We start from the raw sequence: 57,671 nt of genomic DNA, 5'->3' as shown, positions 1-57,671 counted from the left end.
ATCTTTCGACGTGACGCAAGAACTCTAGACCTAGCCCTTTTCCTTCGCTTGCTCCTTCAATAAGTCCTGGAACATCAGCGATGGTGAACCTGGTTTCTCCAGCCTGCACGACACCAAGATTTGGATGAAGGGTGGTGAACGGGTAGTCAGCAATCTTTGGACGTGCCGCCGAAACTGCAGCGATAAGTGAAGACTTTCCGGCGCTTGGGTAACCAACTAAAGCAATGTCAGCAACGGTTTTGAGTTCGAGTACTACATCGCCTTCCCAACCCGGAACTCCAAGCAGAGCAAAACCTGGAGCTTTGCGCTTGGTTGATGAAAGTGCCGCGTTTCCAAGTCCCCCGACTCCGCCTTCTGCCACGACAAGTTCCATATCGGCTTCGTCTAGATCAGCAATGAATTCTCCGGTTGGCTTTTTCACAATCGTGCCAACTGGAACTGGCAACCTGAGATCTGCTCCCTGGGCTCCATTTCTAAAGTCTCCCGCACCGGCTGCTCCGTCTCCTCCGGTACGATGTGGGTGAAAATGGTAATCAAGCAAAGTTGTGGTGTTGGCATCCGCTACTAGGGTGATAGAGCCACCGTCTCCACCGTTAGCCCCGTCAGGTCCACCAAGTGGTTTGAATTTCTCCCGTTTTACCGAGACGCAGCCTTTTCCACCATCACCGGCGCGCAAGTGAAGGGTGACTTGATCAACAAATGAAATCAATTTCGTCCCTTCCTGTAAATAACTAAAGGCGAGCCTTTGGCTCGCCTTTAGTAGAAACTTTTTTTCGTTCTAGGCTTATGCAGCCTCAACGATGTTTACTACTCGGCGACCACCCTTGGTTCCGTATTGCACGGCACCTGTGGCTAGAGCGAACAAAGTGTCATCCTTGCCCTTGCCTACGTTCTTTCCCGGGTGAAAGTGTGTTCCGCGCTGACGAACAAGGATCTCTCCTGCGTTGACTTCCTGGCCTGCGTAACGCTTTACGCCAAGACGCTGAGCATTGGAGTCTCTACCGTTTCTGGTGGAGCTAACGCCTTTTTTGGATGCCATTTGTTCTAGTCCTTTACTTGATCTCTAGTACTTTGACGCGGGTAAGTTCAGAGCGGAAACCCTGCTTCCTTTTGTACCCAGTCTTGTTCTTGTACTTCTGAATGATAATTTTTGGTCCACGAAGGTCGTTCATGACCTCGGCGGTTACCTTAACGGAAGCAAGGGTTGTGGCATCGGTTGTAACCTTGTCGCCATCTACCAACAGCAAAGCCGGAAGTTGAATTTTGCCACTTTTGTCAGCTTTTACTCGGTCCAAAGTCACGATGGTTCCAACTGAAACCTTTTCCTGACGACCGCCTGCGCGAACTACTGCGTAAACCACTTGTTTTACCTTTTTCTAAGTTTGGATTGTTTCCACCTGGGCAACAAATCCCTAGTCTAATGGGGCCTAAGCCTTGGGGTCAACCGGTCCATCGCTGGTTGCCCGCCTTGGCTTGCGTTTTACCTCTGGCTTTGCCTCTGGAAGGGCCTCAAGAATGGATTCCAGGCCTGCGGCCTTGGAGTCGACAACAGGCTCTGACTTTGCCGACTTCCCGAGTGTTGAGGCTGCGATCTTGGCCATCACGCTATTGATCTCGACAGCCTTTTCAGGGGTTACCACGTTTGCAACATCCATGTGGCCCTTGCGCTTTTTCTCGCTCTTACCTTCGTTGTTAGATCTAGATCTCACAATTGGCTCGTGGTGAACAATCACCCCCCTGGAATCACAAACCGCACAAGGCTCGCTGAAAGATTCCAAAAGCCCGATTCCAAGCTTCTTTCTGGTCATTTGAACAAGCCCCAGAGAAGTAACCTCAGCAACCTGATGCTTGGTGCGGTCTCTTCCAAGACATTCAATAAGTCTTCTGGAAACTAGATCCCTGTTCGATTCAAGCACCATATCGATAAAGTCCACAACGATAATTCCACCGATGTCGCGCAGTCTTAGCTGACGCACAATTTCCTCAGCAGCCTCCAAGTTGTTCTTGGTTACTGTTTCTTCGAGGTTTCCGCCGCTACCGATGAATTTTCCGGTGTTCACGTCAACTACGGTCATTGCCTCAGTGCGGTCAATAACCAGCGATCCTCCCGATGGAAGGTAAACCTTGCGCTCCAAAGCCTTGTCAATCTGCTCGCCCACTCGGTAGTGATCAAATAGGTCATCTTTGCCCGTATAGCTTTCAACACGATCCATCAAATCAGGAGCTACAGACTCCAAGTACTCGGTGATCACTGACTGGGCGTCATCGCCAGCGATGATCATCTTCTGGAAGTCTTCGTTGAACACGTCTCGAACAATTTTGACCAGAAGGTCTGGCTCGGAATGTAGCAAGGTTGGCGGGGTAGCTTTTTTGAGCTTGTTTTGAATTCCGGTCCACTGCGCCTGAAGCCTCTGAACATCAAGAGTTAGTTGTTCTTCGGTTGCTCCCTCGGCAGCGGTTCGAACAATCACACTTGCTTCTTCTGGAACTATGTCCTTCAAAATCTTCTTGAGTCTTACTCTTTCCGAATCTGGAAGCTTCTTGGAGATTCCGTTCATATTGCCGTTTGGAACGTACACCACGTATCTTCCAGGAAGAGAAACCTGAGAAGTTAGTCGCGCACCTTTTTGGCCAACAGAGTCCTTGGTTACCTGAACCAAGATAGTGTCGCCAGATTTCAGAGCAAGCTCAATCTTTCTTGGTCTTCCTTCTAGTCCATCAGCGTCCCAGTTGACTTCACCGGAATACAACACAGCATTTCTGCCCTTGCCGATGTCAACGAAAGCTGCCTCCATGGAAGGAAGTACGTTTTGCACTTTTCCAAGGTAAACGTTTCCAATTAGCGAACCATCTTGGGTCTGCGCAACGTAGTGCTCAACCAAAACCTTGTCTTCAACAACACAAAGTTGGATCTTGGCGTCTTTTGATCGAACCAGCATCATGCGGTCGACCGACTCGCGACGAGCCAGGAATTCGGTTTCGGTAATTGTCTGACGACGTCTACCCGAGTCTCGTCCATCGCGCCTGCGTTGCTTCTTTGCTTCAAGCCTTGTTGAGCCCTTGACTCTTTGAGGTTCGTTACTCGGTTCTTTTGGAGCCCGCGGAGTGCGGACCTTTACTACAACGTTTGGAAGGTCCGAAGACTCATCGATAGGCTCTCCGGCTCGGCGGCGAGATCTTCTTCTAAGGTGAGATTCGGACTCGGCCTCTGAGTTTTTCTTGTTGCTTGACTTTTTGCGAGGTTCAACCGGTGGAAGATCTGGCGCCTGAAAAATTAGCGATGTCGCACTTAGCGCAGCAGGCTTAGAGCCTGATTTCGCGGTAGCTTTTTCTGAATCTTTTGCCGCTACTTTTGGTTCGGCTTTTTCTTTCTTTGCGACCTTTGGATCAGCTTTTTTTGAGCTCTTATGCTCATCTGATTTTGACTTAGTCGCTAAAGGCTTCTTGTCCGTTTTCTTTGGAAGCTTCTCAGCTTTAGCTGAATCGTCTTTTTCTTTCACCATTTCGGTGTACTCCAAGCTGCCGATTGGCAAAAGCCCACACACTTTGCCGATATTCGGCTATCAAATCTGTATCGGCAACTTTTGTAGCCGACTAAACCTTGGTGGTTGCGAGTAATTGCTGTCACGACGCCCTGCCAGCTGCCCAGATGGGTCTTATACCTTGGAGCCGAATTCTCGATAAACCTTTGGCGTCTAGAAGATGTGGCTCTAGCTCACCTAGGTATAAGTATGACATCAATATGGCAAAAGCCCTGAATTGTCGTGGAATACTTGAGTTTATGAGTCAAAAAACAGCAGATCAAAGCCTTATTGGCGCTCCAGTATCGCTTGCTTGGATGCTAATTGCTGGTGGTGCCACAGGTTGGCTTGCGGCTCTGGCTCTCACGATCGAAAGGCTCAGGGTTGCCACCAACCCAGATGCAGTTCTTAGCTGCGATGTCAGCCCCTTCATCTCCTGCAAGTCAGTCATGCTGACCTGGCAGGCTTCGCTTTTAGGCTTTCCGAACTCACTTATCGGGCTGGCAGCATTTGCTATTCCAGTTGTGATTGGTTTTGCAATTTTGGCAGGAGCCAAATTTGCGAAGTGGTTCTGGCAATTGTTCACAATCGGCATGACTGGTGGATTTGTATTTGTGTTCTGGCTCTTCAGCCAAAGCTTGTTTGACATCGGTGCCCTATGCCCATACTGCATGATTGCCTGGGCCGGAATGATTCCGATGTTCTGGAAGCATTTCTTGTTTGCAGCTAGCGAGGGAATTGTTCCAGTTCCTGTAAAAACTGTTGGGTTTTTTGTCAATGCCTATGACTGGCACTGGCTATTCACTATCTTGACATTCTTTGGTTTGAGCGCGACTGTGGTTTGGAGATTCTGGGACTTGTGGCCCAGCCTGTTTTAGCTAAACCAAATACCAAGTTCTCTGGTTGCGGATTCAACTGAATCTGAACCGTGAACCAAGTTCTTTTGAACTTTCTCGCCCCAGTCGCGACCTAGATCGCCTCTAATGGTGCCAGGGGCAGCGGTTGTTGGATCAGTTGCGCCGGCTAGAGCTCGGAATCCCTCGATTACTCGTTCGCCTTCTACTCGGATTGCAACTATAGGGCCGGAGGACATGAACTCAATCAGTGGCGCATAAAAGGGCTTGCCCTCATGCTCTGCGTAGTGAGCGGCAAGTTGCTCTTTGCTAGGCTGCAGCATTTTCAGTCCTGTAACAAAGTAACCTTTGGACTCAATTCGGCTAATTATCTCGCCGGTTAGTGAGCGGGCAACGCCATCAGGCTTAATCAAAACTAAGGTCTGTTCCTTAGACATTTACTACTCACTTCCTAAATCTTGACCATCGAGTTTTGCCTTCGCAGCTCTCGCTCTGTCAATTGTGGCACCTGCAATCATTGCCCAGCCCCACATTCCTAAGAATATAGTTCCCAACAAGAACATCAAAGGAACCCAGATTCCAAGCAGCACAACAATCACCTGCAAAACCCATCCAAATGCGTAAGTTCCGCGCTTTCCAAGGACCGCGGGAAACAGCATCAAGATAACCGAAAGCCCCACTCCAACGCCCCAAATAACTGCTGGGTCAGGGTGGACTTGAAGACCAAAACCCACCAGGGTTGCAAAGAACACGACCACGGATTCAAAAACCATAACTAGAGAGCCAAGGGTGGCTCTTGTGGTTCTATTCCGCATCGCTTTCCTCCTGAAGAATTTGCAGGACGTCGCCCACTAGGGAAATTGATCCCGTCACTACAACCATGCCATCAATTTCACTTGCAATTGTTCGGGCACGCTCGAGTGCTTCCCTGACTCCAGTGATTGCTTCGGCCTTGGTTCCTGATTGCTCACTAGTTATCGGCTCTAGTTTAGAAATTTCAAGTGATCGATTTGAGGATGACTCAGTTACAACAAGCCGCTCAAAACAACCAGCGAGCTCGTTGAATACCCCGGCTACATCCTTATCGGAGAGTACAGCCACCAAACCAACTAGTGGCTTTGCAGAAAATTGCGACTTAAGAGAAACTGCCAAGATCTTAGCTCCTGCTGGGTTGTGTGCTCCATCAAGTAACAATTCGGGTTCAGTTCGAACAAGTTGCAATCTTCCGGGGGAAGAAACATCAGCTACGGCTGATCGAAGAACATCATCGGCAATTGGAACTTTACCGCCACCCAAAAAAGCCTCCACTGCTGCAATTGCAACCGCGAGATTGGCGCTTTGATGAATTCCAAAAACGGGAGCCTCGTATGGTCCATACTTTCCCGCCAGACCCGAAACCACAACACGCTGCCCGGTTGAAGTTGCTTGATGGGATTCAACAGAAAATTCTTTGCCGAGCTCGAAAAGAGCTTCTGCCTTCTCACTCGAGACACGTTTTAGAACTTGCATTGCCTCAGCCGTTTGATCCGAAGTGATAACTAGGGCCCCTTGCTTAATGATTCCCGATTTGGTTTCGGCAATTTCTAAAATCGTGTTCCCAAGTCTGTCCATGTGATCAAGGCCGACGGGTGTGAAAACGGCAACGTCGCCATCTGCCACGTTGGTCGAGTCCCACGCGCCACCCATGCCAACTTCCAACACCAGAACATCCACCGGCGCATCGGCAAAGACCGCAAAACCCAGAACCGATAGCGCCTCAAAGAAGGTAAGTGGGGCTTCTGATTGGGCTGCAAGTTCCTGGTCCACCATTTCCAGAATCGGCTCAATGTCCACATAGACGCCATAAAGAACTTGATCACTTACCGCTTCACCATCGATTGCCATTCGCTCAGTGAACTTCAGAAGGTGTGGTGAGGTGAACCTTCCGGTTCTAAGGCCATGCTCACGCAAGATCCGCTCGATAAATCGGGTAGTCGAGGTTTTTCCGTTGGTTCCAGTGATGTGAATCACACGGTAAGAGCGTTGCGGGTCCCCTAATAGTTGAACCGCTCTTTTGGTGGGTTCAAGTCTTGGTCTGATTTTGTTCTCGGGAACCCGCTTCATTAGCTCTTCTAGGACGAAGGCGGCCTTGGACTCCCAGTACTTTTCGTCGTGAACTTCTGCGCTCAAAGCTTTACTACCGAAATCTGAACCTGCTGATTGTCACCAACTGCAACTGCGCCAGAAAGTGCTGCTGATTCGCTATAGCTTATTTCTAAAGTTAGAGTCTCGTTCTTTACAAGGTCCTCGTGGGTCTTGACTGCTTCCAAGACATCCTTGGCTGCTATCAAAGTTGTAGCGATCCGGTCTGAGACATCAAGGTCAGAATCTTTTCTGGCTTGCTGTACCGCACGAACTACATCGCGAGCTAGTCCTTCGGCTTCCAGCTCTGGAGTTACCACCCGATTTAGAATCACAAAACCACCAGCTGGCAAAATTCCAATTAGCTTCTCGGCGCTAGATTCGTCTTTGGCAACCAGGTTGAGTTCGTACTCGCCCTCTACTAGTTCAACACCGTTGACTAGAACCTTGCCCTGAACTTGCTCCCAGTTTCCAGACTTTGCGGCCCCGATGATTTCCTGAACTTGCTTACCAAGCCTTGGCCCCAAGGCGCGAGAGTTTACGGTCAACTGTTGTTCGACTCCAAAGTCTTTGGTTGATTCAACGGCAAGTTCAACAAGCTCTACTTCTTTGACGTTAAGCTCCTCGGCGATTATTTCAGCGAACTCATTTAGCCCCTTGGCTCCTGGAGTTACAACAGTCAACTTTGAAAGCGGCAGGCGGACTCTTAGTGAATTGGTCTTCCGAAGACTAAGCGCCACAGAACTAACAATTCGTACCTGGTCCATCGCCGAAACCAAGTCTGCATCGTATTTCAAGCCCGAGGCCTCTGGCCAGCTCTGCAGGTGAATGCTGCGGCCGCCAGTTAGTCCCCGCCAAATCTGCTCGGAGATCATTGGAAGTAGTGGTGCTGCTACGCGGGTAACTATCTCCAAAACGGTATACAAAGTGTCGAAGGCTTCTTCGTTTCCTTCCCAGAACCGGTCACGAGATCGACGAACGTACCAGTTAGTTAGCACATCGCTAAAGTCACGAAGTTTCGCTGAAGCCGAATAGGAATCGTAAAGATTCAAATCCGCTTCGACACCTTCGATTAGGTCTTTAGTTTTAGATATCAGGTAGCGATCTAGGACATCCTTGCTATCCACCGAATACTTGGCCTGGTAGTTGGAAGCGTTTGCGTACAAGCTAAAGAAGTACCAGGTGTTCCAAAGTGGCAATAGCACCTGACGAACACCCTCACGAATTCCCTGCTCCGTGACAACCAAATTGCCGCCACGAAGGATAGTGCTGGACATCAAGAACCATCTCATGGCATCAGAGCCATCGCGATCAAACACTTCAGAAACATCTGGATAATTTCTCAGCGACTTAGACATCTTCTGTCCGTCGTTTCCTAAAACAATTCCATGAGAGATGGCAGATTTGAAAGCTGGCCTGTCAAATAGAGCAGTTGCAAGTACATGCAGGGTGTAGAACCAACCCCTGGTTTGCCCGACGTATTCAACAATGAAGTCACCTGGGTTGTGAGTATCAAACCAGTCGCGGTTCTCAAATGGGTAGTGAACCTGTGCAAACGGCATTGAGCCAGACTCAAACCAGCAGTCCAGCACTTCTGGAACACGTCTCATCATTGACTTGCCGGTTGGATCGTCCGGGTTTGGTCTAACTAGTTCGTCGATGTATGGCCTGTGAAAATCCGTTGGTTCCTTGCCGAAATCCTTAGCTAGCTCTTCCAAAGAGCCGTAAACATCAATGCGCGGGTAGTTCGGGTCATCAGACTTCCAAACCGGGATCGGAGCTCCCCAGAAACGGTTTCGGCTAATCGCCCAGTCACGCACGTTTTCTAGCCACTTGCCGAAAGAGCCGTCTTTAGTGTGAGACGGAGTCCAGTCGATTTGCTGGTTCAGCTCAAGCATGCGATCTCTGACCTTTGTGGTTTCAACAAACCAAGATGAAACGGCCTTGTATATAAGCGGATTCTTGCACCGATAGCAGTGAGGGTACGGGTGGTCGTAGCTTGCTTGCCTCAGTAGCCTGCCATCGGCTTTTAGCTTTTGAGTAATTGGTTTATTGGCATCGAATACATGCTGACCTTCAAAGTCAGTAATTACAGAATTGAACTGACCGCGCTCGTTCACCGAAACGTAAACAGGGATTCCAGCCAGCTCGCAAAGCTTTTGGTCATCTTCACCATATGCAGGCGCTTGGTGAACGATTCCAGTTCCCTCATTGTCAGCTACATAGTCACCTACTAGTACCTGCCATGCATTCTCAGTGTCAAACTTTGTTGAATCCGAGTAGTAATCAAAGATTCGTTCGTAACGAGTACCGGCGAGGTCTTTGCCCAATACCTTGGTTTCGATTGCCGTTAGTGCTTCTTCGGCGGTTTCGTAACCTAGGTCCTTGGAGTAGTTACCTAACAATGAAGTTGCGATCAAATACTTAGTGGTTGAGTCTCCGCCGTCGGCTGCACCATTTGCTCCTGCGGAAACAATCGCGTATTCAATTTCTGGACCTACCGCGAGCGCGAAGTTTGTTGGAAGGGTCCATGGTGTTGTGGTCCATGCCAGGATGCGAGTCTTGTCATAAGAACCGCCAACGATTGGGAAGGTTACGGTTACGCTCTGGTCCTGGCGAGTTTTGTAAACCTCGTCGTCCATTCGAAGTTCATGATTCGATAGCGGGGTCTCGCATCGCCAGCAGTAAGCCAAAACTTTGAAGCCTTCGTAGATCAGGCCTTTTTTGTACAGCTCCTTGAATGCCCAAATAACGCTCTCGGTGTAGTTGGTATCTAGGGTCTTATAGTCGTTTTCAAAATCAACCCAACGGGCCTGTCTCGTAACGTAGCTTTTCCAGTCCTGGGTGTACTTCAAAACTGAGGTCTTGCAGTAGGCGTTGAACTTATCTACCCCGTACTTTTCAATCTCTGGCCTTCCAGAGATACCTAACTGACGCTCTGCCTCCACCTCGGCAGGTAATCCATGGGTGTCCCAGCCAAAGCGGCGCTCTACTCGGTAACCCTGCATGGTCTTGAACCTTGGAACTAGGTCTTTGGTGTAACCGGTGAGTAAATGGCCGTAGTGAGGCAATCCGTTGGCAAAAGGAGGACCGTCATAAAACACGAACTCTTCAGCAGATTCTGCTTTTCGCTGGTCTATCGAAGCCTGGAAGGTATCGTCTTTGTCCCAGTAATCAAGAATCCGCTGTTCGATTTCAGGGAAGCTGGGGCTAGGGGTTACGCCAGCTACCTCATCTTCCGAGTTCAGGGGATACATTCTGGGCTTTCTTGGCGTTGTCTTCAGTAATCTTTATCAATGTTAACCTGTATCTAACCTGTTTTTTGGAGACTTTAGCCATGAATAATGCCCGAGGCAATGCTGATAGCTACGCCCGTGCTGCCACCACCCCAGAAAAGGTTGGAGTTGAAGGTCTAGAGCAAAAGTGGGGTTTTAGCTGGGATAAATCCAAAACATACAGCTTCGACAAGTCAGCTCCAAAATCACAAATCTTCTCAATCGATACTCCCCCTCCGACGGTTTCTGGATCTTTGCATGTGGGCCACGTTTTTAGTTACACCCATACCGACCTAGTGGCCAGGTACCAGCGCATGATCGGTAAAGAGGTCTACTACCCAATGGGTTGGGACGACAACGGTTTACCAACCGAGAGACGCGTTCAAAACTTTTATGGCGTTCGCTGCGACCCAAGCCTGGCTTACATAGCTGACTTCAAGCCGCCATTTGAAGGTGGTGATGGCAAGTCAAGCAAAGCTGCCGACCAGGTTCCTATCTCCAGAAGAAACTTCATCGAATTGTGCGAACGACTAACCCTGGAAGACGAGAAGCAATTCGAGGCTCTTTGGCGTCAGCTAGGTCTATCAATTGATTGGTCGCAGACCTACCAAACTATTTCCCCCGATGCTCAGGCCGTTTCTCAAAAAGCATTTCTAAATAACCTCTCTCGCGGTGAGGCCTACCAGGCAATGGCGCCAACGCTGTGGGACGTAACTTTTAGAACTGCGGTTGCCCAAGCTGAGCTAGAAGACCGTGACCAGCCCGGTGCTTATCACCGCATCGGCTTTGATGGACCAGAAGGCAAGATCTTTATCGAGACCACTAGACCAGAGCTGATTCCAGCTTGCGTTGCTCTTGTTGCCCACCCCGACGACGAACGCTATCAGAAGTTTTTTGGCAAGAGCGTAACAACTCCTTTGTTTGGTGTTGAAGTTCCAGTAGTTGCCCATCGTCTTGCGCAAAAAGACAAAGGTTCTGGAATTGCAATGATTTGTACCTTTGGTGACGTCACGGACGTTATCTGGTGGAGAGAGCTAGATCTTCCAAACCGCGCCATCTTGGGCTGGGATGGCAGAATCCTGAGCGATGCCCCCGAGGTAATCACAGACCCTAAAGCTCTTGAGGTGTTTTCCGAACTAGCCGGCAAAACAGTGTTTTCGGCCAGGCAGCGAATTGTTGAGCTCTTGCTCGAATCAGGAGACATGGTCGGCGAGCCAAAGCCAATCACTCACCCGGTTAAGTTCTTTGAAAAAGGCGACAAGCCTCTCGAGATTGTTTCAACGAGACAGTGGTACCTAAGAAACGGCGGCCGCGATGAGGCACTACGCGACAAGCTAATCAAACTCGGTAAGGACCTAAAGTTTCACCCTGACTTTATGCGGGTGCGTTTTGAGAACTGGGTCAATGGCCTAACTGGTGACTGGTTAGTTTCCAGGCAACGTTTCTTTGGTGTTCCGATTCCGGTTTGGTACGCACTCGATACTGACGGTAATCCTGATTACGACAGAGTAATCACTCCCGCAGAATCATCTCTTCCGGTTGATCCTTCCAGTCAAGCCCCAGAAGGATTCACTGAAGATCAGCGGGGTAAGCCAAATGGATTCATGGGAGAGGTAGACATTCTTGATACCTGGGCCACATCTTCCCTAACCCCTCAGCTCGCCGGTGGTTGGATTTCCGATCCTGAGAAGTATGCCAAGGTGTTCCCGTTCACTTTGCGTCCTCAGGGTCAAGACATTATTCGCACCTGGCTGTTTTCAACCGTGCTTCGTTCTTTCCAAGAAGAAAAGAAGTTGCCATGGAGTGACGCTGCGCTATCTGGTTGGATTCTTGATCCAGACCGCAAGAAAATGTCTAAATCCAAAGGCAACGTTGTTGTTCCAAACGACTTGTTGGATGAGCACGGCTCCGACGCTGTCCGGTACTGGGCCGCAGCCGCCAGGCTTGGAACCGATGCTGCCTTTGACGTGGGTCAGATGAAAGTTGGAAGACGACTTGCCATTAAAGTTCTAAACGCTGCAAAGTTCGTTCTCTCCTTTGAGCTTGCTAGCGACAAGGTAGAAGTAACTGAAGCTATTGATAAGGCAATGCTTGCCGCCCTTGCCGAAGTGGTTTCGGGAGCAACCAAGGCTTTTGATAGCTACGATCACACCAAAGCTTTAGAGCTAACCGAGTCGTTCTTCTGGAACTTCACCGACGATTACTTAGAACTTGTGAAAGAACGTGCCTACGGTCAAAACACCGACCCTGCAGCCCAAGCATCTGCGGTGAGCGCTTTAAGAATTGCCCTACTTGCTATCACCAAGCTATTGGCACCATTTATTCCTTTCGCCACCGAAGAAGCCTGGAGCTGGTGGCAAGAAGGTAGTGTCCACCGCAGTAGTTGGCCAGTAGCTGAGGATCTATCTGGCTTCACAGGAAGCCAGAGCGCTGGCTTACTGTCTCATGCCTCCCAGGCCCTCATTGGTATTCGTAAAGCCAAGTCTGACGAGAAGCTATCGATGAAGGCTGAAATAAGCAGCCTGACAATTGAAGCTAGCGAAGCGGACATAAAGTCACTAAAGCTCATCGAATCTGACTTGAAATCCGTAGGAAAGATTGACGACATTAACTACAAAGTGTCTGAGTCGCTAGCAATTAGCGGAGTTTCTTTCAAGCCTGCGCAATAAGAAGGGTCCGAGATGACTAATTCAAATCCATTTCAAGATCGATCCACACTTGAATACGAGCTGCCTGATTTTTCCAAAATCACAGACGAGCACTACCTGCCGGCTTTCTATGCTGGTTGCGAGCAGCAGCTAGGTGAAATTGACGCAATAACCTCACAACCTGAAATAACTTTTGACAACACCGTTGTTGCTTTAGAGCGGTCCGGAAAAATGCTTGAGCGAATGCTTCTGGTGTTCTATAACAAGTCATCAGCAGACACCAACCCGACTATCGACAAAATTGAATCTGAGATTGCACCTAAGCTTGCAGGCCACGAGGATGCAATCAAGCTAAATCCTGCTTTGTTTTCTCGAATCGAAACACTTTATGAAACCCGCGCTCAGCTTGGCCTGGATACAGAGTCGGTTTGGCTCATTGAAAGATATCATCGAGACTTTGTGCACGCCGGGGCAAAGCTAAGCTCAGAAAACCGCGAGACGCTAAAGCAATACAACGAGAAGCTATCGGAGTTACAAACCAAATTTGATCAGAACGCCCTAGCAGAAGCTAATCGTTTGGGTGTTGTAGTGGATGATGTTGCAATGCTTGCTGGGTTGTCTGAATCAGAAATTGACATCGCTGCTCAAGCAGCGAAAGAGCGCGGCCTAGAAGGCAAGTACCTAGTGAACATGGTCAATTACACCGGTCACCCCTGGTTAGCCTCTTTAGAAAACCGGGAACTGCGCGAAAAGATCATGCGTGCCAGCATGTCAAAATCCACCTCCGGTGGAGACTTTGATAACCAAGAGCTCATCAAGCAGATCATCAAACTTCGTGCTGAGCGAGCCAAGCTTCTTGGATTCGAGAGCCACGCGGCTTATGTGCTCTCGGATCAAACAGCTGGTAAGCCAGCAAATGCGCACAAAATGCTTCGCCGTATTGCCCCAGCTGCTGTTTCCAACGCCCGTTCAGAGGCGAAGGACCTCGAAGCCCAATTACAAAAGGACCACGCTGGTTCAAAGCTTGAAAGCTGGGACTGGGCCTACTACACAGAGAAGGTCCGCAAAGAAAAGTACAACCTAGATACCTCTTTGATGAAGCCCTACTTTGAACTGGAACGAGTGCTATTTGACGGTGTCTTTTTCGCTGCGGAGAAGCTTTTTGGAATCACTTTCAAGGAAAGAAAGGACCTTCGGGCTTACCACGAGGAAGCCAGGGTGTTTGAGGTATCCAACGAAGACGGATCCAAACTTGGATTGTTTATTGGGGACTTCTTTACTAGAGACTCTAAGCACGGTGGTGCCTGGATGAACAACCTAGTTGATCAATCCAAGCTGCTAAGTCAAAAACCTGTTGTTGTAAACAACCTGAACATTCCAAAACCTCGCGCGGGTGAACCTGCTCTTCTAACCTTCGACGAAACCAGCACACTCTTTCATGAATTTGGGCACGCCTTGCACGGTTTGTTATCCGACGTGACTTACCCAAGATTCTCGGGCACCAACGTGGAGCGTGACTTTGTCGAGTTCCCATCGCAGGTCAATGAAATGTGGATGCTCTGGCCTGAAGTAGTTGCCAACTATGCCAAGCACCATGAAACCGGCGAGGTTCTTCCAGCTGAGTGGATATCAAGCTTGCAAGCCTCAGAGACTTTTAATGAAGGATTTGAGACGACTTCTTACCTTGCAGCAGCGATTCTCGATCTGGCCTGGCACGAAGTTGCAGACCAAAAAATCTCGGATGTCTCAGAGTTTGAGGCTCAGGCCATCAAGGATTACGGATTAGATTTTGATCCAGTTCCTGTTCGCTACAAGAGCGGATACTTCTCGCACGTGTTCTCTGGTGGATACTCTGCTGGCTACTACGGTTACATTTGGTCAGAAGTACTTGACGCCGATACCGTAAATTGGTTCAAGCAAAATGGTGGTCTGACAAGACAAAACGGTGAGAGGTTCAGGAAAGAACTTTTGTCCCGCGGAGGATCAATAGATTCAATGGATATGTTTAGAAACTTCCGAGGCCAAGATCCTCAAATTGAGCCGCTACTTACGCGCCGCGGTTTGCTCTAGTTAGCGGTACTTTCTCCCAGAAAAGCACCAACATTCCCGCAACTAGTGCCCAGAAGGCTCCGCCAATCCCAAATACCGAGATACCGGCCGCTCCCACGATGAAAGTTATAGCCGCAGGCAATCGGGTACTTCGGTCCTCCAAAGATGCTCCTATAGAGGCGATGAAACTTGGAAGCAGAGCTAACCCCACTACGGCAAGAAGTAGTTCCGACGGGACAGCAAGGACGAATGCTGCAAACAAACCTGCCCCAATGGCAAACAACCAATAAACCAACCCGCCAACAAAAGCAGCTACCCAGCGCCGTGCAGGGTCTTTAGCGGCTTGCTCGTTGGCATTAATCGCGGCGGTAATTGCAGCGAGATTCATTCCAAACCCACCAAAGAACGAAGCAAGCATAGTAGCAACTCCAGTTGATGTGATAACCGCTTTTACAGGAACTTTATATCCAAAGCCCTTCATGATTGCAATTCCAGGCAAGTTCTGACTTGCCATAGTTATCAGGTATAGAGGAACACCGATTGAAAGAATTGGGATTAAGTCCCAAGCTGGAACCACAATGTCAAAACTCGGGAACAGTCTCGCGCTAGCTAGCCAATCCCAGCCTAAGTCAGCGTTCACTAAACCAAATGCTAGAACTATAGCTACCGGAGTTGCCCAAACAGTTGCAGTCCGATTCAATACAAACCAGACCAGGACAAATGGAATAACAAGAACGGGGTAATCAACAGCTGCTCGGACAGTGTTGATTACAAAAACAAAAAGGATTCCCGCTAGCATCGCACTTGCAATGCTCGCCGGAATTTTCTGTACCAACCGAGATAAAGCTGGCCAAAGTCCGGTGATGGTAAGTAGGAATCCGGAAAGCAAGAATCCACCGACCGCTTGATCGAATTCCAGACCCAATCCAGCTGAGGCTGCAAGAAAAGCTGCACCCGGAGTTGACCAGACAATAGAAATTGGCATCTTGTACCGATAGCTCAATACGGTGGAAAGCAAACCGTAGCCGATCAGCAAAACAAACAGTGCTGTAAAGGTTTGATCCCTGGTAGCTCCCATCGCAACTAACCCGGCGATTGCAATTCCAAAAGTTGCAGCCGAGCCAGAAATGGAAGCTACGAAGCCTGCGATTATGGGTGCTTTTAGTTCAGGCTTGGAAGGCTGAACGGGGCTCATTTACTAGGCAGATTTTTCTTGAGCTTGTTTTTTGAATGGGGTGATGGAAGCTTCTTTTTTACCTAAGACAACATCCTTGGTGATCTTCACAAGGCCCTGAGGCTCCATAGTTGGTATCTCAAACATGATTGGGCCAAGCACTGTTTCCAAAATTGAGCGCAAACCCCTTGCGCCGGTTTCGCGCTCGATTGCCATGTCAGCCATCAACTCCAGGGCTGCTTTATCAAACTCCAGCTCGAAGCCATCCAGCTCGAACATTCTTTGGTACTGCTTGGTAAGAGCATTTTTAGGAACTGTCAAAATATCCATCAAGGCCGAACGGTCAAGCGGTTCAACGGTTGCAATAACTGGCAGACGGCCAATGAATTCAGGAATCAGACCGAATTTTCTCAAATCTTCTGATTGCACATCGTTGAAGATGTCAGGATCCACACCGTGAGACTGAACTTCGTTGCCAAAGCCAATACCTCTCTTACCAGAACGGTTAGAAATAATCTCTTCTAAACCTGCGAAAGCACCGGCAACGATGAATAGCACATTAGTGGTGTCGATCTGGATGAAGTCTTGCTGCGGGTGTTTTCTGCCACCCTGCGGTGGTACCGAAGCAACGGTTCCTTCCAAAATCTTGAGCAAAGCCTGCTGAACACCCTCACCTGAAACATCCCGGGTAATCGATGGGTTCTCGGCCTTTCTGGAAATCTTGTCAATTTCGTCAATGTAGATAATGCCCTGCTCAGCCCGCTTGACATCAAAATCAGCTGCTTGCAGAAGTTTTAGCAGGATGTTCTCAACATCCTCACCCACGTAGCCGGCCTCGGTCAAAGCCGTAGCGTCAGCGACTGCGAACGGAACGTTAAGTCTCTTGGCAAGAGTTTGGGCGAGGTAGGTCTTTCCGCAACCGGTTGGACCAATCATCAAAATATTTGACTTGGCGATTTCGATTGAATCGTGCTCTTTACCGGCGGCGGTTAATGTGCCAACGGAACGAATTCTCTTGTAGTGGTTGTAGACAGCCACGGAAAGAACTTTTTTGGCTTTGTCTTGACCAATTACGTACTCATCCAAGTAACCGTAGATTTCTTTTGGCTTTGGAAGAGTTATGTCTTCAATTTCCTTGGCTGATGCTGCACCAAGTTCTTCTTCAATGATTTCGTTGCAAAGCTCAATGCACTCATCGCAAATGTAAACGCCCGGACCTGCGATCAGCTTTCTAACCTGCTTCTGGCTCTTTCCACAGAAAGAGCACTTCAGCAGGTCACCTGATTCACTGAGTTTTGTCATAAGTAAAACCCTATTACCCATCCCCGACAATCGCGGTTAGGTTCTCCTAAGGTTTTACTTGGCAGGCAGTGCGTTCTTACGAGAAGTAAGCACCTGGTCAATCAATCCGTAGGTCAGAGCCTCATCAGCGGTCAAGATCTTGTCACGGTCAATATCCTTGTTCACTTCGGCCACAGTCTTGTTTGAGTGCTTGGATAGTGTCTCTTCGAGCCACTCACGCAAACGCATAATCTCTTTAGCCTGAATCTCAATATCAGAAGCCTGTCCTCGACCAGAGTCACCGGTTGCAGGTTGGTGAATCAGAATTCTTGCGTTCGGTAAAGCTAGACGCTTTCCAGGAGATCCAGCTGCAAGCAATACCGCAGCAGCTGAAGCAGCCTGACCCAAACAAACAGTTTGAATGTGCGGTCTGATGTATTGCATGGTGTCGTAAATCGCAGTCATCGCGGTGAATGATCCACCCGGTGAGTTGATATACATCGTGATGTCGCGGTCAGGGTCTTGGCTTTCAAGAACCAAAAGCTGTGCCATGACATCGTCTGCCGAAGCATCGTCAACCTGAACACCTAGAAATACGATGCGGTCTTCAAAGAGTTTGTTGTAAGGGTCCTGGCGCTTGAAACCGTAGGAGGTTCTCTCCTCAAAGCTAGGAAGGATGTACCTAGCTTCTGGGGACAGGTTTGAAAGGTCTTTAGGCAATTTTTTGTTTCTCCCTACTTGTTTCCAACACCGGTGGCTGCACCAGCAGATGCTTGAATGTGGTCGATGAATCCGTACTCCAAAGCTTCTTGAGCAGTGAACCAGCGATCGCGATCGCCATCTTCCATAACTTGCTCAACGGTCTTTCCAGTTTGGTCTGCGGTGATCTGTGCAAGTTGACGCTTCATAGACATGATCAGCTCTGCCTGAGTTTGAATGTCGGCAGCGGTTCCACCGAAACCTCCGGCTGGCTGGTGAAGTAGCACTCTGGTGTTTGGAGTGGCATATCTTTTGCCCTTGGTGCCAGAAGATAGCAGGAACTGACCCATCGAAGCAGCCATTCCAATTCCAACGGTGACGATGTCATTTGGAACATATTGCATGGTGTCGTAGATGGCCATGCCGGCGGTGATAGAACCGCCCGGTGAGTTGATGTAAAGGTAAATATCCTTGGTGGAGTCTTCGGCTGCTAGCAGCAGAATCTTTGCGCAGATGTCATTGGCCATGTCATCGCGAACTTCACTTCCAAGCCAAACGATTCTGTCCTTTAATAGACGGTCAACGGTGGAGTACTTTTCCATTGCCTTATCTGCCATTTGAGTCCCTTATCCAGTGCTTGATTACTTGCTTGCTAGACCAAGATACTTCGAAACACGCCAAGATTAGGGCTTGTTCGCCTAGGGCAATAAAGCAGGTGTCTTAGTCGTGGTCGTGACCGGCGTGGGAGTCCTGGCTGGAAGAGTCACCTTTTAGGAACTCACCCAGGTCAACAGGGTTCTTGGCTTTGTCGGTCACGATGGCTTCGGAAAGCACAATTGATAGCGCCTTGCGCCTTGCAACCTCTCCGACAAAAGATGGAACCTGACCGTTTTTGCTTATGGTTTCGACAAACTGGTTTGGATCCATGCCGTAGTTTTGGCTGCTCAGCATCAGGTACTGCATAAGCTCTTGCTCGCCAACCTTGATACCTTCGGCGTCAACAATCGCGTCAAGCAACATCTGGACCTTGAAAGATTTTTCAGACTCTAAGGTGACTTCAGCGCGATGTTTGTCATCTTGTAATCTGCCCTCACCCTCTAGGTGGCGGTTCACGTCTGACTCAATCATTTCTTTCGAAACTGGAACGTCAACAATCTTTAGCAGTTCCTCGGTAAGAAGATCCCTTGCCTGGATTCCTTGTGAGTAACTCTTGGACTTAGCGATTTGAACTTCGATGTCGTCTTTTAGCTCTTTTAGAGTGTCAAATTGGCTGGCCAACTTGGCAAAGTCGTCGTTTGCTTCTGGAAGCTCGCGTTCCTTCACTGCATTTACCTTTACGGTAACTTCAGCCTCTTCGCCCGCCATGTCTCCGCCAACTAGTTTGGAACGGAACACGGTAGTTTCACCAGCGGTTAGAGTGTCAAGAGCCTCATCGATGCCATCGAGTAAGTTTCCAGATCCAACTTCGTAAGAAATGTTCTCGGCAGAGTCGATTTCTTTACGGTTGATACTGGCAGCTAAATCGATGGAGACGAAGTCGCCCTTCTTGGCAGCACGCTCAACTGTATTTAGGGTTCCAAAGCGAGCACGAAGGGAATCTAGCTCGTCGTCAATTTCCTTGCCGCCTACCTTGATGTTGTCAACAACAACCTTGAGTCCACGGTAGCCAGGAAGCTTAATCTCCGGTCTAACCTCTACTTCAATTTCAACAACTAGGTTTCCGAGGAATGTGTTCTCGTCCGGGCTTGACTTCACGTCAGCTTTTGGCTGGCCCAGTGGTCGAAGTTTGCTTTCTTCAAGAGCTTTTTTGTAGATGCCATCTAGTCCATCGTTGATGGCGTGAGCCATGATTGCTGGGCGTCCAACTCTTTGATCCAATAGCGCAGCAGGGATTTTTCCCTTGCGGAAGCCGGGTACGTTTACCTGCTGAGCGATGTGCTCGTAGGCGTGATCAAGCGAAGGCTTGAACTCTTCTGGGGTGACTTCGATGTTGAGCTTTACGCGAGTGGGGTTTATTCGTTCAACGCTAGTTTTCAAGTTGTTCTCCTGGAAATTTGCCCCCATAAAGGGGTAAACAAATATGGCTTTTTGTTTGTCGGGGTGACAGGACTCGAACCTGCGATATCCTGCTCCCAAAGCAGGCGCGCTAGCCACTACGCTACACCCCGGTGGTTTTTGGAAATATTTCCATAAACAACCTCGGTCAGTCTATCCCATACAATAGTGAGGTAGCGAACGGCTTTTTCGGGAGTGTAGCTCAATGGTAGAGCCTCAGTTTTCCAAACTGATGGCGCGGGTTCGATTCCCGTCACTCCCTCCAATTACCTCTGGCAGGTATTACACCAATAAAGCTTGCGGCTATAGAAAAGCTCAAGCTTCACTTTCTTGCCACACTGCCAACAAGGCAAACCCTCACGTTTATATACGTAGTAGCGATCATCAATAGGCACTCTGCCCTTCAAAAATCCCTCACGAGTTAGCATCAACCCGGTCCTAACTCCTATTTTCATAAGCGTTACGGCGTCATCCCAAATAGCCAATAGCGCCTGCTCGGAAACTTTATTTCCTGGTTTATGCGGGCTAAGGCACGCTCTAAACAACAGCTCAGCTCGATACACGTTACCTATGCCACTGATTACGGCTTGGTTCATAAGCAGTGAACCAATAGGCGCAGCCGAGGCTCTCACTTTCGATACGAAACGAAGAGCTTCTTTGCCGGAAGGATCCGCTCGCAAAGGATCGGGGCCAAGTCGCTTATAAACTGCCAAAACCTCACCGGAATCAACAACCTCGCAAACCGTTGGGCCTCGAAGATCCGCTGAAGCAGCGTTTGATCCAAATCGTGCTCGCACCTGTCCCCAGACTTCTGGCGCTTGACTGATTGGAACGTTGTAGAAGTTCCACTTGCCATAGATACCTAAATGAACCCGAATGGTTAGTTTGTTATCGAAGCCAAGAAATAGCTGCTTACCAATCGCGCTAGATTCAACAAGTTTTCTTCCAGAAACCAGTGTTGCTTGCTCGGCAAATCTTCCTTGCGGTGAAGAGATCTTGAGCTTCGAATCAACAAATAGCTGAGCAAATTTGTTTGCAGTTCTGTGAACGGAATGGCCTTCTGGCATGCTGCTAGGAAATTAGGTCTTCTATTGAGGCAACGATTGCTTTTGGGTCTTTGCTTCTTATGGACACCTCTGTGCCGTCCTGGAGGTTGAGCTTGACGGCTGGCCCCTTAGAAGGAACGAATCCGATTTTGCGAGTGGTCAGCCTGATGCCCCACCCTCCAAACTCCCGTGCTGATACAACCCCAGCAGACGCGCTAACAATCTCTTCGGGATCAAAACTCATAATTGTCAATCCGCGCAAGCGAATCTGAACATCTTTTCCGACCACTACTTCTGGCATTGACAATAAAAATGCCAGAAGAACTGGAACCGACAGCAGGATAACTGCAAACACAGGCCACGGAAAGTAAACTGCGGCGGCATCAGTTGCTCCGATTTGGATAAACAAAGAAACGCAAAGGATTGCAGTAACTAGCCAAAACACTATTCCGAACACCAGAACCACTAGATTTCTAATTCGAATTTTTGACTTTGGCCAGAAATCTGCAGCAAGCAAAGGGAGCCAGAGAACTAACTGAAGAATTAGCACGGTTAGTGCAAACTCGCTAACAGAAACGAATCCATCGGGCTGCATTGTTATGCCCCAATGAATGGCCACCGGGTTAGGTAGCTGACCGGCAGCATCAAGCCAAAATGTGAGAACTTGCAATCCAGCGATAGCAAGTGGCGGAACTAACCAAGTGTTCAGTCTCGTTAGGCCAAGCTTCATTAGCTAGCTGATCTCTCCGGTTTGCTCGTAGAGCCCAATTTTTCCGATTCGACGCTCATGCCTTTCATCACTGCTATAGGGCTCAGCGATGAACACCTTGATTAGCTCAAGTACTTCTTCCTTGCTGTGTTGTCTGGCTCCAACGGCGATCACGTTAGCGTCGTTGTGCTGCCTCGCTAATTCAGCGATCTCTTTGTTCCAAACCAAGGCGGCTCTAATGCCTTTTACTTTGTTGGCAGCCATTTGCTCACCATTTCCAGATCCGCCAAGAACAATTCCAAGAGCGGGGACCTCAGCTTGCAAGTCGCGCTGCACCGCAAGGGCGGCATTAATACAAAACGCTGGGTAGTCATCAAGTGGATCTAAGGACTGTGGTCCGTGATCAAATACTTCGTGACCGAGATTAGTTAGCTCCTTGATTAGGTAGTGGCTAGTTTCTAGCCCGGCATGATCGGTCGCGATGTGGATTCTCATATCTACCTAATCTACTTATCGAAACCACTGCGAAGAACTCGCAACACAATTGAGCCAATTACTGCAGTGAGTGTCACGTAGCTAAGCGTTAGTGCTTGCAGGTTCACCGATAGCACCGCCGGGGCCGCAAGAGCTGCGATAACCATTGAGAACTCACCCCTTGGGGTCAAGAAGGCACCAGCTCGAATCCAGCTGAGCTTGTCGACCATATCCCTGGCAATCCACCAGCCAACAGCGAATTTTCCTGCGACACCAATAACGACAAAAAGCAACAATGCCGGAAGCACTTGCAGAAGCTCTGAGAAGTTGGTGGCCAGACCAAAAAACAAAAAGAATATAGCGGCGAACAGATCCCTTAGTGAACCAAGTCGTCCTCGCACCGTGTTGGCGACCTCACCGGTAAGTAAAAGACCAACAAGGAACGCGGCGACCGCGCCCGAAAATCCTGCAAGGTCGGCGACTCCGGCAGCCAACAAAGCCGATCCAAAAACAGTCAATAGCAAGCCCGATGGAACATCGGGATTCAAGATTCTGGACCACTTGGCATTACCGCGATAAGAAATTATCAAAACAAGTCCAGTAATGATCAATGCAACTGAAACTGACACTAGACCCGCGGCTGCCGAGAGACCAAGCACTAGCGATGTCAAGAGCGGCAAGTACGGAGCTAGAGCAAGATCCTCGAACACCAGGATTGCTACCACTCGCTTGGAAAGTTCCGATTTTCGCCAACCGGTTTCACGAAGTAACTCTGAGGCAATTCCGGAAGATGAAACGTAAGTGATGCCACCAACTACAAGTGCAGCCAGCGGCCCCCAGCCAAAAGCAAATGCAAGTAGGGCGCCAGGAATGAAGTTTGCAGCAATGTCAAAAATTCCAGCGGACTTTCTATCTTTGAAAGCTTTAGCCAAATCAGGTGCGGAATATTCCAAGCCCAGCAAAAGAAGCAGCAAGATGGCACCGATTTGTGCTCCGATTGCTAGAAAATCTGAACTTAGATTAACTAAACCAAAACCACCCTGACCAACCGCAAGGCCCACAATCAGATACAACGGGACGACAGAGAATTTCAGCCAGGCAGCGATGAAAGCAATTACTCCAAGTCCAACTAACAGCGCGCCAATTTCAGCGAGGGTCTGCGACGCCTCTGGTGAGCCCCCTATGGCCATGACTGGATTGATCACATTGTTATTGTTTCACACCCTGCTATCCCCAGTTAGGCTTTGGGATGAAGAGTCACTAGAGAGAAGAACCGATGCCCGGCGAAAACCTAACAAGAATCGAAGCTCAAGAGCGAGCAGTTGCCTTGGAAGTTCAGAGCTACCAAGTGGAGATCGACCTCACCCAAGGTGCCGATTTCTTTGGGTCCACTACCCGGGTGCGCTTTACCTCCAAAACTCCTGGCACATCAACTTTTATTGACGCAATCACAAACTCTGTTCACTCAGTGGTGCTCAACGGCGAGGTCTTGGATCCAGCTGCAGTGTCTGATGGCATTCGTATCCAGCTACCTTCTATTGCTGCCGAGAATGAGTTAGTTGTTGTGGCGCAGGGTAAGTACACCAACACCGGTGAGGGTCTGCATCGTTTCGTGGACCCAGTCGATCAAGAGGTATACCTCTATACCCAGTTTGAAGTGCCGGATTCTCGCCGAATGTTCGCTGTTTTTGAGCAACCCGACCTAAAGGCCACATTCCAATTCAACATCACGGCTCCTAGCTACTGGAAGGTAGTTTCTAACTCCCCCACCCCAACACCAAATGACCTTAGAGAAGGTGTCTCGGTTTGGAACTTTGAAGCCACCCCTCGCATCTCAAGCTACATAACCGCTCTAGTGGCAGGTCCCTATGTCGAGGTAAGAGATGAGCTAGTTTCTTCCTCTGGAAAAACCGTTCCGCTAGGTGTTTTTTGCCGCAAGTCATTATTTGAGTTCTTGGACGCCGAATACGTCTTTGAAAAGACCAAGCAGGGCTTTGAATTCTTTGAGAAGCAGTTTGACTACCCATACCCGTTTGAAAAGTATGACCAGCTCTTTGTTCCCGAATTCAATGCCGGAGCAATGGAAAATGCTGGAGCGGTGACTTTCACTGAGACTTACGTTTTTCGATCCAAAGTAACGGACGCCGTAAAAGAACGTCGCGTTGTAACTATCTTGCACGAGCTGGCTCACATGTGGTTTGGTGATCTAGTAACCATGCGCTGGTGGAGCGATCTGTGGCTAAACGAATCCTTTGCCGAATACATGTCTACTTTGGCTACCCAGGAAGCAACCGAGTGGCACGGAGCTTGGGCGACCTTTGCCTCTTTAGAAAAGTCCTGGGCTTATCGCCAAGACCAACTCCCATCGACGCATCCAATCGTTGCTGAAATAAACGACCTAGAAGATGTGCAGGTGAACTTCGATGGCATTACCTATGCCAAGGGAGCGTCTGTTCTCAAGCAGCTTGTTGCTTGGGTTGGCCAGGACCCATTCATGCGTGGAGTCTCCGACTACTTCAAAAAGCACGCCTACAAAAACACTGAGCTCAAAGATCTATTGAAAGAGCTCGAAAACCAAAGCGGAAGAGATCTCAGTGAGTGGTCCAAGCTTTGGTTGGAGACCGCAGGTGTAAACACTTTGCGACCAGAGATTGTTGAAAAAGATGGAGTAATCGAGTCATTCGCCATCTTGCAATCAGCAATCGATGCCTATCCGTACCTAAGACCACACCGCATTGCTATTGGTCTCTACGAAGAGCAAAACGGCAAAATCGTTCGAACCGATCGAATCGAGTTGGATGTTGAAGGAGCCAAGACCGAGGTTCCAGAACTTGCCGGCAAAAAACGTCCAGCTTTGATCTTGCTAAACGATGACGATCTCACCTACGCAAAGATTCGTATGGACGAGGCTTCCTGGAGCTTTGCTTTGGACAAGCTTTCACTTATCGAAGACCCTCTAGCTAGAGCTTTGGTTTGGGGATCTGCTTGGGATGCAACACGTGATGGAGAAACCTCACCTCGAGATTTTATAAAGCTCGCTCTTCGTCACCTTGAGTTCGAGACTGAGTCAACAACTATGTTGACTGTGTTGAGGCAGCTGCTGACGGTTGCGAACCTATATGTAGCCGAACAGAACCGCTCTACTGAGCAGCTTTCACTGGCTGATGGCTTGTGGAGCTTGGCTCAAAATGCCGCAGCAGGCTCAGATGCGCAGTTGCAGTTTGTAAAATTCTTTGCGCAGTTTGCTAGAAGCGATCAGCAACTAGCACATGTTTCAGCCCTGCTAAATGGTGAGCTAAAGCTTTCCTCACTTGCAATTGATACTGACCTGCGCTGGGAGCTTGTTACCTCTTTGGCTGTTGGTGGAAAGATTTCGAGTGAGCTACTAGATCAAGAGCTCGCAAGCGATAACACCGCCAACGGGCAAAAGTATCACGTTGCTGCCGTTGCGGCCTTGCCAGACCAAGGTTCCAAGCAAGCTATGTTTACGAAGTTGGTTGCTACCGATGAGCTATCGAATGCGTTGGTAAATTCTGCGAGCTTGGCTTTTGGAAGAGTACTGGATCCAAAGTCACTACAGCCTTTTGTTTCTCAGTACTTTGCGAACGTACTCAAGATCTGGGAAGACAAGACGTATCACATGGCCGAATACCTTCTTGTGAACCTCTACCCGCTGGCACTTGCCAACAAAGAACTTGCCTCCGAAACGCAAGCTTTTCTTGCCAAGGCTGAGGTTCAAAGCAAACCGGCGCTTCGCAGAATCGTCATCGAGAACCTTGCCAATGTTGAAAGAGCCCTTAACGCTCAACAGCGGGATCAAAGAAGCTAAATGTCTGGTGAGTTTGAGGACGCCAACCGCGTTGAGGTAGTTCGAATCAAGGGGCTTTCTGGTGAGGCAGTTGAGGGTAACTTCTTTGAGTTAGTTGGCGGCACCGATACCTTCAAGAAACTCGTGGCTAAGTTTTATGAGGGTGTTGCCACCGACGATGTACTAAAACCAATGTATCCAGAAGACGATCTGGGTCCAGCAGCCGAACGGCTAAGAATGTTTTTGGAGCAGTACTGGGGTGGTCCGCAAACCTATCAAGAAACCAGGGGACACCCAAGACTCAAGCAGCGCCACCAGCCCTTCAAGATCAACCCGCTTGCTCGTGAGAGATGGTTGCATCACATGAAGGTGGCGTGTGATTCTCTGGAGCTAGCTCCCCTGCATCAAGCACAGCTTTGGGGATATCTAGATCGTGCAGCAACTTCAATGCTGAACACATTTGAAGATTAGAAGTGCTTGGCTTCTTTAGATAACACGTGGCCAAATTGTGACGAGAGTCTGACCCAGCCCTGTGAGTGAAAAACGGGAACCATTTCACCCTCTGTTAGAAACCCAAGGCCCGCAGCCGCAAAAGCGGCACCGGCAGGAACTTTGGAATCAAGGTCAATGGCTCTGCCCCAAACCTCGGAACGAATACGAGCCGCTATTGGTCCGCCAACAGATTCTGGAATTGTCTCCGCTACTTCAATGATGCCTTTTCTGGCAACCCCGGTAAGCATGTATTCCGGCAAGCTCGTAGCTTCCACCCAACCGGTTCGTGGTGGCGAAACTCCAGCCCAGGGCACACGCTCAGAAGATTCGAGATGAAATACAAAACTCTGGTCTGCTTCTGGCTTTTCTAGTTCAAACGCGATGCGATCCAGAATTGCCTGGATTGGAACCAGCACGTTGATCTCAGCTTCTTGCTTGAGATCCATCGTTCGAAGGCCCAGAACGGTTGGACCATCATCCAAAATGTTTGCGGTAAACAAGGGCGCTACATAAGCAGTCAAAAGCGCTCCAAAGGCCCTGAGCCTTACAACTCCCTTGGGGTCCATTTTCTTGGCCCGAGTCAAAAAGGTTTTAAGATCAAGCGCAGTCTGCTGGTCCAAAAGCTGGAAGTCATTTTTCATTTCATTACTAAACTTACCCTGATAGCTACCCAGCAAAGTAAGGACACCCAAGATGACCAAGGTTCCCCCACCTAAAGACCCACTTGCCGATCTGCTGATAGCTCTGGATTTAAAAGACGCCGGTGGGGCAAGAACCAAAGAAGACATTTTTATTGGCCCGTCGCAGTGGATGCCGCACGGAAGAGTGTTCGGTGGTCAAGTACTGGCGCAGTGCACCGTTGCAGCAACCAGAACGGTGGACCCGGATAGAATCCTGCATTCGCTCCACGGCTATTTCTTGAGACCAGGGGACATTGATTTCCCAATTACTTTTTCGGTTGACAGACTCAGAGACGGTAAGTCGTTTTCAACCCGAAGAGTTCAGGCTTACCAAAAAGGTGAACCGATTTTTTCCATGATCTCTTCATTTCAAACCGAGAGTCCAGGACTTACCCACCACGAGCAGATGCCAGAAGGTTTGACACAGCCAGAAGATCTTCCCTCGGCAGCTGAAGTGCTTGGCGGTATTCCTCACCCGGTTGCTCAGTACTGGGCTAAGGCCAGACCGTTTGATTTGCGTCACGTGCAGTCACCGATCTACTTTGAAGTAAAGGGTGAGCCAGTAGCTCACCAGGCAGTTTGGCTCAAAGCAATCGGAGAATTACCTGTCTCTCCAACCCTGCATCAAGCTGCCCTTGCGTACGCTTCCGATTTCACGCTTCTTGAAAGCATTTACCGAAGACATAAAATTTCTTGGGCTAAACCGGGGCTAAAAACTGCGAGCCTCGATCACGCGATGTGGTTCCACGCTCCCGCCAAGGTGGATCAGTGGATGCTCTATGTTCAAGAATCCCCCGCTGCTCAAAACAGCAGAGGTTTAGCCATTGGAAAGATCTTTAGTCGCGAAGGTGTCTTGCTAGCAACAGTTGCCCAGGAGGGAATGGTTCGAGTCCCCGAAGGTAAGGTTGCTAGTCTCTTGTCAATCTTCGGTAAGTAGAGCGGTGCGGCTTAGCAGCGTCTGGGCCTAAGCGTTCAATCTTGTTTTCCTCATAAGCTTCGAAGTTTCCTTCAAACCAATACCACTTATCTGGCTTCTCGTCAGTTCCCTCGTAGGCCAAGATGTGAGTAGCAACTCGGTCCAGGAACCACCTATCGTGGGTAATCACCACAGCGCAACCAGGAAACTCCAGTAAAGCGTTTTCCAAAGAACCTAGAGTTTCAACATCTAAATCGTTTGTTGGCTCATCCAGTAGCAGTAGGTTTCCACCCTCTTTCAAAGTCAAAGCAAGATTTAGCCTGTTGCGCTCACCACCGGATAAAACTCCGGCAGGTTTTTGCTGATCTGGTCCCTTGAAGCCAAAAGCTGCAACATAAGCACGCGATGGCATCTCAACTTGTCCCACTTGAATGTAATCAAGACCTCCGGACACAACTTCCCAAAGGCTCTTTTCGGGATCTATGCCTCCGCGGGACTGGTCAACGTAAGAAATCTTTACCGTCTCACCAATTTGGAGCTCGCCACCATCAAGGGTTTCTTCGCCAACAATCATCTTGAATAGTGTCGATTTACCAACACCGTTTGGTCCAATAACTCCAACAATTCCATTTCGAGGAAGCGAGAATGACAAGTCGGAGATCAAGCTTCGATCACCAAAATTCTTTTGCAGGTTCTTGGCTTCCAAAACTATGTTTCCAAGTCTTGGGCCCGGCGGAATCTGAATCTCTTCGAAATCTAGTTTTCTTGCCTTATCAGCTTCGCTTGCCATTTCTTCGTATCTGGAAAGCCTTGCCTTGGATTTTGTCTGTCTCGCTTTCGATGAAGAGCGAACCCATTCAAGTTCATCCTTTAGGCGCTTAGCCAACTTGACGTCTTTCTTACCTGCCACCTCTAGGCGCTCTTGCTTTTTCTCCAAGTAAGTGGAGTAGTTACCTTCGTATGGATAAGCGCGTCCACGATCGAGTTCCAAAATCCACTGCGCAACGTTATCTAGGAAGTACCTGTCGTGAGTAACGGCTAGAACTGCACCAGGGTATTTTGCCAAATGCTGCTCGAGCCACAAAACACTCTCCGCGTCCAAATGGTTTGTTGGCTCGTCAAGAAGAAGTAGGTCTGGCTTTTCAAGAAGCAATTTACAAAGCGCAACACGGCGCTTTTCTCCACCAGATAGATGGGACACCGGGGTGTCACTAGGTGGGCAACGAAGAGCATCCATTGCCTGCTCTAGTTGTGAATCTAAATCCCAGGCATCCAGGTGATCAATTGCCTCTTGTAGAGTTCCCATCTCTTCAAGCAAGCTGTCATAGTCGGCGTCTGGATTGGCAAGTTCTGCTGAGATTTCGTTGAACCTATCAAGCTTTGCCTTTACCTCTTTTACTGCCTCTTCAACGTTGCCAAGCACGGTCTTTGTTTCGTCGAGCTTTGGCTCCTGCATCAAGATGCCAACGGTGTAACCCTCACTCAGGCGAGCTTCTCCGTTGGAGGGAGTGTCCAGACCAGCCATAATCTTTAGAACAGACGATTTACCAGAACCGTTAGGTCCAACAACACCAATCTTGGCGCCCGGGATAAATGAGAGCGTTACGTCATCCAAGATAAGTTTGTCGCCGTGCGCTTTTCGCGCTTTGATCATCTGATAAATAAATTCAGCCATTATTCCCTCAAATTGTGGTGTCAAAAAAATGACACCCTTTTCACCAAGAGTGCTGTGGATAAGTTTATCCGACAATGATGTGACTCATTGTGAGTCAACAATCAAATACACCTAGGTAAAAAGGGTGTCACGCGACCAGGCGCTTAGGGGGAAGTAGCCTGACCGGGTCTGTTACTTGCTCGCGGAGCTAAGCAGCGTTGTCTCCTTGGGCTCAAACTCTTCATCTTCAATTTCACTATCTGCTGGCTCTTCGCGAACCAGAACAGTGCGGGTGAATACCGAATTGCCCCAGGACAAATCGTGACCAATCACATCTGCCTCAATCTCAACAGAGGTTCCAGTTCTTTCTCCGTTATCCCAGTCACGAACCTTGAGCCTGCCTGAGGTGCAAACACGATCGCCTTTGGATACCGAGCTTGCGGTGTTGATGGCAAGCTGGCGAAAACAGGTCACGGTGAACCAGTTGGTTTCCCCGTCGATCCAAGAGTTTTTGGATCTATCGAAGCGGCGCTTGGAGGAAGCCAAGCGAAATGAGGTTATTGGCAAGCCATCTTGAGTGACTAAGTGCCTAGGGGTTGTTGCTACTAAACCTTGAACTGAAAATACATCTGACATAGCTACCTTTTTCTCTGATTGAACTAAACAGAGAAAAAGACTCTCAAAAGGTCTCAGGCTTGTGCGGGTTGAAAAAGAATCTGTGGAGAAGTTATTTCAGGTAAGAAGTAAAGGCCTTTGCGGTCTTTGCCATCTTGGGTTTGACCACCATGTTGCAGTAGCCCTTGTCAGGGTTCTTGGCAAAGAAGTCCTGGTGGTAGGTCTCCCCCATCCAGAACTTTTCGAGTGGCAATAGCTGGGTAACAATGGAGTCTCCCCAGACTTGCTTGGCTCTTTCTAGTGCTTGTTCGAATTGAGCTTTTTGGTCTTCCCCGTCATAGAACATGCAGCTTCGATAGCTAGTGCCAATGTCGTTACCTTGGCGGTTTAGCTGGGTGGGATCATGCAAGGTAAAGAAGATGTCCAGAATGACATCGGCGGGAATGATGGATTCATCGAAGATGACCTTGGCCACTTCAGCATGGCCGGTTCCCTCACCGCAAACGGCTTCGTAGTTTGGGTTTTCAACATGGCCCCCGCTATAGCCGACCTCGACGTCGCTCACGCCACGAAACTGCATAAAGCTCGAATCTAGGCACCAAAAGCAGCCACCGCCGAGGACAAAACTGATCATCTAGCTAGCTTAGGCTTGTGTTTATGAAATTTCGAGCCAGCCAAGACAGATACTCCCAAATCAAGTACCGCCGGGTGGGAAAGTCCGGATTATTGCTTCCGGAAGTATCCCTAGGTCTTTGGCATAACTTCGGCTCGGATCATTCCTTTGCTAACCAGCGCGCGGTGCTTCGTCGTGCCTTCGATTTGGGAATAACGCATTTCGACTTAGCCAATAACTACGGTCCGCCCCACGGTCAAGCCGAAATCAACTTTGGTGAACACCTGCGCAAAGACTTCACTGCCTACCGTGACGAAATGATCATCTCCACTAAAGCCGGATACGACATGTGGGACGGGCCATACGGCGAGTGGGGATCAAGAAAGTATCTACTTGCCTCACTCGATCAATCACTTGATCGCATGGGTCTCGAATACGTTGACATCTTTTATTCACACCGATTCGATCCAGAAACTCCCCTGGAGGAAACTATGGGAGCACTCGCCTCTGCAGTAAGAAGCGGTAAGGCTCTATACGTTGGAATCTCCAACTATGACCCACAGCAAACCATTAGGGCAAAACAGATTTTGGATTCGATGGGCATACCGCTACTGATTCACCAGCCAAAGTATTCCATTCTGGAAAAAACCCCTGAGTGGGGATTATTGGAAACGATAGAGGATCTCGGAATAGGCTCGATTGTATTTTCGCCCCTGGCCCAAGGATTGCTAACCGATAGATACTTGGACGGAAAAGTTCCAAAGTCTTCGAGAGCCTCTAAAGGAAAGTTCTTGCCTTCTGCCCAAATAACCGAACAATACCTAACTGCTGCGAGAGCTCTAAATGCTGTTGCCACTTCTAGAAATCAGTCCCTTGCACAAATGGCGATTTCTTGGGTGCTAAGACAGCCCGCGGTGACCAGTGCACTTATTGGAGCCTCTAGCGTGAAGCAGCTCGAACAAAACTACGCAGCTATCTTTGCAAACCCGTTCACCATGGAAGAACTTCGGTTAATCGATGACGCAACCAAGAACGGGTTGGGTTAGTAACTAATTGAGAACTAAGCATCCTGCTCTTGGAGTCTTCTTTGCCCTAGCTGGCGTTGTCCTGTTTGGGTTAAATGCCTCGACTTCAAAAGTCACTATGGCAGCAGGAATTTCTCCCGCGGAACTTGTTATCTTTCGCTCGCTTGCTACAGCCCTAGGTGCCGGTATCGCGCTGGCTCTGACAAATCCAAAGGCTTTCAAGGTAAAGCCAAAGGAATGGAAAAATCTTGTAATCTTTGGAATCTTTGGTGTTGCGCTCATGCAGTGGTCCTACTCCAATGCGGTTGCCAATTTGCCAGTTGGCATCGCGCTTCTAATTGAATACACCGCGATTGTCATCGTCCCGCTGGTTTCTTTGTGGCTCTTCAAAGAAAAAGTGCTTCCTAGGCTGTGGTTTGCAATTGCCATGGTGCTGGGTGGCCTGGTGGTAGTTTCTAGAATCTGGGATGGCGGATTGAACCCAATTGGTGTGATGTTTGCTGTGGCTGCTGCTCTGTTTTTGAGTTTTTACTTTCTTATGGGAGAGCACACCCTCAGAAACAGAGACGCGCTTTCTACTCTTTTTTACAGCATGTCCGTGTCTGCTATGTTTTGGCTGATCGTGACCCCGTGGTGGAACTTCGATACCTCTCTGTTTGTGAAGACTGTCTCACTAACCGGTAACTTGGCGCAGTACGAGCTTCCGCTTTGGGTGCTTCTGATATGGATTGGGGTCTTCGGGTCCTTTATTCCCATGCTGTTCTCGTTTCTGGCTCTAACTCACCTGAGGGCGACCGCGGTGGGTGTTATTTCTACCGCTGAGACCGTGATGGCCTTCGTTTTTGGTTGGGCTTGGCTAAATGAGAGAATTGATGGGCTTCAGGCGCTGGGAGGATTATTGGTTATCGCCGGAATCGTTCTGGCACAAACTTCCAGGGTAAAAGATCAGGAAACTTCCTAACCAACTGCCAAAAGGACAAACGTGCGAAATGATTCCGCTGCAATGCTGGCAACAGTGGCGTTGGTTGGACTTGCAGCACTGCTCTTGGCATTTTTTGACACCGGCACCTGCGTTGTCCCCGATGCTGAGGGGTTCACGACCTGCCAAGATATAGCTGACCAGAGAACTTGGGCGGCCGTAATTCTTGGGGCAGTCGTGGTGATTGGCTTCTCAGTTTCAATAATTCGAAGAAAGAAACGCTAACCGTGCATGAGATTAACGATGAAACCAAAGCGCTGCGTGAAGCGATATTCGAATATGTGAGAGTTCGAATGGATTACAGCCCAGCGCCTTTGGACTCATCTAAAACTGAAGCGGAGCTACTTAGCCAAGCGGGGCAAACCGTTACCGAGCAAGGCTTAGGGGGGCATACCGCCCTCAAGCTTTTTGAAGAAGTGCTCGCGCCAGCAACAATTTCTACTGACCACCCAGGGTTTTTGTCATTCATCCCAAACGCCGCGACTAAAGCATCGACGCTTTTTGACCTAATTGTTTCTGCCAGCTCGATTTATGGTGGATCGTGGTTAGAGGGCTCGGGCGCAATTTTTGCCGAAAACCAAGTCTTAGCCTGGCTCGCAAAGGAAGCCGGCTTACCTGCAACTTCTGGTGGTGTATTTACTCAGGGAGGCACTGTTGGAAATCTCTCCGCACTCGTTGCAGCAAGGCAAGCTCACCGAAACAAGCTCTCTGAATCCGGTATCAGTTTCAACGGAAGATTGGCTTTCATTGCCTCTAAAGAAGCACATTCTTCTTTGAAATCTGCAGCCCAGGTTATGGATGTTGACATCCTTCTGGCAAAGCCTGAAGTAAACGGCAAGCTACTTGCAAGCTCCGTTAAAGAAGCGCTTGAGGCGGCAGAGCCAAATAGCGTCTTTGCAATTGTTGCTACGAGTGGCACCACAAACTTTGGAATAGTTGACGACTTGCGTGGAATCGGTGAAGTTGCCAACGCAAATACAATCTGGTACCACATCGATGGCGCTTATGGGTTGGCTGGAATCTTGAGTCCGAAATACAGGCATTTGTTTGATGGGTCGGAGCTTGCTGATTCATTTATCGTCGATCCACACAAATGGTTGTTCGCACCATATGATGCATGCGCTCTTGTGTATAGAGACCCTTCTTTTGCTAAAGCATCACATACTCAGCGGGGAGAATACTTAGAAACACTAAATGAGTCTGGGCTTTGGAACCCTTCGGACTATTCATTTGGATTAACTAGAAGAACGCGAGGCTTACCGCTTTGGTTCTCTCTGGCAACGCATGGAGCTCAGAAGTACCGGGAAGCAATTGAGGAGAGCATTAATGTAGCCCATCAGGCAGCTGATTTGATTCGTGGATTGGATTACCTAGAGCTAGTTCGTGAGCCAGAGTTATCGGTTGTGGTTTTTGAGCGCAAGGGTTGGGGCTTAGCTGACTACGACAGTTGGTCCGAAAAACTACTTAAGGATGAAATTGGATTTGTAGTTTCTTCAAGCCATCAGGGAAAACCAAACACCCGCTTTGCGATTGTGAATCCGCTAACCTCAATTGAATTACTCTCCAAGATTCTTGAAAGCATGAACTAAGGAGCCAAAAGATGAAGCTAACTGTTGCTAACGCCCCCGAGTCACTTTCGAGAGTAAAGCCCGCGACCCAAAAGCCACTTCGAGTTGGTTTAGTGCAAACCAAATGGCATAGCGATCCTGCTGAACACGACGCAAAGCTGTATGAAGGTATCAAAATTGCTTCCGAAGCTGGAGCGAAGATTGTTTTCCTGCAGGAGCTAACTCTGTCTCGCTACCCAGCCGATGCTAAGCCTGAGGGAGTTCCATCAAAGATTGCAGAGCCTCTTGAAGGCGGTAAGACGCACCTGTTTGCAGCTCGAGCGGCTAAGGATTTTGGCGTCATCGTTCACGCGTCGCTTTATGAAAAAGCCGACCTGGCAGATGGGCGAGGTCTAAACACCGCAATCTTGGTTGACAGTAGTGGCAATATCATCGCCAGAACCCCAAAGCTTCACATCCCGGTAACCGCCGGCTACTACGAAGATAAGTACTTTCAGCCAGGCCCTTCGGATCAAGACCCATACCCTGTTTACAGTCTTGACTTAGAAGGAGTGAAGGCAAGCTTTGGCTTGCCTACCTGTTGGGACGAGTGGTTCCCCGAAGTTGCTAGAAACTACTCACTTCGCGGAGCGCAGGTTCTTGCTTATCCAACTGCCATCGGCTCAGAGCCCGACCACCCAGACTTTGATACTGAACCGCTATGGCGCCAGGTGATTGTTTCGCACGGCATCGCTAATGGAACTTTCATGGTCGTTCCAAACCGATACGGCAACGAAGGTGCCTTGAACTTTTATGGCAGCAGTTTTATCTCAGATCCATTTGGAAGAGTTCTCGCCCGTGCTGGAAGAGACACAGATGAGATCTTGGTTGCAGATCTAGACCTAGATCAAAGACGTGACTGGCTCGATTTGTTTCCATTCCTCGCTACCCGTCGACCAGATACCTATGACGCACTGACCAAGCCGGTTGTGAACAAAAGAGTCGACTCTGGCGATGGCGAGCAAGGCGGCATTGCGGGAGTGTCGCACTCATGAAACTGAGAATGCCTGCGGAGTGGGAAAAGCACGAGCGCACCTGGATGTCTTGGCCACCAAACAACTATCTACTTGGTGAAAGCGATCAGGAAGCTGAGCTAACGCGCACCACTTGGGCAAATGTTGCCAACGCCATCGCAAAGTATGAACCGGTTACAGTGCTTGCCACCTCTGATCAAATCGAACTAGCCCGGAATTATCTACACTCCAGTATTGAAATTGTTGAAGCTGAACTAAATGATGCTTGGCTTAGAGATAACGGGCCGACTTTTGCAAAATCAGATACGGGTGAGCTTGTTGCTATCAATTGGATCTTCAATGGTTGGGGTAATCAGCCTTGGGCGAGCTTTGACAAAGATCAACTAACGGCAGGATTAATTGGAAAGCTAACGGGATCCAAGGTGGTTGACTCTGACCTAATAAATGAAGGCGGCGGCATCCATGTAAATGGAGCGGGCACAGTGCTGCTTACGGAAACCGTTCAGCTAGGAGAGGGCAGAAACTCCAGCTGGAGCAAGCAGGAAGTCGAGGCGGAGATCCACGCCAAGCTTGGAACCTCAAAAGCCATATGGGTAAAGCGTGGCCTGACTCGCGACTATGACGGCTTTGGAACAAGGGGTCATATCGACATCGTTGCCTGCTTTGCTAGCGAGAATGTGATTTTGTACCACGACCAGCAAAACCCCACTCATCCTGACTTTGAGGTTTCTAAAGAAGTAAAAGCAACTCTTGAAGCCGCGGGTGAGTTTGAGTTGATTGCTTTGCCAGCACCGAAGGTTTTGCGCGATGAAGAAAGTTTTGTCGACTACAGCTACATCAACCACTACATAGTCAACAGTGCTGTGATTCTTTGTTCATTCGATGACCCAAACGATAAGGTAGCCAAGGCAATCCTTGAGAAGGTTTATCCGGAGCGAGAGATTGTGTTAGTGGACGCCAAGCAAATCTTTGCTAATGGTGGCGGTATTCACTGCATCACACAGCAACAGCCTGCCTGACCTGCTTCTGGGCGGTCTTTTCTCTATTTCATACAGGAGTAGTCTCAAAGTGTTCGCTCCATTCAACTAGCTAGGAGAATCTCATGAAGGTCCAAGGCAAGACATTTGTTGTAACAGGTGCAGGTAATGGAATTGGCCGTGAAGTGTCCCTACAGCTTGTCGCACTGGGTGCCAAAGTTGCAGGTTTAGATTTATCCCAGAAGGGTCTGGATGAGACTTCGGCTAAAGCCAGTTCCGAAAACTTTGCTGGTTACTCAATTGACATCACGAAACTGAGTGAGGTTGAGAAAGCCAAGAGTTTGATTGGCGGCAAGTTTGGGGCCATTGATGGGCTTATAAATGTCGCTGGAATAATCCAACCTTTCGTGAGAGTTAATGAACTGAGTTTCGAACAAATTACGAAGGTTATGGATGTTAATTTCTTTGGACTGCTGAATGTCACAAAGACTTTTCTGCCGGAATTGATTTCGAGACCAGTTGCTCACATCGCCAATGTGTCTTCGATGGGTGGTTTTGTTCCAGTTCCAGGTCAATCAATCTATGGAGCCTCCAAAGCCGCTGTGAAGCTGCTAACCGAAGGCTTGCACTCAGAATTACAAGGGACTGGCGTTGGCGTTACGACAATTTTCCCAGGTGGCGTTGCCACCGATATTGTCATCAACTCAGGTGTCATGACTGAAGAGCAAATGAAGCAAATGGCTGCTAAGGCGGGTCCTGAGCGAAAATCAACCTCAGTTACGGTGGCGGCTAAAGCAATCATTGAAGGGATTGAAAAGCAGAAGTTCCATGTTCTTATTGGGCCGGACGCGAAGACAATGTATTACTTATCCAGGTTCATGCCAGAGCGCGCAGCGAACCTCATTTACAAGAACATGAAGGACCTTCTGGGCTAGTGCCTGCTAGTGTTGCGAGCATGTTTTACAACACTTCTCTCGGACTACTTCGTATTCTCACCGGTTCTGCTCTACTGGGCTCTGTCGCCTGGCAGGTGACCGACCGACTGGCAAACAACAACTTTAGGCCTGGCGAGTATTTTGCATACTTCTCAATTGTCACAGCAATTGTTGCTGGCTCGTTTCTGGTGGCCACTGGTGTTGGTTTAGTTCGAAATCCAGAAGACTCCAAGAGGATTGAGTTAGCCAGACTCAGCTTTACGGTTGCAATGATTGTTGTTGGCGTGGTTTACCACTTGCTACTTGCTGATGCTCCTGGAGATGTTCGAGACGGCGATTACGTTTGGCCTGTCTTACCAAATGAGGTAATTCACACCTACGGGCCAATCTTGATTGTCATTGACTACTTGCTTTCCCATAAAGCTTTTCAGATCAAGCTCCGCGCATCATTATGGGTTGCAGTGTTTCCTCTATCTTGGTTGGTGTTCTCTGTGATACGAGGACTCGTGACCAACTGGTGGCCATACTGGTTTATCAACCCGAACGAAGAAGGCGGCGTTCCTGGAATGCTTACCTACATCGCCGCAATAACTTCCTTCTTCTTGATTCTTGGTTTCCTAGTTCTTGGACTCAAGAAGTTGATTCAGAAAGTTACTTCACGCAACTAGGTTTTTCTAAGATCCCGAAATGGCACCTTTAGCCATAGACGGAAACACGAAACCGTGCATCGGTAACACTGCCCACCAATAAAGCTGACCAAATAAACCCTTAGGTGCAAATGTTGCCGTTTGAGTCAAAACCGTTTCCTGTGTATCGGGATCTTTTTCGATACTGAATTCCAACCAGGCCAGGCCGGGTAGTTTCATCTCGGCGCGCAGTCTTAAGAGCCTTTGAGGGATAAGTTCTTCAACTCTCCAAAAATCAACGGCGTCACCAATTCTCAGGTGATCTGGGTCACGCCTGCCACGCCTTAGCCCGACTCCCCCGACCATTCGATCCATAAGACCTCGAAGCTCCCAAGCCCAGCTGGCCATGGAGTAACCATTCTTGCCACCAATTGATTCAATCCTGGACCACACCTTTTCCATTGAATCAGTGCCTCGAACCACCCGAACGTCCTTATACAAAGAACCTCCGGCCCAGTCGGGGTCGGTTGGAAGCGGTTCGCTAGGGGTTCCTGGAACCGAAGCGTTGGTCCAACGAGTTTCGACATTCGCTTCTTTAATTCGAACCAGGGCCAGCTTCACGGCAACATCGAAAGAAGTCAGACCGGCCGCCGAAGGAGGAATTAGCTCATTGATATTTGATGGCGCTGCCACCACTTCGTGCTTGAGGCTCTCAACTAATCTGCGGGCAAGTCGGTAAGGAACTGGAGTTACGAGTCCCACCCAACCGCTAGAAAGTCTCGGGGTCAAGACGGGAATCGGAATAATGATTCTTCGCTTGAGTCCAGCAGCGGCTGCGTAGTGCTGCATCATGTCGGCATAGGTAAAGATGTCAGGGCCGGCAATGTCAAAGACACCCGTTGCTGTTGGTGGCAAAGCGGCAGCTCCCACTAGGTAGCGAAGGACATCACGAACGGCAATTGGTTGAATTCTGTTATTTACCCATTTTGGTGTGGTCATAATAGGCAAACGCTCAGTTAGATAGCGAAGCATCTCAAATGAAGCAGAGCCTGAACCGATTACTACCCCAGCTCGGAACTCGATTGTGGGAACTCCCGATTGGGCAAGGATGGCTCCGGTATTCATACGAGCACTCATGTGATCAGAAAGATCATCGGTGCCGTTGATGATGCCACCAAGATAAATGATTCGAGAGACTTTAGCCTCTGATGCCGCGTCAGCAAACATTTTTGCCATCTTTAGTTCTGATGCTTCAAAGTCGTCTTTGACAAGAAGTGAGTGGATTAGGTAGTAAGCAACGTCTATGCCAGCAAGTGCTTGCTCTAATGCTTTATCGTCGTGAGCGTCTCCTTCGACAACTTCAACCTGACTTATCCAGGGATACTGCGTCAAACGTGAAGCGTTTCTGGCGAGCACCCGGACTCGGTAGCCGAAGGTTAGTAATTCTCTAATTAGCCTGCCGCCGATGTAGCCATTGGCTCCAGTTACAAGGCACAGTGGTGCAAGCCCATTGGTTTGGACCGGTAATGGCAGTCCCGCAGTGATTTCGGTCATAACCAATTATGACGCCCGGGGCACCATCCCCCGCATAGACTGTGAGACGGCTAGTTCGTGGCCCAAGCAATCTAGTATGCATCAGCTAGAAAAGACCAGAAATCAGGAATCAATTGACAAAAGTTCGCAATCGCTGGGTGGGGCTAGTTTTTATCTCCATGGCCATATCTCTCGTGATCATCGATGGCACGATCGTAAACACCATTTTTCCTTCAATTATTAACGACCTCAGTCTTACCTCCACGGAAGTGCAGTGGGTTCAGGAAAGCTATGTGCTGGTCTTTGCGTCACTACTTCTGGTCTGGGGTTCTCTGGCAGACAGGTTTGGTCGAAAGCGACTACTAAGTATTGGAATTGTAATCTTCATATTGGCCTCTGTCTGGGCAGGAGTTGCGGAATCACCAGATGTGTTGATCCTCGCTCGAGTAATCCAAGGTATCGGTGGAGCTATGGTTTTGCCAACAACCCTGTCGCTTCTAAATGCCACATTCCAGGGTAAAGAGCGAGGAATAGCTTTTGCTGTATGGGGCGCAACAATCGGTGGAATGGTTGCCGTTGGTCCTGTGCTTGGTGGCTGGTTAGCAACTGACTTCAGCTGGCGTTGGGCCTTTGGAATTAACTTGCCTCTTGGAATTTTGATCCTGGCCGGTCTTGCCTATTACGTTTCTGAGTCCAAGGCACCACAACGAGCTGGAGGAGTTGACTTCATCGGAGCCGCCATTTCGGTTGTGATGTTCTCCACTTTGGTATTTGGTCTAATTGAGGGCCGTATTTATGGCTGGTGGGAAATTAATCCCAACAACCAATTCATGCTTGGTGACTTCGCTTGGCCAACTACAGGAATTTCTGTAATTCCAGTTTCTCTGCTGATCTTTGTGATTTCTGCTGTGGTGTTTGTGCTTTGGGAAAGAAAGCGCGAGGCCGAGAAAAGGAACGTTCTTCTGGACCTGGGCTTATTTAAGATTGGCTCATTCAGAAATGGTTCTATCGCCGCGTTGATCATCTCCATGGGTGAGTTTGGAATTTTGTTTGCAATTCCACTTTGGCTACAAAACGTGCTTGGCCTTAGCCCAATTTCTTCTGGCCTTGTGCTGCTCTGGCTTGCTGCAGGAGCGTTTATGGCCTCTGGCGTTGGTGGTGCCCTGAGCGGCAAGTTGCCGCCTGCAAGGGCAGTGCAAATAGGTGTAGGGCTTGAGCTAATTGGAGTTTTGGGTGTAGCACTATTTTCCTCAACTGAAGCCGGCTGGATTATTCTTGCCCCTCTCTTGTTTCTTTACGGAATTGGAATTGGTTTAGCTACTGCTCAACTAACCGGTGTGATCATGGTTGATGTTCCTATGTCGAGTACCGGTCAAGCCTCTGGCTCACAGTCAACTGTTAGACAGGTTGGCTCCGCGCTAGGCGTTGCCGTTCTTGGAACACTGCTGTTTACGGGAACTCAGGTTTCAATGGAACAACGTCTTAGCGATCTTGAGGTTCCAACCGCGCAAAGTGTTGTGATAGTTGATGCGGTAGTCGACTCCGCAGGATCAGCGATTCCAGGATTAACCGAGGGGTTGGTTGCCCAGCAAGTTCCACAATCCCTTGCTGAGGACATCACAAGCGCTGCCGGTGAGGCTTTCACCGATGGTGCGAAGTGGGCGGCATGGTCAGCAGCAGGATTCCTGCTCTTGGGCTTTGGTTCTACTTTCTATCTCGGTTCACAAAAGACCAAAACTAAGCGAAAGGCAGCGAAGAAGCGCTAGCTCACTTATCAGTGAAACTCGGGCGCGAGCCTAGACTGAAAGCGATAACCATTACGAAGGGGTATTACTGATGGCACAGAAAAAACGCTCAGTTGCTGAGCAAATCAAAAGACTAAGAACCTACAACATTGTTGCGGGCTTATTGCACCTGTTCCAGGCGGTAGCTTTTGGCTACGCACTATCGCTACTGGATAACCAGGTCCTATTTGGTACCACCGTTGATTACATGACAGGTCCTCCAGGGTCTCCGCTACCAACCGAGCGGGTCACCTTATTTGAAGTGAACCTAGGAATTGGAGTGGTGGCTTTCTTGGGATTGTCGGCTTTCTTCCACTTCTTGATTTCTTCCCCCCAGTTCTTTGGAAAGTACTCCAAAGGTTTGAAGCAAAACCGCAACTACTTCCGTTGGGTCGAGTACTCACTGAGCTCATCGGTAATGATTTGGCTGATTGCTCAGCTAACTGGAATCTCAGACTTTTCTGCACTAGTTGGAATCTTTGCGGTCAACGCTTCGATGATTTTCTTTGGAGCCCTGCAGGAGAAGTACGAAACACCTGGAAACGGCCAAGGGTTGCCATTCATCATGGGTTCCATCACTGGAATTGTTCCTTGGATCCTCATTGGTGTCTACACCTTGCAGCCAGGCTCGACTAGCGCGGCAGAGGTTCCAGGATTTGTCATTGGAATCATCATTTCGCTGTTTGTGTTTTTCAACACATTTGCGATTAACCAGGCATTGCAATACAAGCAGTGGGGATCATGGGCAAACTACCTAAAGGGAGAAAGAACTTACATCACTCTTTCTTTGGTAGCCAAGAGCATTCTTGCTTGGCAAGTGTTCTCCGGAGCAATCATTCCGGCCCTAACCGCCTAGAAAAACATATTGAAAATAGCTCGACTGCTGGCGAGGGGGGCACTTGGTGCCGCCCTCGTTTACGCAGGAATCGGTCACCTCACTTTTTCACGCCAAGAGTTCCAGGCCCAAGTTCCGCTATGGCTACCACTTGATCCAGACTTTGTAGTTCTGGCTTCTGGTGCTGTTGAAATTATTCTCGGCCTTGGTCTGTTATCGGGCGGAAGGGTAAGTGCTTATTTTGGTCTTGCAACAGCAGCTTTTTTTATTGCTATTTTTCCCGGCAATATCAACCAATACGTCGAGGGTATTGACGCGTTTGGTTTATCTACTGACCAGGCCAGGTTGACTCGCCTGTTTTTCCAGCCCCTATTGGTTGTCTGGGCACTTTGGTCAACTTCGGCTATTGGGGTGCTTAGAAAGTTGCTCTCTAGATCTAAATAACGCCCTTAGAATTAAGCAATTATGGAAACTCCCTCATATTTCTGGTTCCAGGCAATTTCGTCTGGTGTCCTACTGGCGATCTTGATAGCAGATCTAGTTCTTGCAGTGAAGAGACCACACACCCCTTCCACCAAGGAATCAACTGCTTGGGTGGGATTCTACGCCGGACTGGCTCTGGCTTTTGCGGCAATCCTCTGGTCGGTGTTTGGACAACTGAGAGCAACCGAGTTCATAGCAGGATATCTAACCGAATACTCGTTATCGATTGATAACTTGTTTGTGTTCGTGTTAATTATGTCCAGATTTGCCGTTCCCAAGATCTATCAGCAGCAAGTACTGATGGTTGGAATCATTATGGCTCTGGTGCTTCGAGGGTTGTTCATTTTGGTTGGAGCAGCACTCATTGAACAATTCAGCTGGATATTTTACATTTTTGGTGTGTTTTTGCTTTACACCGCTTACCACCAGGCATTTCGTACCCACGAGGATGAGCACCAGACGGAATCGAAGCTAGTTCAACTGCTTCGAAAGAGAGTTCATGTTTCAGACGACTTTGATGGGGCAAAGCTAACCACCGTCGTGAATGGCCGCAGGGCCTTTACGCCGATGCTTGTGGTGTTTGCAGCCCTTGCCATGACAGATGTCATGTTCGCCTTTGACTCCATCCCGGCAATCTTTGGCATTACGACAGATCCCTTTATTGTGTTTACAGCAAACCTGTTTGCGCTGATGGGTCTTCGCCAGTTGTACTTCTTGCTGGGTGGACTACTCGATCGGCTTGAATACTTGAAGTACGGGATCTCATTTATTTTGGCTTTTATTGGTTTCAAGCTAATCACGCATGCGATGCATGAGAATGAGCTGCCATTTATCAACGGTGGTCAACACATTGAGTGGGCTCCCGACATAGATAGCTTCACATCCCTTGGGGTAATTGTTGCCTCTATTGCGGTTTCAGCGGTTGTGAGCGTTATTGCAGCGACTAGAAAGAGTAAGTAAGAGCGGAATAGATAGTCATGAGAGAGAAGTCCGCGATAGACAATCTGGCAGATAGCTACCTAGCGTCTCTGGCATCAAACTATCCAAGTTTTGCGACCAGTATCGGTCTGGTCTCGGGAGCAGCTGACATGGACGATTACTCCCCTGAGGCCATTGAGCGAGATCTGAAATTAGACCAATCGACCCTTGCGGCCCTTCAAGCCTTAGAACCACAAGATGATGTCGACCAAGTAACCAAGGACGCCCTTAGCCAGCAGCTAATTCTGGACATCGAGTTCCACGCCGCCGGATTGCAATATAGAGACTTGAATAACATCGCATCTCCTGCCCAAGGCATCAGGGATGTATTTGATATCTCCCCAACCGCCACCGTTACCGACTGGGAAAACCTTGCCTCAAGAATGCGAAAAGTCAAGGATGCCCTGAACGGGTACCAGAAGACGCTAGCGATTGGATTTGGAAAAGGTGACGGACCAGCTAAGCGCCAGCTCCAAGAGGTGATAACCCAAGTAGGGCAGATTAATCAGCCTGAGGGTTTTTTCCATGAATTTGCCAAAGGCGCCACAGCCGATCACAAGCTCTCGACAGCCCTGCGCGAGGAATTAGTTGCTGCTGCTCAAGTCGCCACCGCTGCCTACGCGGCATTTGGAGATTTTCTAAAAGGCATGTTGCCAAAGGCCAGCGAGCAAGACGCTATCGGTCGAGAAAGATACCGATTACTTAGCAAGAGTTTCCTAGGTGCAGAAATTGATCTCGATGAGACCTACAAGTGGGGTATCGAAGAACTAGCCCGCGTGGTAGCCGAGCAAGAAGCTGTTGCTGACGAGATTCTTCCTGGAGCAAGCGTTGCAGAGGCGATTGCTCATTTGGAGAAAGACCCAAAAACCAAGCTGCATGGCACCGATGAATTGCAGAAGTGGATGCAGCACCTAAGCGATAAGGCTATTGAGGATCTTGGAAAGACGCATTTTGACATCGCAGAGCCTCTTAGAAAGCTCGAATGCATGATTGCCCCAACCAAACATGGTGGAATCTACTACACCGGTCCAAGCGATGATTTTTCTAGGCCAGGAAGAATGTGGTGGTCGGTGCCCGAAGGTGTCGAATATTTTGACACCTGGCGAGAAACCACAACCGTTTATCACGAAGGTGTTCCAGGTCACCACCTTCAGGTAGCACAAGCTACGTATATACGCGAAACTCTAAACGACTGGCGTCGCTTGGCTTCCTGGACTTCAGGCCACGGTGAGGGTTGGGCTCTCTACGCCGAGAGGTTGATGGATGAGCTTGGCTACCTAGCAACTCCTGCCGATCGCCTTGGAATGCTCGATGGCCAGCGAATGCGAGCTGCTCGAGTCGTGCTGGATATTGGAGTGCACCTAGGAAAGCCAAAACTGGACGGAACGGGCGTTTGGGACTTTGACTACGCTCTGGAGTTCATGTCCAAGAACGTGAACATGAGTCCAGAGTTTGTTCGCTTTGAGGTCACCAGATACTTTGGTTGGCCTGGCCAAGCCCCAAGTTACAAAATTGGTCAGCGTATTTGGGAGCAAATCAGGGACGACTACCAAGCTCGCAAGGGTTCCGAGTTCGATATGAAGAAGTTCCACTCAACGGCGCTGAACCTCGGTGGCTTAGGGCTGGATGCTCTCAAAGAAGCGATGTCTAGGGCCTAAATCAAACTTCTCGGTGCTAACATTTTGTAATGCGCGCATCAAAGTGGATAGCAATAACAGCCGGAGTTTTAGTTGTCATAGTTTCCGGTGGCGCACTAGCCGCCGGTGAATACGTTTACACCTCAGGAACCGTGGTTCCATGTGCAATAAACGAGGACGATTTAGCAAACTCCCCTGAGGCTTTTTATACCCCAGCTTCTGGAAACGGTCCTTTTCCGGGAGCCGGTTGGGATAAGTGGGTTGACTACGATCTAAGCGCTTGGTGGCTAACTGATAACAACTATGAAGCGGTTGAGATACCGGTCAGCGAAGAAGTAACTCTTTCAGCCTGGTGGATTGAGCCAGAGGTTTCAAATGGAAAAACAGTGATCGTGACTCACGGTATTGGCACTTCACGAAGAGATTTCAACGCGCTGCTTCCAAGTGCCATGCTGGTAAAAGATGGCTTCCAAGTTCTACTAGTCGACATGCGTGACACCGGAGAATCCACCTGCACCGATGGTCGTCACTCGGCCGGTCAAGAAGAATCCACTGACTTTGCGGCGGTCGCTGACTGGCTAGTTGAAACCAAGGGTGTCAAGCCAGTATCTCTTGGCATGTTTGGGGTTTCCGGCGGGGCGGTAGCAACCTCACTGCTTCCCGCCAAGACAGAGAATGTCTCAGCGTTTGCAATGGAGGGAACAATCTTTGATTTCAATGCTGCCGCCACAAAAGAAGTTGAGTTTCAGGGCTTTCCCGGTTTCTTATGGCAACTGGCTCAAATCTCCGCTCAACTATTTCACGGTGTGAACCTGACCGAGACTTCAGTAATGCAGGGAATTGAAGCTGCCGGAGACAGACCGATGCTTATTCTGCATGGGGATATAGACCAGCGACTGGCCTACCAGTCATCGGTGGACTTCTATGACTACGCCAAGCAGCAGGGATCAGATATCACACTTGAAACCTTTGAGGGCTCTGACCACACCGAGGGAATGCTTACGGAGACCCAGCGATACGCGGATTTACTATCGGGCTTTTTTGATCGGGCACTAACTAACTAGTTAGCTGCTAGATAATTCGGGTAGCGAGAATCTTGTCGATTCGACGGCCATCCATGTCAACAACCTCTAGCTTCCAATCCTGGAGAACTACGCTATCGCCAGCTACTGGCATCTTGCCCAGTAGTAACAAGATGAGTCCACTGACGGTGTGGTAGCGACCCTTGTCTTGCTCAGGTAGCTCATCAATAACAAGGCAGTCCTTAATTTCAGGAATCGAAGTATCTCCTTCGAACAGCCATGAACCATCGTCTCGTTGAACCGGATCGGTAGCTTCTTCACCTTCGGTGACAATTTCACCAATCAAAGTGTCGAAGATGTCCTGAATGGTGACAAGACCCTCTAGGCCACCATACTCATCAACCACAAAGGCGATGTGGGTGCGGGATTCTTTGAACTGATCCAGTAGGTCCATTCCAGTAAGAGTCTCAGGAACATATAGCGGTGGCTCCAGGTTGTCTTGCAGGCTGAGCTTTTCTCCTCTGGCAACGGTTGAAAGCGCAGTCTTGGCACTCAAAACTCCGATGATCGAATCCAAGCCGCCATCACACACTGGAATCCTTGACCTAACCGACTGAGCAATCAGATTGAAACTCTCGGCCTCAGGATCATTGATGTCAACAAACACGATTTCTGATCTAGGAACCATCAAGGAGCCCAGTTTTCTATCGTCCAGGCGGAAGACGTTTTTCACCAATTCGCGCTCTTGGTCTTCAATCAAACCAGCAACCGAACCCTCGTCCAAGATCGCCTCGATCTCATCCTCGGTTACGGTGGCTTCTTTGTGCTTACCGACACCAAAGAGTCGAAGAAGTGTGTTTGTGGTGACGGTCAAAATCACCACAAATGGCTTAGTGACCTTCGAAAGAATAAGCATCGGTGTGGCAATTACGGCTGCGATCTGCTCGGGGTTGGACTGGCCGATTCGCTTTGGAACTAGCTCCCCGACCGTGATGGCAATAAAGGTGACTATCAGCACAACGACGACTGTGGCTGATACATCTGCTACCCCGTCAAGTACTCCAACACTTTGAAGCCAAATAGCCAGTGGCCTAGCAAAGATGGACTCTCCCACGATTCCACTCAGTAGGCCAATCGAGGTAATACCTATTTGTATTGTGGAAAGAAACTGGGTTGGGTCTTCACTGATTCGAATAGCCACTTCAGCAGATTTCTTGCCACGTGCGGCCATCGCCGAAAGCTTGGCGCGTTTTGAGGTAAGTAGAGCAACCTCTGACATGGCAAGAAGGCCATTAATGAGTATGAGAGAAAACAGCAGGATTACTTCCAAGGACCTGTTTCGATTCACCCCAATTGCTGATTAGATGTTGAAGTACTATGTTTCCATAAAAATGGCCGATAAAACACCAAAAAACAAAATTTTTGGAATAGTTGCCCCAATGACAGGCTAACTAGCTCTTGGTTGGCTTCTTTGCTGCCCCATCTTTACGAGTTGCGTAGGCAAATAGCGCCAATCCCGCTACCAGAGCTCCAGCACCTAGTCCGTAGGAAACAACGTCAGAGGCTCGGTTTGCATCCACAAACACACCCACGAAGACCACGGCGATGATTGCTACGACGACTCCAATGAGTTTTGACTTTAGATCATCGAGGTCTAGAACCTGAAGCCAGGCGGGAACTTCGAGCCTGGTGTCTACAAACAATTCGTATAGTCCATAACCAATAACAAGAAGCACTGTTCCAAGCAGGATGGCATCTACTGCCGTCAGGACGTCAACGATAGTGTCTTTGAGATATGCATCGTTTAGCACTGCATCAGCTATTACCATCATGATTGAAATAGACCCCTGAGCCATCAACAACAATGCTCCGATGATGGAGGCTATTGAAGGAACAATTACCGCGTAGCGGGTGAGACCTAGAATTTTGCGCATTTACTCATGGTACTAGCCACCAGCCAAAACCACCCTAAAAGCTATAGAAGGCCAGCAATATTGCGATGCTAAACATCACAACCGCAATGAGAATGTCGAGCACCTTCCAGAAAACCGGTTTGGACATGAACCTGGAAGCTGCCTTGGCCCCGAAGCCGATTGAACTAAACCAGACAAAGCTTGAGACCACAGCCCCAAGGGCAAACCACCACTTATCTGGTCCAAATTGATTGCCAATCGAGCCAAGCAAAATCACGGTGTCCAAGTAAACATGGGGATTCAAGAAAGTAAAGCCAAGAACGGACAAGACAACATTCTTTCCACTGCCGCTTTGAACCCCCGAAGCATCTAGCACCTGAACCTTGAAAGCAGATCTTAGGGACCTGATGCCAAACCATGTCAGGTATAAAACGCCAAACCAGCGAATAATCTCCAGTAACCAAGGAAGGCCTGAGATTAGTGCTCCAAGCCCTGCAACACCCAAGACAATTAGAGCTGCATCAGAAACGGCACATATAGCAACAACAAGGACAACGTGTTTTCTTGTTAGTCCTTGCCGGATAACAAATGCGTTTTGGGCACCGATTGCAATAATCAGAGAAAGTCCGGTGAAAAAACCAGGTAGCGAAGCTATCACTTTTCGAGCTTACACGGCGAACAACAAGTTTTCCCTAGGTCGAAGAGACGGGGTAACTATTTTTCGTTTTCCGTCCTAGACAACCTTTAGGGTCATAGGCATCTTTTCTACAAGCTTTTCTGTGCGATCTGTCGAATGCAAGTAGCGAGTCGCTGCCAGAGTGCTCGAGTCCCCCAGCTACTCCTTAAGTTTAGGCAGGTTCGCACCAACTTTTGCATGGTAACTTGCAGCATGGTGTCGAAGTCCGTGTGGTGTTACCGCGCTGCAAACTCCTACTCGAACTAAGTCACGCTTAAAGTTCTCGTCTGGTGCGGTTCTTACAAACGTACTCCAAACATTGCATAGGTTACCAAAGCACTTCGACGCCCCGTGGCGTAGCGGTAATGATTCCACGAGGACTTCCGCAACGGCAACAGGAAGTTGCTCGAGACTAGAAGGGCCAGGTCTTTCGGTCCGCCGCCTGCGCCCCGAAGATAGCGGGCTATTTGCAAGCTTCTACACGCTCGTCGCGCACGACCTCGAGGAGACCGCCTAGCGCGCCGCTGCGGATCGAAAAGCGACGAAGGCGTCTGCGACGTCTTCGAAACCAAGGTCGTTTACCTCGTTGAGCTTGTCGATATATTCGGCCGGAATGACAGCAAAGCCCGAGAATGCCCCGCACATGCCCCCCGCGATGGCACCGATCGTGTCGGTGTCGCCGCCGAGGTTCGCGGCGAGTAAAGCCGAACGCACGGGGTTGCCTTGAGACCTCACAAACAGACCGACAGCGCAAGGCACAGAGTCGGTCGTCGCGACGCTCGCACCGATCACGTCATAGAGCTCTTGCAAGAACTCGGTGTCGGTGGTCGCTTTGCGAGCGATGGATACTGCGAGTCGCGCCTTCGCCGCGATGGAGCCCGCAACGACCCGGTTTCCTCGCTCAAAGCCCAGTGCCGCTGCCGCATAGCCGACCTCGAGTACGGCGTCGATGCGTTCGTCGATTGCATCGCTCTTCGTGCTATCGATGGCCGCCGCAACAACCCCGGCAATCAGGCTTGCACCGCTAATTGCAACGTCGGTGTGGTGGCTCGGTACGCATGCGGCCTCAACGCGATCAACGAGAGTCTCGAGATTGGTGCTCGGCATGAGAATTCCGACTGGAGCGATCCGCATCGATGCCCCGTTTGTCTCTCCGGTCGTGCCGGTGTCCCACGGGGAGGCGCCATTGCGCAAAGCATCAATAGCTTTAGCCGAACTCGGGCCGAGAAAGTAGCCTTCGCTGGCGCCGACGCGGTCTGCCCACGCCACCATGTGTTGTGCGACAGTCTCTGCAGCGACAGCGCCGTTATCGGCGATGATTGCGCCCGCAAGCATGAGCGTCTGTTGGGTGTCGTCCGTCACTTGACCGGCGACATATCCATCCACAACGAAGTGGCCGTCGGGGCCTGGCAGAAAGCCGGTGATCTCGCCGAAATGGGTCAAGACGCGTTCGCGTGGCCACAGCTCACTGGGCATGCCCATGGCATCACCAAGAGCCACCCCGTAGAAAGAACCGAGAATTCGGTCGCGCAATTGTACTGTCTTGGTCTCGTTAGTCGTTTCGGTCATCTTATTCCCTCGGTTGGTGTGGACGGCGGGCGAGGTCATAGCACCCAGAGCCCGGTTGTGCGCAGCCAAATGACAACACCGAGAATCGCAAGAATTCCGGCAACAGCCACATAGTCAATGGGTCTTGCTCGCAGCGTCATGAGCGCCGTCGGGCGTTTGGTTGCACCGTAGCCGCGATTGATCATGGCGGCAGCCAGATCGTCAGACATGCGAATGCCACTCGTGAGCAGAGGTACCATGACCGGAATGTAGGCCCGAACCCGTCGAATCATTCCGCCTTGATCGATCGTGGCACCGCGAGCTCGCTGTGCGTCGAGCACTTGCTCTGCGCGATGCTGCATTGTCGGGATGAACCGCAATGCCGTCATGACGATAAATACGATGAAGTGTGGAACGCTCACCTGACGCATCGCGGCAACGAAGTCATCAATCGGCGTCACGATGAGTAACAGCGTCGTGAGCATGACCATGGTAAGGATGCGCATGCCGAGACTCACTCCATAAGAGACTCCCGCGAGGGTGAGCGGCATCGTCCCATTTGGCAGGCTTAAAATGACGACGGCATAGGCTGGGTCGGTCGTTTCGCTAGGTGCAAAACCGAAAGCCGCGAACGCGGCAACGATTACCACGATGAAGCTCAGCGGCGCCAAGAGCTTGAGTAGCCCTCGCACGCCGATGCGCGCCCAGAGCACGAGCGCCGCAGCAACTAGTGCGAGCAATAAGTTGGGCAGCCAGTGGCTGAAAAGAAAAGTCACGATGAGGGCGGCGGTGAAGCCCAATAGCTTTACCCTCACATCAAGGAGATGTAACAGAGTCGTGCCTGGCTGGTATTCGAATCTCATGCGAGCGCTCCCAGTCCCCACTGCGCCCGAAACTCATCGAGCGTCGTCACTGCGCTTGGGCATCCAAGCGCGGCAGCCAGGGTCGTGACCTGTGGCGCAACAAGGGAGCCGAGTTTCAGCAAGTCAGCGCGACCAAAGAGATCGTGTGGTGCCTCGTCGGCGATGAGAGAACCATGGGCAAAGACCAGCGCGCGACGTGCATGCTCCGCCACCAAGGTCATGTCGTGCGTGATCATGAGGATTGTGTGCCCGCTTAGATTGAGCTCGCGCACGAGCGACATCATAGCGCGAGCGCCGAGCCAGTCTTGGCCAGTGGTCGGTTCGTCGATGACGAGCACGCGCGGCTCAAGCGCGAGCACGCTCGCGACAGCTAGCCGCTGTCGTTCGCCCTTGCCAAGCATGAAGGGATGCTTTTCGACCATTTCGGACATGCCGACTTGGTCGAGCACGGAATCTACCCGCTCGGCGATACGATCAGGTTCCCAACCAAGATTGCGCAATCCGTAACCGACTTCGTCACGAACGCTGTTGGCAAAAATCTGATGGTCTGGGTTCTGAAAAACGTATCCGACGGTGGTGGCGAGCTCACTTACCGCACGACCCTCTGTAACCTCTCCGGCAATAAGCAACTCACCAGAGGTTGGGCGCAGCAGGCCGTTGAGGTGGCGCGCGAACGTGGTCTTGCCCGCACCGTTGCGACCGAGAACTGCCACAAACTCCCCAGCCGTGATCGACACGTCGATCTGATCCAGAGCGGTAACCCCACCCGGATAGACATAGCAGAGACCGCGGGCCTCAATCACGATCTCGCACTCGGGGCGCACCTCAGGAGCCGTGCGCTCTTTGGCCGTTGTGGCATCCCAGCGCGGCAATGAGTCGATGCCGCCCTTCAAGGTGATGGGAAGATCACCCGAGTAGCGCCCGGCGTCCGAGAGGGCCAGGGCAGCCGAGGTAACTTGCGGCGGCCGAAGGCCAGCTGTAGCCAGCAGACTTTCGTTGCCGAAGAAGTCCACCGGTGCGCCGTCGAATAGCAGCCGACCGTGGTTCAGCACGAGGAGGCGATCAGCCCAATCGGCGATGAGTTCCGGTTCGTGCTCGATCAGCACGATCGTGGTTTCGTTATCTTTCGAGAGCGAGCGGACGATACCGAAGACTTCAGCAGTGCCTTGTGGGTCGAGCTCACTCGTTGGCTCGTCGAGCACGAGGATGCTGGAATCCATGGCGATGACGCCAGCCACAACGAGGCGCTGCTTTTGACCTCCCGACATGCGGTTGGTGTCCCGGTCGGCAAGATCGCCCATGCCAACGAGAGCGAGCGCTGCCTGCGCTTTAGCGAGCACGACGTCGCGCGGCAGCCCAAAGTTGGCCGGACCGACTGCGGCATCGGCCAGCGCGGTCTGTCCCGTGATTTGCGTCTCCGGGTCTTGCATCACTAGGCCGACGCGGCGAACGATGTCGATTACATCGTGGTTGGCTGTGATCATTCCCTCGATGAGCATCTCACCTGAGATTTGCCCTTCGTGGTGATGAGGAACGAGACCGTTGATTGCCATGGCAAGAGTCGACTTGCCTGCACCGGTCGCCCCCATGATGGCAACGCGCTCACCGTTCGCTATCGATATCGAGACGTTGCTCAATTGCCACGCATCACTTTTTTCATAACTGAAACTCAGGTTACGCGCTTGAATGCTCTGGATTGTCATCGCAGCACTCCCAGGGTTGTGTGCGGAAGGGATGCTGGCAACACTGCCAGCACAGAGTCAACATCGGCAGGGTCTACGGCAACGAGCACGCAACTGGCTGGCCCGCCGCTCTTGGTCATGTCCCAGCCGTGCTCCGCTTCCTCAAAGGTTAGTCCGGCGGTAGCGGCGAGTAGTTTGAGCTCCCAGGCCAGTCCGTGCGAACCAACCGGGAGTGCGTCGTGCACTCCATCGATCGCGACCACATCGCTGAGGGTGGAGATCGCCACCATCCGTTCGTCTTCCATGGTGATGTCGTCGCCCGGTGCCGAGGTTGGGGCGCCGAGCACAAGCACTACATCCCCAGCGTTGCCGCGACCTGCCCTCAATTCGGACCGCATGGCGCTGCCGATTACGGTGACGCCAACGCCTGTCGCCATTGTTGGAACGTTGTCCTCCGTGCTGCCCGTTACCCGCTCCGCACTAAGGCCAATAGTGCTGGCCACGCGGCGGAACTCGGCAATCATCGCTGCACCCGTCGGCTCCATCTCCACGCTGAGGGCGTTGATGATTACTTCGGGTTGACCGCCAGCCGCGATGAGTTCGAGCAAGGGCACTCGCAGCGCGCAATGCGCGGTCAGCGCGGCCGATGCCGCAAACACATCGTGGGGCTTCGGGCCGATCGACCCGACGGAGTCACACGCGATGATTACGACCCGACCATCCCCAATATCGAGGATAGTCAAATCACGGATGCTGCTCACGGGCAGCACGGGGACACTCGTCATGAAATTGCTACTCAGCGTTTGGTGCGGCGAGCGGTTCGGCCTTCTTCCCCTTGCGCGGGTTTTCACTTAGACCAGTGAGGTCGAGTACCTTGACGACAGCCACGGCAATCACCACGTTGATCGTCGAACCGACAAGAAGCGGCAACACGAGAGTTGCGAAAATGCCCAGTCCGTAGATCGGGATAAGCAACGCTGCTCCACCGACTCCGTTGAGCAAAATAGCAACCGGAATAGCGACCCAGATGTTGATTTTGCGGGCGACGAGACCAAAGAGCCCCACCCAAACAATCGTTGCGACAGCAACGAGAATGTGGATTGGCAAACCGAGCGGGAATCCAGTAATGAGAGCAGAGAACATGTGGCCAAGCATGCCGACGATGGCTCCCTCACCTGGACTGAACGCAGCCGCGGCAAGGAATCCTGGCGCCGAGTCAAGAGCAACGGTGCCCGTGGGGCTCGGTAGCTTAATGAAGGCTCCGACGGCGCTCAGCGCCACGAGAATTGCGACACGGGCAATCCTCTTCGGGGTGAAGTAGTTTTTTTTCTTTTTGCCCTGCGAACTTGCAGTAGTTGATTTGTTCATAGTGTCCCTCCTTTGGGATTGATTACGGATATTGCGTCACTCGATTGAGGTCACTTGCATAACAGCGGCCCGTTCGAGTTCTAGTTCGGCCGTTAACGAGAATCGGTCGGCACGAAGCAGTGTTTTGACGACTTCGATGCAGCGGCCCGCCGCGTCTCTAGTCGTCCGCTCAACGAGCAAGGCTGGTTGCCCGGGGTTCTGATCGAGCTCACCAGCCTCAAATTCGTCGAGCACGGTTGCGGTAAGGCGCTCGCTTGCTTGCTTTGGCTCGATGTTTAGCATGTCGCGCAGCGTTGCGTAGAGCGAACGATCGGTCATATTAAGTCCAAGTAGCGAGCTACAGAGGTCCGCGGGCAGCCATACGGTTTCGAGGCTCACCGGGAGTCCGTCAAGCGAGCGAACGCGGCGCAGCATTACGGCGCCATCCTTGCTCGACGACAGTCCAAGAGCATCGCTTACCATCGTCGGCGGGGTCACCAAACGCAAATCGAGCACAAGGCTGCGAACGCGGAGCCCCCGATCCGTCAACTCGGTTGTGAACCCTTTGAGAAAGCGCAGGCTTCCTTCGACTCGGGGTTCAGAGACGTAGGTGCCATCTCCTTGACGCCGAAAAATGAGGCCTTCGCGTTCGAGTCGAGCAAATGCCTGACGCACCGTTTGGCGGCTGACACCAACAAGTTCTGCAATAGTGCGTTCCGTGGCGAGCTTGCTGCCGCTGGGAAACTGCTCCGTGCCAAGTTGGGACCGCAGGTTTTCATAGAGCTGGTAATAGACGGGAACGGGGCTGTCGGCGTCAACTTGGATTTCGCCAAGGGCGTCTAAACTAAGGGCAGCAGCCACAGAAATCGCCTTTCAACATTGGAACTCGATTGGTCCACACTCTAATACCAATCTAAGCCAATGTCAATTATTGCAGAGCCGTTGCAAAGTCCCAAGATTATTGATGTGTTTTTGGCTGCCCGGCGTTCGTCGCTTCTTCCCCGACTTGTCGGGTGCCTTGGTTGCGTCTGATGAAAGATCAAACGCACTATGTGCCCTCGGCAGGAATCGAACCTGCGACCAAGAGATTAGAAGGCTCTTGCTCTATCCACTGAGCTACGAAGGCGAGTGTGCCTGGGTTGGAGGCCTTTCCAGTCTACACAGGCCATCTAGTTGCGGTCGAGAATCAGTTCTGTTGGGAGTCAATGATTGAGCGGGTGATCGCTTCAAGCACTGCAAGGTCTTTTCTTACTCCAGCTAGATTCGAAATTACCTCGGTGCCGTTAATTACCGAATCCTTGAAAGCTAGAAGCTGGCGTAGAAATCCAGTTTCATTTATCTGCGTATAAGTAGTGTCTTGTCTTTCGTGTAAGTCGTGTTTGAAAACTGTCAGCCTGCTGCGCTCTTCCAAGACGTAAGGCTTGGCTAAGTGATATTCCAATCGTCCGTTGGAAGCTAGTACTTTAAGCTCCTCGTCATATTCTGGGTATTCAGGTAGCCAGTTCCAGCTCAAGATAAACCTGATGTCCTTCATTTTCCCAACCGCAAGAATCGAAGACGGAGTAGTTCCGGAAAGTTCAGGAAAAACTTCAGCTTGCCAGACAGTGGGGAGCTGGAAGCCCAAGCCGCGCAGCATGCTGGTTTCGTGGATCAAGGAACCCTGAATGATGTTTTTATAGAAAGCCCGCACAATCTCCGGAGCACCTGGGAAGGCGATTTCGGTCTGTTCCATTTCATACTGCCTGGCACGTTCAATTTCTTTGATGTCAGCGTCGTCCAGTGGTGGCTTTAGTCTCAAGTGGGCAATCTGTGGCGCATCTGCTGGGTGAGACACAGTGACACGAACCAGCCTTATGTCCTTTAGTAGTGCAATTTCTTGGGCTGCTCGCTGAGCTAGAGGATCATACATTTTCATGTAGCCGATTTGCAGAATCTTTCCGCTTTGCTTTTGCGCCACTTCGATTGCATCTAGCTCCTTGGAGTTAAGAGCCAGTGGCTTCTCAGCCAGAACGTGCTTCCCGGCTTCCAGTGCAGCAATTGTCAATTCCGCATGGGAGCCGGAGGTGGCAATCAAGACGGCATCAATTTCCGGATCGTCCAGTATCTGCCTGGGGTCACTAAAGCCCTTGACGGCGTATTTTGTAGCGACCTCTTTGGCTCTAGACGGTGAGAGGTCGCATACGGCAGAAAGAGTTATTCCAGCCCTGAACATGGATGGGATGTGGATGGACTGGGAAATGATTCCAGCGCCAATAATTGCCATTCTCAGCTGTTGTGAATTTGCCATCTAGAGCTCACCCTTAGCAGTAAAACGCAACTTCTAGTTTCTTGGCCTCAGAGTTGCAACCATCGGGCAAACAAACGGGTCTGAGTTGTTACTTAGACCAACATTGTTTAGATACTTCATAATGGCCACGTAGCTAGAAAGTAAATTCATCTCAACAAGTGTCACGGAGTTCTCTTTGCAGTAATCGAGCACAATCTTGTGTGCTCTTTTTAGATAAGGTCTTGCCATCGAAGGAAACAGGTGATGCTCAACTTGGTAGTTCAGGCCACCCATTAGATTGTCTGTTAGCCAACTTCCTCTGATGTTTCTGCTGGTTAGAACCTGTCTTGTAAAGAAGTCAATCTTGGCGTCTTTTTCAACCAGTGGCATTCCCTTATGATTCGGAGCAAAGGCTGCTCCCATAAAGAATCCAAAGATCATCATCATGAAAAACCACAGCGCTATGGCCCAGGCCCAGCCAAACAAAATTGCAAAGATCACATAAGGAGCAATCTGGCGAACCATCATCAAACCAAATTCCAAGAACCTAGTTCCGATCTTGCGCTCTTTGTATTTCAAGCCAGCAAAGCTGTCGACCAACAAGTCAAAGCCAGTAAACAGAAGTAGCAATGGGAACAAATAGCCCTGACGCTCGGTGAGCCAGCGCTCTATGCCTTTTTTGGAATCCCTTGACTCGGGAGTGAAGCTTAAGACTCTGATGGCAATGTCTGGGTCTTCGCCGATTTGGTTTGGCTTTTGGTGGTGCTTGTTGTGCTTGCGAAGCCAGAATCCATAACTTAGACCCGCGAAAAGATTGGCCAACACCAAACCAAACCAGTCGTTGGCTTTATTGCTGCGGAAGATCTGTCTGTGTGCTGCCTCGTGAGCAATAAAGCCGTATTGAGCCGAGACAATACCTAGTAGCCCCACAACCAAGAAAGCCAGAAGAATAAAGATTGTGCTTTGATCCACCAACGTGGAGATGTAACCACCCAGGACCCAAAGGCCTGCCGAAATGATGGAGATTGCAATTAGGCGAATGATGTAAAAGCTTGGCTTTTTCTCAAGTAACCCTGCGTTTCGCACGCGGTGCATAATCTCGGCAAACTGAGTCGGTGCTTGAATGCTGGTCATTACGCTCATTAGATAAGTCTATGTTGCCAAAGAATCATTTCTGGCCCAAAGACCTGGGTATCGAAGTAAAAGCTCCTAGGAGCTCTAGTTTCCCCACTCACCAGGGGGGCCGAGCCATAACAACAAGGTAAAGAGGCTAATCACGGAGATAAACAGGGTCAAC

General features: G+C 50.1%; 53 protein-coding genes and 3 tRNA genes (1 of these 56 running past the window's edge). 21 read left to right on the top strand and 35 right to left on the bottom strand.

Annotated elements, in window-relative coordinates; all coding sequences use genetic code 11:
- The 4 genes from obgE to AC9UES_RS01505 all read right to left on the bottom strand — a co-directional run.
- Positions 1–709, bottom strand: the 5' portion of a protein-coding gene (obgE, locus tag AC9UES_RS01520; RefSeq protein WP_509526034.1) for a GTPase ObgE. 812 nt of this gene lie to the left of the window's left edge; 709 of the gene's 1,521 nt are visible here — the first part of the coding sequence; its start codon is at positions 707–709; the stop codon falls past the left edge of the window.
- A gap of 75 nt (positions 710–784) precedes the next feature.
- Positions 785–1,039: a 50S ribosomal protein L27 gene (rpmA, locus tag AC9UES_RS01515; RefSeq protein WP_509523854.1), complete on the bottom strand. Its 255-nt coding sequence runs from the start codon at positions 1,037–1,039 to the stop codon at positions 785–787.
- 13 nt (positions 1,040–1,052) lie between these two features.
- Entirely contained in the window at positions 1,053–1,361 is a 309-nt protein-coding gene (rplU, locus tag AC9UES_RS01510) for a 50S ribosomal protein L21 (protein WP_509523852.1), read from the bottom strand.
- A gap of 66 nt (positions 1,362–1,427) precedes the next feature.
- Entirely contained in the window at positions 1,428–3,503 is a 2,076-nt protein-coding gene (locus AC9UES_RS01505; protein ID WP_509526032.1) for an Rne/Rng family ribonuclease, read from the bottom strand.
- Between the two features lie 278 nt (positions 3,504–3,781).
- Between AC9UES_RS01505 and AC9UES_RS01500 the strand changes: the two genes are divergently transcribed.
- Complete coding sequence (locus AC9UES_RS01500) at positions 3,782–4,399, top strand: vitamin K epoxide reductase family protein (RefSeq protein ID WP_509526029.1); 618 nt, start codon at positions 3,782–3,784, stop codon at positions 4,397–4,399.
- On the opposite strand, the gene ndk is transcribed toward AC9UES_RS01500, so the two are convergent.
- Genes ndk through ileS form a run of 4 tightly spaced genes read right to left on the bottom strand, consistent with a single transcriptional unit; the run spans position 4,396 to position 9,753 of the window.
- Positions 4,396–4,812, bottom strand: coding sequence for a nucleoside-diphosphate kinase (gene ndk / locus AC9UES_RS01495; RefSeq protein WP_509526027.1), 417 nt, complete (start codon positions 4,810–4,812; stop codon positions 4,396–4,398). The genes AC9UES_RS01500 and ndk overlap by 4 nt on opposite strands.
- Before the next feature lie 3 nt (positions 4,813–4,815).
- On the bottom strand, positions 4,816–5,190 hold the full coding sequence (locus tag AC9UES_RS01490) for a DUF4233 domain-containing protein (protein WP_509526025.1): 375 nt from the start codon (positions 5,188–5,190) through the stop codon (positions 4,816–4,818).
- On the bottom strand, positions 5,180–6,544 hold the full coding sequence (locus AC9UES_RS01485; RefSeq protein WP_509526023.1) for a bifunctional folylpolyglutamate synthase/dihydrofolate synthase: 1,365 nt from the start codon (positions 6,542–6,544) through the stop codon (positions 5,180–5,182). Before AC9UES_RS01485 ends, AC9UES_RS01490 begins: the two co-directional genes overlap by 11 nt.
- Positions 6,541–9,753: an isoleucine--tRNA ligase gene (ileS, locus tag AC9UES_RS01480; RefSeq protein WP_509526020.1), complete on the bottom strand. Its 3,213-nt coding sequence runs from the start codon at positions 9,751–9,753 to the stop codon at positions 6,541–6,543. The genes AC9UES_RS01485 and ileS overlap by 4 nt, the downstream gene beginning before the upstream one ends.
- 80 nt (positions 9,754–9,833) lie before the next feature.
- Here ileS and valS point away from each other — a divergent pair, with 80 nt between their 5' ends.
- Positions 9,834–12,440, top strand: coding sequence for a valine--tRNA ligase (gene valS, locus AC9UES_RS01475; RefSeq protein WP_509526017.1), 2,607 nt, complete (start codon positions 9,834–9,836; stop codon positions 12,438–12,440).
- Positions 12,441–12,452: 12 nt separating this feature from the next.
- Positions 12,453–14,489, top strand: coding sequence for a M3 family metallopeptidase (locus AC9UES_RS01470; protein WP_509526015.1), 2,037 nt, complete (start codon positions 12,453–12,455; stop codon positions 14,487–14,489).
- Here the strand turns inward: AC9UES_RS01470 and AC9UES_RS01465 are convergent.
- The 6 genes from AC9UES_RS01465 to AC9UES_RS01440 all read right to left on the bottom strand — a co-directional run bounded on the left by AC9UES_RS01465 (position 14,467) and on the right by AC9UES_RS01440 (position 19,790).
- Positions 14,467–15,663, bottom strand: coding sequence for a benzoate/H(+) symporter BenE family transporter (locus AC9UES_RS01465; protein WP_509526013.1), 1,197 nt, complete (start codon positions 15,661–15,663; stop codon positions 14,467–14,469). The two genes, AC9UES_RS01470 and AC9UES_RS01465, sit on opposite strands and share 23 nt — an antisense overlap.
- A 3-nt stretch (positions 15,664–15,666) precedes the next feature.
- Positions 15,667–16,944, bottom strand: coding sequence for an ATP-dependent Clp protease ATP-binding subunit ClpX (gene clpX / locus AC9UES_RS01460; protein ID WP_509526011.1), 1,278 nt, complete (start codon positions 16,942–16,944; stop codon positions 15,667–15,669).
- Positions 16,945–16,998: 54 nt separating this feature from the next.
- Positions 16,999–17,643 (bottom strand): ATP-dependent Clp protease proteolytic subunit, encoded by a 645-nt coding sequence (locus tag AC9UES_RS01455; RefSeq protein ID WP_509523826.1) that lies wholly within the window; start codon positions 17,641–17,643, stop codon positions 16,999–17,001.
- 14 nt (positions 17,644–17,657) lie between these two features.
- Entirely contained in the window at positions 17,658–18,239 is a 582-nt protein-coding gene (locus AC9UES_RS01450; RefSeq protein ID WP_509523823.1) for an ATP-dependent Clp protease proteolytic subunit, read from the bottom strand.
- A gap of 103 nt (positions 18,240–18,342) precedes the next feature.
- A complete protein-coding gene (gene tig, locus AC9UES_RS01445) occupies positions 18,343–19,659 on the bottom strand; it encodes a trigger factor (protein WP_509526008.1) in 1,317 nt (438 codons plus the stop codon).
- A gap of 58 nt (positions 19,660–19,717) precedes the next feature.
- A tRNA-Pro gene (locus AC9UES_RS01440) sits at positions 19,718–19,790 on the bottom strand.
- A 78-nt stretch (positions 19,791–19,868) separates the two neighbouring features.
- Between AC9UES_RS01440 and AC9UES_RS01435 the strand changes: the two genes are divergently transcribed.
- Positions 19,869–19,942, top strand: a tRNA-Gly gene (locus AC9UES_RS01435).
- Between the two features lies 1 nt (position 19,943).
- Here AC9UES_RS01435 and AC9UES_RS01430 read toward each other — a convergent pair.
- Genes AC9UES_RS01430 through AC9UES_RS01415 form a run of 4 tightly spaced genes read right to left on the bottom strand, consistent with a single transcriptional unit; the run spans position 19,944 to position 23,111 of the window.
- Positions 19,944–20,744: an Fpg/Nei family DNA glycosylase gene (locus AC9UES_RS01430; protein WP_509526005.1), complete on the bottom strand. Its 801-nt coding sequence runs from the start codon at positions 20,742–20,744 to the stop codon at positions 19,944–19,946.
- Positions 20,745–20,748: 4 nt separating this feature from the next.
- Positions 20,749–21,453 carry an SdpI family protein gene (locus tag AC9UES_RS01425; RefSeq protein ID WP_509526003.1) on the bottom strand — a complete coding sequence of 235 codons (705 nt, stop codon included), beginning with the start codon at positions 21,451–21,453 and terminating at the stop codon, positions 20,749–20,751.
- 3 nt (positions 21,454–21,456) lie between these two features.
- Entirely contained in the window at positions 21,457–21,927 is a 471-nt protein-coding gene (locus AC9UES_RS01420) for a ribose-5-phosphate isomerase (protein WP_509526000.1), read from the bottom strand.
- A gap of 11 nt (positions 21,928–21,938) precedes the next feature.
- A complete protein-coding gene (locus AC9UES_RS01415) occupies positions 21,939–23,111 on the bottom strand; it encodes a cation:proton antiporter (RefSeq protein WP_509525998.1) in 1,173 nt (390 codons plus the stop codon).
- Between the two features lie 71 nt (positions 23,112–23,182).
- On the opposite strand from AC9UES_RS01415, the gene pepN reads away from it, so the two are divergent.
- Complete coding sequence (gene pepN, locus AC9UES_RS01410) at positions 23,183–25,735, top strand: aminopeptidase N (protein ID WP_509525995.1); 2,553 nt, start codon at positions 23,183–23,185, stop codon at positions 25,733–25,735.
- Entirely contained in the window at positions 25,736–26,185 is a 450-nt protein-coding gene (locus AC9UES_RS01405; protein ID WP_509525992.1) for a globin, read from the top strand.
- On the opposite strand, the gene AC9UES_RS01400 is transcribed toward AC9UES_RS01405, so the two are convergent.
- Positions 26,182–26,847, bottom strand: coding sequence for a DUF8185 domain-containing protein (locus AC9UES_RS01400; protein ID WP_509525989.1), 666 nt, complete (start codon positions 26,845–26,847; stop codon positions 26,182–26,184). The genes AC9UES_RS01405 and AC9UES_RS01400 overlap by 4 nt on opposite strands.
- Positions 26,848–26,899: 52 nt before the next feature.
- Here AC9UES_RS01400 and AC9UES_RS01395 point away from each other — a divergent pair, with 52 nt between their 5' ends.
- Positions 26,900–27,823: an acyl-CoA thioesterase gene (locus AC9UES_RS01395; RefSeq protein ID WP_509525987.1), complete on the top strand. Its 924-nt coding sequence runs from the start codon at positions 26,900–26,902 to the stop codon at positions 27,821–27,823.
- Here AC9UES_RS01395 and ettA read toward each other — a convergent pair.
- The 3 genes from ettA to msrA form a co-directional block, all read right to left on the bottom strand.
- Positions 27,795–29,477 carry an energy-dependent translational throttle protein EttA gene (gene ettA / locus AC9UES_RS01390; RefSeq protein ID WP_509525985.1) on the bottom strand — a complete coding sequence of 561 codons (1,683 nt, stop codon included), beginning with the start codon at positions 29,475–29,477 and terminating at the stop codon, positions 27,795–27,797. The genes AC9UES_RS01395 and ettA overlap by 29 nt on opposite strands.
- Positions 29,478–29,648: 171 nt before the next feature.
- Positions 29,649–30,092, bottom strand: coding sequence for a single-stranded DNA-binding protein (locus AC9UES_RS01385; RefSeq protein ID WP_509525981.1), 444 nt, complete (start codon positions 30,090–30,092; stop codon positions 29,649–29,651).
- A gap of 91 nt (positions 30,093–30,183) precedes the next feature.
- On the bottom strand, positions 30,184–30,705 hold the full coding sequence (gene msrA, locus AC9UES_RS01380) for a peptide-methionine (S)-S-oxide reductase MsrA (protein ID WP_509525978.1): 522 nt from the start codon (positions 30,703–30,705) through the stop codon (positions 30,184–30,186).
- Between the two features lie 23 nt (positions 30,706–30,728).
- On the opposite strand from msrA, the gene AC9UES_RS01375 reads away from it, so the two are divergent.
- The 8 genes from AC9UES_RS01375 (at position 30,729) to AC9UES_RS01340 (ending at position 37,849) form a co-directional block, all read left to right on the top strand.
- Entirely contained in the window at positions 30,729–31,730 is a 1,002-nt protein-coding gene (locus AC9UES_RS01375; RefSeq protein ID WP_509525975.1) for an aldo/keto reductase, read from the top strand.
- Between the two features lie 7 nt (positions 31,731–31,737).
- Entirely contained in the window at positions 31,738–32,670 is a 933-nt protein-coding gene (locus tag AC9UES_RS01370; RefSeq protein ID WP_509525973.1) for an EamA family transporter, read from the top strand.
- 21 nt (positions 32,671–32,691) lie between these two features.
- Positions 32,692–32,913: a hypothetical protein gene (locus tag AC9UES_RS01365; protein ID WP_509525970.1), complete on the top strand. Its 222-nt coding sequence runs from the start codon at positions 32,692–32,694 to the stop codon at positions 32,911–32,913.
- A gap of 2 nt (positions 32,914–32,915) precedes the next feature.
- Positions 32,916–34,277 carry a pyridoxal phosphate-dependent decarboxylase family protein gene (locus tag AC9UES_RS01360; RefSeq protein WP_509525968.1) on the top strand — a complete coding sequence of 454 codons (1,362 nt, stop codon included), beginning with the start codon at positions 32,916–32,918 and terminating at the stop codon, positions 34,275–34,277.
- An 11-nt stretch (positions 34,278–34,288) separates the two neighbouring features.
- On the top strand, positions 34,289–35,290 hold the full coding sequence (locus AC9UES_RS01355) for a nitrilase-related carbon-nitrogen hydrolase (protein ID WP_509525966.1): 1,002 nt from the start codon (positions 34,289–34,291) through the stop codon (positions 35,288–35,290).
- A gap of 8 nt (positions 35,291–35,298) precedes the next feature.
- Complete coding sequence (locus AC9UES_RS01350) at positions 35,299–36,288, top strand: agmatine deiminase family protein (RefSeq protein ID WP_509525964.1); 990 nt, start codon at positions 35,299–35,301, stop codon at positions 36,286–36,288.
- Positions 36,289–36,371: 83 nt separating this feature from the next.
- Positions 36,372–37,181 (top strand): SDR family NAD(P)-dependent oxidoreductase, encoded by an 810-nt coding sequence (locus AC9UES_RS01345; protein WP_509525962.1) that lies wholly within the window; start codon positions 36,372–36,374, stop codon positions 37,179–37,181.
- A complete protein-coding gene (locus tag AC9UES_RS01340) occupies positions 37,181–37,849 on the top strand; it encodes a Pr6Pr family membrane protein (protein ID WP_509525960.1) in 669 nt (222 codons plus the stop codon). Before AC9UES_RS01345 ends, AC9UES_RS01340 begins: the two co-directional genes overlap by 1 nt.
- A 6-nt stretch (positions 37,850–37,855) precedes the next feature.
- On the opposite strand, the gene AC9UES_RS01335 is transcribed toward AC9UES_RS01340, so the two are convergent.
- Positions 37,856–39,361 carry an SDR family oxidoreductase gene (locus AC9UES_RS01335; RefSeq protein WP_509525957.1) on the bottom strand — a complete coding sequence of 502 codons (1,506 nt, stop codon included), beginning with the start codon at positions 39,359–39,361 and terminating at the stop codon, positions 37,856–37,858.
- Between the two features lie 113 nt (positions 39,362–39,474).
- On the opposite strand from AC9UES_RS01335, the gene AC9UES_RS01330 reads away from it, so the two are divergent.
- The 6 genes from AC9UES_RS01330 (at position 39,475) to AC9UES_RS01305 (ending at position 46,121) form a co-directional block, all read left to right on the top strand.
- Positions 39,475–41,106, top strand: coding sequence for an MFS transporter (locus AC9UES_RS01330; protein ID WP_509525955.1), 1,632 nt, complete (start codon positions 39,475–39,477; stop codon positions 41,104–41,106).
- Positions 41,107–41,176: 70 nt separating this feature from the next.
- The gene (gene heR / locus AC9UES_RS01325; RefSeq protein ID WP_509525952.1) at positions 41,177–41,980 is read left to right on the top strand and encodes a heliorhodopsin HeR; all 804 of its coding nucleotides are present in this window, start codon (positions 41,177–41,179) and stop codon (positions 41,978–41,980) included.
- Positions 41,981–41,989: 9 nt separating this feature from the next.
- Entirely contained in the window at positions 41,990–42,403 is a 414-nt protein-coding gene (locus AC9UES_RS01320) for a DoxX family protein (protein WP_509525950.1), read from the top strand.
- 21 nt (positions 42,404–42,424) lie between these two features.
- Positions 42,425–43,402: a TerC family protein gene (locus AC9UES_RS01315; RefSeq protein WP_509525948.1), complete on the top strand. Its 978-nt coding sequence runs from the start codon at positions 42,425–42,427 to the stop codon at positions 43,400–43,402.
- A 17-nt stretch (positions 43,403–43,419) separates the two neighbouring features.
- The gene (locus tag AC9UES_RS01310; protein WP_509525946.1) at positions 43,420–45,078 is read left to right on the top strand and encodes a DUF885 domain-containing protein; all 1,659 of its coding nucleotides are present in this window, start codon (positions 43,420–43,422) and stop codon (positions 45,076–45,078) included.
- 29 nt (positions 45,079–45,107) lie between these two features.
- Complete coding sequence (locus AC9UES_RS01305) at positions 45,108–46,121, top strand: alpha/beta hydrolase (protein WP_509525943.1); 1,014 nt, start codon at positions 45,108–45,110, stop codon at positions 46,119–46,121.
- 7 nt (positions 46,122–46,128) lie between these two features.
- Here the strand turns inward: AC9UES_RS01305 and AC9UES_RS01300 are convergent, their stop codons facing one another.
- From AC9UES_RS01300 to AC9UES_RS01245, 12 genes are all read right to left on the bottom strand, one after another.
- Positions 46,129–47,427, bottom strand: coding sequence for a hemolysin family protein (locus tag AC9UES_RS01300; RefSeq protein WP_509525942.1), 1,299 nt, complete (start codon positions 47,425–47,427; stop codon positions 46,129–46,131).
- Positions 47,428–47,530: 103 nt separating this feature from the next.
- A complete protein-coding gene (locus tag AC9UES_RS01295; protein WP_509525939.1) occupies positions 47,531–48,013 on the bottom strand; it encodes a YqhA family protein in 483 nt (160 codons plus the stop codon).
- Between the two features lie 34 nt (positions 48,014–48,047).
- Complete coding sequence (locus tag AC9UES_RS01290; protein ID WP_509525937.1) at positions 48,048–48,650, bottom strand: LysE/ArgO family amino acid transporter; 603 nt, start codon at positions 48,648–48,650, stop codon at positions 48,048–48,050.
- A gap of 531 nt (positions 48,651–49,181) precedes the next feature.
- Positions 49,182–50,237 (bottom strand): ADP-ribosylglycohydrolase family protein, encoded by a 1,056-nt coding sequence (locus AC9UES_RS01285; RefSeq protein ID WP_509525934.1) that lies wholly within the window; start codon positions 50,235–50,237, stop codon positions 49,182–49,184.
- Between the two features lie 35 nt (positions 50,238–50,272).
- Positions 50,273–51,079, bottom strand: a complete 807-nt coding sequence (locus AC9UES_RS01280) for an energy-coupling factor transporter transmembrane component T family protein (protein ID WP_509525931.1) — start codon at positions 51,077–51,079, stop codon at positions 50,273–50,275.
- The gene (locus tag AC9UES_RS01275; RefSeq protein ID WP_509525929.1) at positions 51,076–52,782 is read right to left on the bottom strand and encodes an ABC transporter ATP-binding protein; all 1,707 of its coding nucleotides are present in this window, start codon (positions 52,780–52,782) and stop codon (positions 51,076–51,078) included. The genes AC9UES_RS01280 and AC9UES_RS01275 overlap by 4 nt, the downstream gene beginning before the upstream one ends.
- Positions 52,779–53,306: a hypothetical protein gene (locus AC9UES_RS01270; RefSeq protein ID WP_509525927.1), complete on the bottom strand. Its 528-nt coding sequence runs from the start codon at positions 53,304–53,306 to the stop codon at positions 52,779–52,781. The genes AC9UES_RS01275 and AC9UES_RS01270 overlap by 4 nt, the downstream gene beginning before the upstream one ends.
- A 247-nt stretch (positions 53,307–53,553) precedes the next feature.
- The gene (locus AC9UES_RS01265) at positions 53,554–54,129 is read right to left on the bottom strand and encodes an ECF transporter S component (protein WP_509525925.1); all 576 of its coding nucleotides are present in this window, start codon (positions 54,127–54,129) and stop codon (positions 53,554–53,556) included.
- Between the two features lie 36 nt (positions 54,130–54,165).
- Positions 54,166–54,969, bottom strand: a complete 804-nt coding sequence (locus AC9UES_RS01260; RefSeq protein ID WP_509525923.1) for a GntR family transcriptional regulator — start codon at positions 54,967–54,969, stop codon at positions 54,166–54,168.
- A 192-nt stretch (positions 54,970–55,161) separates the two neighbouring features.
- Positions 55,162–55,234 (bottom strand) — tRNA-Arg (locus tag AC9UES_RS01255).
- Between the two features lie 60 nt (positions 55,235–55,294).
- Positions 55,295–56,395, bottom strand: a complete 1,101-nt coding sequence (locus AC9UES_RS01250) for a Gfo/Idh/MocA family protein (RefSeq protein WP_509525921.1) — start codon at positions 56,393–56,395, stop codon at positions 55,295–55,297.
- Positions 56,396–56,428: 33 nt separating this feature from the next.
- Positions 56,429–57,517, bottom strand: coding sequence for a fatty acid desaturase family protein (locus AC9UES_RS01245; protein WP_509525919.1), 1,089 nt, complete (start codon positions 57,515–57,517; stop codon positions 56,429–56,431).
- Positions 57,518–57,671: the final 154 nt, after the last annotated feature.

The sequence above is a fragment of the Rhodoluna sp. genome, from assembly GCF_044232805.1.
In the GTDB taxonomy this organism is placed as follows: domain Bacteria; phylum Actinomycetota; class Actinomycetes; order Actinomycetales; family Microbacteriaceae; genus Rhodoluna.
This window is presented reverse-complemented; position numbering and strand designations above follow the sequence as displayed.

Coding starts and splice junctions, on each gene's coding strand:
- rpmA (WP_509523854.1), bottom strand. CDS start 1,039: ATGGCATCCAAAAAAGGCGTTAGCTCCACCAGAAACGGTAGAGACTCC.
- AC9UES_RS01505 (WP_509526032.1), bottom strand. CDS start 3,503: ATGGTGAAAGAAAAAGACGATTCAGCTAAAGCTGAGAAGCTTCCAAAG.
- AC9UES_RS01500 (WP_509526029.1), top strand. CDS start 3,782: ATGAGTCAAAAAACAGCAGATCAAAGCCTTATTGGCGCTCCAGTATCG.
- ndk (WP_509526027.1), bottom strand. CDS start 4,812: ATGTCTAAGGAACAGACCTTAGTTTTGATTAAGCCTGATGGCGTTGCC.
- AC9UES_RS01490 (WP_509526025.1), bottom strand. CDS start 5,190: ATGCGGAATAGAACCACAAGAGCCACCCTTGGCTCTCTAGTTATGGTT.
- ileS (WP_509526020.1), bottom strand. CDS start 9,753: ATGTATCCCCTGAACTCGGAAGATGAGGTAGCTGGCGTAACCCCTAGC.
- valS (WP_509526017.1), top strand. CDS start 9,834: ATGAATAATGCCCGAGGCAATGCTGATAGCTACGCCCGTGCTGCCACC.
- AC9UES_RS01470 (WP_509526015.1), top strand. CDS start 12,453: ATGACTAATTCAAATCCATTTCAAGATCGATCCACACTTGAATACGAG.
- AC9UES_RS01465 (WP_509526013.1), bottom strand. CDS start 15,663: ATGAGCCCCGTTCAGCCTTCCAAGCCTGAACTAAAAGCACCCATAATC.
- clpX (WP_509526011.1), bottom strand. CDS start 16,944: ATGACAAAACTCAGTGAATCAGGTGACCTGCTGAAGTGCTCTTTCTGT.
- AC9UES_RS01450 (WP_509523823.1), bottom strand. CDS start 18,239: ATGGCAGATAAGGCAATGGAAAAGTACTCCACCGTTGACCGTCTATTA.
- AC9UES_RS01430 (WP_509526005.1), bottom strand. CDS start 20,744: ATGCCAGAAGGCCATTCCGTTCACAGAACTGCAAACAAATTTGCTCAG.
- AC9UES_RS01425 (WP_509526003.1), bottom strand. CDS start 21,453: ATGAAGCTTGGCCTAACGAGACTGAACACTTGGTTAGTTCCGCCACTT.
- AC9UES_RS01420 (WP_509526000.1), bottom strand. CDS start 21,927: ATGAGAATCCACATCGCGACCGATCATGCCGGGCTAGAAACTAGCCAC.
- pepN (WP_509525995.1), top strand. CDS start 23,183: ATGCCCGGCGAAAACCTAACAAGAATCGAAGCTCAAGAGCGAGCAGTT.
- AC9UES_RS01405 (WP_509525992.1), top strand. CDS start 25,736: ATGTCTGGTGAGTTTGAGGACGCCAACCGCGTTGAGGTAGTTCGAATC.
- AC9UES_RS01400 (WP_509525989.1), bottom strand. CDS start 26,847: ATGAAAAATGACTTCCAGCTTTTGGACCAGCAGACTGCGCTTGATCTT.
- AC9UES_RS01395 (WP_509525987.1), top strand. CDS start 26,900: ATGACCAAGGTTCCCCCACCTAAAGACCCACTTGCCGATCTGCTGATA.
- ettA (WP_509525985.1), bottom strand. CDS start 29,477: ATGGCTGAATTTATTTATCAGATGATCAAAGCGCGAAAAGCGCACGGC.
- AC9UES_RS01385 (WP_509525981.1), bottom strand. CDS start 30,092: ATGTCAGATGTATTTTCAGTTCAAGGTTTAGTAGCAACAACCCCTAGG.
- msrA (WP_509525978.1), bottom strand. CDS start 30,705: ATGATCAGTTTTGTCCTCGGCGGTGGCTGCTTTTGGTGCCTAGATTCG.
- AC9UES_RS01375 (WP_509525975.1), top strand. CDS start 30,729: ATGAAATTTCGAGCCAGCCAAGACAGATACTCCCAAATCAAGTACCGC.
- AC9UES_RS01355 (WP_509525966.1), top strand. CDS start 34,289: ATGAAGCTAACTGTTGCTAACGCCCCCGAGTCACTTTCGAGAGTAAAG.
- AC9UES_RS01350 (WP_509525964.1), top strand. CDS start 35,299: ATGCCTGCGGAGTGGGAAAAGCACGAGCGCACCTGGATGTCTTGGCCA.
- AC9UES_RS01345 (WP_509525962.1), top strand. CDS start 36,372: ATGAAGGTCCAAGGCAAGACATTTGTTGTAACAGGTGCAGGTAATGGA.
- AC9UES_RS01335 (WP_509525957.1), bottom strand. CDS start 39,361: ATGACCGAAATCACTGCGGGACTGCCATTACCGGTCCAAACCAATGGG.
- heR (WP_509525952.1), top strand. CDS start 41,177: ATGGCACAGAAAAAACGCTCAGTTGCTGAGCAAATCAAAAGACTAAGA.
- AC9UES_RS01315 (WP_509525948.1), top strand. CDS start 42,425: ATGGAAACTCCCTCATATTTCTGGTTCCAGGCAATTTCGTCTGGTGTC.
- AC9UES_RS01310 (WP_509525946.1), top strand. CDS start 43,420: ATGAGAGAGAAGTCCGCGATAGACAATCTGGCAGATAGCTACCTAGCG.
- AC9UES_RS01305 (WP_509525943.1), top strand. CDS start 45,108: ATGCGCGCATCAAAGTGGATAGCAATAACAGCCGGAGTTTTAGTTGTC.
- AC9UES_RS01295 (WP_509525939.1), bottom strand. CDS start 48,013: ATGCGCAAAATTCTAGGTCTCACCCGCTACGCGGTAATTGTTCCTTCA.
- AC9UES_RS01285 (WP_509525934.1), bottom strand. CDS start 50,237: ATGACCGAAACGACTAACGAGACCAAGACAGTACAATTGCGCGACCGA.
- AC9UES_RS01280 (WP_509525931.1), bottom strand. CDS start 51,079: ATGAGATTCGAATACCAGCCAGGCACGACTCTGTTACATCTCCTTGAT.
- AC9UES_RS01275 (WP_509525929.1), bottom strand. CDS start 52,782: ATGACAATCCAGAGCATTCAAGCGCGTAACCTGAGTTTCAGTTATGAA.
- AC9UES_RS01270 (WP_509525927.1), bottom strand. CDS start 53,306: ATGGAGCCGACGGGTGCAGCGATGATTGCCGAGTTCCGCCGCGTGGCC.
- AC9UES_RS01265 (WP_509525925.1), bottom strand. CDS start 54,129: ATGAACAAATCAACTACTGCAAGTTCGCAGGGCAAAAAGAAAAAAAAC.
- AC9UES_RS01250 (WP_509525921.1), bottom strand. CDS start 56,395: ATGGCAAATTCACAACAGCTGAGAATGGCAATTATTGGCGCTGGAATC.
- AC9UES_RS01245 (WP_509525919.1), bottom strand. CDS start 57,517: ATGAGCGTAATGACCAGCATTCAAGCACCGACTCAGTTTGCCGAGATT.